60 protein-coding genes and 1 pseudogene (2 of these 61 cut by a window edge) are annotated in these 57,671 nt (G+C 39.3%); 18 read left to right on the top strand and 43 right to left on the bottom strand.

The annotated features are described in order from the left end of the window. From AC1DDK_RS07000 to AC1DDK_RS07080, 17 genes are all read right to left on the bottom strand, one after another. Positions 1–871 carry the beginning of a glycoside hydrolase family 2 protein gene (locus tag AC1DDK_RS07000; RefSeq protein WP_337717167.1) on the bottom strand. 947 nt of this gene lie to the left of the window's left edge, so the window shows 871 of its 1,818 coding nt (coding positions 1–871); it begins with the start codon at positions 869–871; its stop codon lies off the left edge, out of view. A gap of 176 nt (positions 872–1,047) precedes the next feature. Further along, positions 1,048–1,626 (bottom strand): Crp/Fnr family transcriptional regulator, encoded by a 579-nt coding sequence (locus AC1DDK_RS07005; RefSeq protein WP_288882202.1) that lies wholly within the window; start codon positions 1,624–1,626, stop codon positions 1,048–1,050. Positions 1,627–1,656: 30 nt separating this feature from the next. Then, positions 1,657–2,673: an NAD-dependent epimerase/dehydratase family protein gene (locus AC1DDK_RS07010; protein ID WP_337717169.1), complete on the bottom strand. Its 1,017-nt coding sequence runs from the start codon at positions 2,671–2,673 to the stop codon at positions 1,657–1,659. Positions 2,674–3,180: 507 nt separating this feature from the next. Further along, on the bottom strand, positions 3,181–3,429 hold the full coding sequence (locus tag AC1DDK_RS07015) for a hypothetical protein (RefSeq protein WP_172661391.1): 249 nt from the start codon (positions 3,427–3,429) through the stop codon (positions 3,181–3,183). 20 nt (positions 3,430–3,449) lie between these two features. After that, entirely contained in the window at positions 3,450–3,761 is a 312-nt protein-coding gene (locus tag AC1DDK_RS07020) for a hypothetical protein (RefSeq protein WP_337717171.1), read from the bottom strand. Between the two features lie 89 nt (positions 3,762–3,850). Next, positions 3,851–4,246 carry an SET domain-containing protein-lysine N-methyltransferase gene (locus AC1DDK_RS07025; RefSeq protein ID WP_172661393.1) on the bottom strand — a complete coding sequence of 132 codons (396 nt, stop codon included), beginning with the start codon at positions 4,244–4,246 and terminating at the stop codon, positions 3,851–3,853. Next, a complete protein-coding gene (locus AC1DDK_RS07030) occupies positions 4,243–4,656 on the bottom strand; it encodes an SET domain-containing protein-lysine N-methyltransferase (RefSeq protein ID WP_172661394.1) in 414 nt (137 codons plus the stop codon). Before AC1DDK_RS07030 ends, AC1DDK_RS07025 begins: the two co-directional genes overlap by 4 nt. Then, the gene (locus tag AC1DDK_RS07035) at positions 4,656–5,009 is read right to left on the bottom strand and encodes a hypothetical protein (RefSeq protein ID WP_337717173.1); all 354 of its coding nucleotides are present in this window, start codon (positions 5,007–5,009) and stop codon (positions 4,656–4,658) included. The genes AC1DDK_RS07030 and AC1DDK_RS07035 overlap by 1 nt, the downstream gene beginning before the upstream one ends. Positions 5,010–5,054: 45 nt before the next feature. Continuing rightward, positions 5,055–6,341 (bottom strand): hypothetical protein, encoded by a 1,287-nt coding sequence (locus AC1DDK_RS07040; protein ID WP_337717175.1) that lies wholly within the window; start codon positions 6,339–6,341, stop codon positions 5,055–5,057. Between the two features lie 23 nt (positions 6,342–6,364). Further along, entirely contained in the window at positions 6,365–7,666 is a 1,302-nt protein-coding gene (locus tag AC1DDK_RS07045; protein WP_337717177.1) for a hypothetical protein, read from the bottom strand. A 109-nt stretch (positions 7,667–7,775) separates the two neighbouring features. After that, positions 7,776–9,869, bottom strand: a complete 2,094-nt coding sequence (locus tag AC1DDK_RS07050) for a tetratricopeptide repeat protein (protein WP_337717179.1) — start codon at positions 9,867–9,869, stop codon at positions 7,776–7,778. An 8-nt stretch (positions 9,870–9,877) separates the two neighbouring features. Further along, on the bottom strand, positions 9,878–10,459 hold the full coding sequence (locus AC1DDK_RS07055; RefSeq protein ID WP_172661399.1) for a hypothetical protein: 582 nt from the start codon (positions 10,457–10,459) through the stop codon (positions 9,878–9,880). A 14-nt stretch (positions 10,460–10,473) separates the two neighbouring features. After that, positions 10,474–11,583: a hypothetical protein gene (locus tag AC1DDK_RS07060; RefSeq protein ID WP_477611825.1), complete on the bottom strand. Its 1,110-nt coding sequence runs from the start codon at positions 11,581–11,583 to the stop codon at positions 10,474–10,476. 152 nt (positions 11,584–11,735) lie between these two features. Next, positions 11,736–15,644: a tetratricopeptide repeat protein gene (locus AC1DDK_RS07065; RefSeq protein WP_337717181.1), complete on the bottom strand. Its 3,909-nt coding sequence runs from the start codon at positions 15,642–15,644 to the stop codon at positions 11,736–11,738. Positions 15,645–15,655: 11 nt separating this feature from the next. Next, complete coding sequence (locus AC1DDK_RS07070; protein WP_172661402.1) at positions 15,656–16,204, bottom strand: hypothetical protein; 549 nt, start codon at positions 16,202–16,204, stop codon at positions 15,656–15,658. Positions 16,205–16,298: 94 nt separating this feature from the next. Beyond that, positions 16,299–17,672: a hypothetical protein gene (locus AC1DDK_RS07075; protein ID WP_337717183.1), complete on the bottom strand. Its 1,374-nt coding sequence runs from the start codon at positions 17,670–17,672 to the stop codon at positions 16,299–16,301. 66 nt (positions 17,673–17,738) lie between these two features. Further along, a complete protein-coding gene (locus tag AC1DDK_RS07080) occupies positions 17,739–18,992 on the bottom strand; it encodes an FISUMP domain-containing protein (RefSeq protein WP_337717185.1) in 1,254 nt (417 codons plus the stop codon). 431 nt (positions 18,993–19,423) lie between these two features. On the opposite strand from AC1DDK_RS07080, the gene AC1DDK_RS07085 reads away from it, so the two are divergent. Together AC1DDK_RS07085 and AC1DDK_RS07090 are read left to right on the top strand one after the other, a co-directional pair. Continuing rightward, the gene (locus AC1DDK_RS07085) at positions 19,424–21,094 is read left to right on the top strand and encodes a tetratricopeptide repeat-containing sensor histidine kinase (RefSeq protein ID WP_448104762.1); all 1,671 of its coding nucleotides are present in this window, start codon (positions 19,424–19,426) and stop codon (positions 21,092–21,094) included. A 9-nt stretch (positions 21,095–21,103) separates the two neighbouring features. Beyond that, positions 21,104–21,718: a response regulator gene (locus tag AC1DDK_RS07090; protein WP_172661406.1), complete on the top strand. Its 615-nt coding sequence runs from the start codon at positions 21,104–21,106 to the stop codon at positions 21,716–21,718. A gap of 270 nt (positions 21,719–21,988) precedes the next feature. Here the strand turns inward: AC1DDK_RS07090 and AC1DDK_RS07095 are convergent, their stop codons facing one another. From AC1DDK_RS07095 to AC1DDK_RS07120, 6 genes are all read right to left on the bottom strand, one after another. Then, the gene (locus AC1DDK_RS07095) at positions 21,989–24,208 is read right to left on the bottom strand and encodes an outer membrane beta-barrel family protein (protein ID WP_337717283.1); all 2,220 of its coding nucleotides are present in this window, start codon (positions 24,206–24,208) and stop codon (positions 21,989–21,991) included. A gap of 33 nt (positions 24,209–24,241) precedes the next feature. Then, positions 24,242–25,924 carry a M56 family metallopeptidase gene (locus AC1DDK_RS07100; RefSeq protein WP_288882177.1) on the bottom strand — a complete coding sequence of 561 codons (1,683 nt, stop codon included), beginning with the start codon at positions 25,922–25,924 and terminating at the stop codon, positions 24,242–24,244. Between the two features lie 24 nt (positions 25,925–25,948). Beyond that, the gene (locus tag AC1DDK_RS07105; protein WP_172661409.1) at positions 25,949–26,329 is read right to left on the bottom strand and encodes a BlaI/MecI/CopY family transcriptional regulator; all 381 of its coding nucleotides are present in this window, start codon (positions 26,327–26,329) and stop codon (positions 25,949–25,951) included. Between the two features lie 388 nt (positions 26,330–26,717). Next, positions 26,718–27,716, bottom strand: coding sequence for an NADP-dependent oxidoreductase (locus tag AC1DDK_RS07110; RefSeq protein WP_337717188.1), 999 nt, complete (start codon positions 27,714–27,716; stop codon positions 26,718–26,720). A gap of 1 nt (position 27,717) precedes the next feature. Continuing rightward, on the bottom strand, positions 27,718–28,485 hold the full coding sequence (locus AC1DDK_RS07115) for an SDR family oxidoreductase (protein WP_288882171.1): 768 nt from the start codon (positions 28,483–28,485) through the stop codon (positions 27,718–27,720). Between the two features lie 28 nt (positions 28,486–28,513). Beyond that, positions 28,514–29,245 (bottom strand): SDR family oxidoreductase, encoded by a 732-nt coding sequence (locus tag AC1DDK_RS07120; protein ID WP_172661411.1) that lies wholly within the window; start codon positions 29,243–29,245, stop codon positions 28,514–28,516. Between the two features lie 96 nt (positions 29,246–29,341). Here AC1DDK_RS07120 and AC1DDK_RS07125 point away from each other — a divergent pair, with 96 nt between their 5' ends. Continuing rightward, complete coding sequence (locus tag AC1DDK_RS07125) at positions 29,342–29,695, top strand: winged helix-turn-helix transcriptional regulator (RefSeq protein ID WP_288882166.1); 354 nt, start codon at positions 29,342–29,344, stop codon at positions 29,693–29,695. Positions 29,696–29,803: 108 nt separating this feature from the next. On the opposite strand, the gene AC1DDK_RS07130 is transcribed toward AC1DDK_RS07125, so the two are convergent. Next, positions 29,804–29,998, bottom strand: coding sequence for a UPF0758 domain-containing protein (locus tag AC1DDK_RS07130; RefSeq protein WP_394367891.1), 195 nt, complete (start codon positions 29,996–29,998; stop codon positions 29,804–29,806). Between the two features lie 3 nt (positions 29,999–30,001). Then, positions 30,002–31,069, bottom strand: a complete 1,068-nt coding sequence (locus AC1DDK_RS07135) for a sensor histidine kinase (RefSeq protein ID WP_172661412.1) — start codon at positions 31,067–31,069, stop codon at positions 30,002–30,004. 157 nt (positions 31,070–31,226) lie between these two features. Here AC1DDK_RS07135 and AC1DDK_RS07140 point away from each other — a divergent pair, with 157 nt between their 5' ends. After that, positions 31,227–31,955 carry a LytR/AlgR family response regulator transcription factor gene (locus tag AC1DDK_RS07140; protein ID WP_172661413.1) on the top strand — a complete coding sequence of 243 codons (729 nt, stop codon included), beginning with the start codon at positions 31,227–31,229 and terminating at the stop codon, positions 31,953–31,955. Here AC1DDK_RS07140 and AC1DDK_RS07145 read toward each other — a convergent pair. Further along, complete coding sequence (locus AC1DDK_RS07145) at positions 31,948–32,430, bottom strand: lipocalin-like domain-containing protein (RefSeq protein ID WP_172661414.1); 483 nt, start codon at positions 32,428–32,430, stop codon at positions 31,948–31,950. The two genes, AC1DDK_RS07140 and AC1DDK_RS07145, sit on opposite strands and share 8 nt — an antisense overlap. A gap of 218 nt (positions 32,431–32,648) precedes the next feature. Between AC1DDK_RS07145 and AC1DDK_RS07150 the strand changes: the two genes are divergently transcribed. The 4 genes from AC1DDK_RS07150 to AC1DDK_RS07165 all read left to right on the top strand — a co-directional run bounded on the left by AC1DDK_RS07150 (position 32,649) and on the right by AC1DDK_RS07165 (position 36,060). Then, positions 32,649–33,638, top strand: coding sequence for a carboxypeptidase-like regulatory domain-containing protein (locus AC1DDK_RS07150; protein WP_172661415.1), 990 nt, complete (start codon positions 32,649–32,651; stop codon positions 33,636–33,638). A gap of 117 nt (positions 33,639–33,755) precedes the next feature. Next, positions 33,756–34,271 (top strand): outer membrane beta-barrel protein, encoded by a 516-nt coding sequence (locus AC1DDK_RS07155; RefSeq protein WP_172661416.1) that lies wholly within the window; start codon positions 33,756–33,758, stop codon positions 34,269–34,271. Positions 34,272–34,494: 223 nt separating this feature from the next. Next, entirely contained in the window at positions 34,495–35,292 is a 798-nt protein-coding gene (locus tag AC1DDK_RS07160) for a hypothetical protein (RefSeq protein ID WP_288882156.1), read from the top strand. Positions 35,293–35,376: 84 nt separating this feature from the next. After that, positions 35,377–36,060: a phytanoyl-CoA dioxygenase family protein gene (locus AC1DDK_RS07165; protein ID WP_288882154.1), complete on the top strand. Its 684-nt coding sequence runs from the start codon at positions 35,377–35,379 to the stop codon at positions 36,058–36,060. On the opposite strand, the gene AC1DDK_RS07170 is transcribed toward AC1DDK_RS07165, so the two are convergent. The 7 genes from AC1DDK_RS07170 to AC1DDK_RS07200 all read right to left on the bottom strand — a co-directional run bounded on the left by AC1DDK_RS07170 (position 36,046) and on the right by AC1DDK_RS07200 (position 40,658). Further along, positions 36,046–36,450, bottom strand: coding sequence for an ISL3 family transposase (locus tag AC1DDK_RS07170; RefSeq protein WP_438871747.1), 405 nt, complete (start codon positions 36,448–36,450; stop codon positions 36,046–36,048). The genes AC1DDK_RS07165 and AC1DDK_RS07170 overlap by 15 nt on opposite strands. Before the next feature lie 4 nt (positions 36,451–36,454). Further along, entirely contained in the window at positions 36,455–37,045 is a 591-nt protein-coding gene (locus AC1DDK_RS07175) for an ISAon1 family transposase (protein ID WP_337717284.1), read from the bottom strand. Beyond that, on the bottom strand, positions 37,026–37,301 hold the full coding sequence (locus tag AC1DDK_RS07180) for an ISAon1 family transposase N-terminal region protein (protein WP_430709573.1): 276 nt from the start codon (positions 37,299–37,301) through the stop codon (positions 37,026–37,028). The genes AC1DDK_RS07175 and AC1DDK_RS07180 overlap by 20 nt, the downstream gene beginning before the upstream one ends. Before the next feature lie 389 nt (positions 37,302–37,690). Further along, entirely contained in the window at positions 37,691–37,984 is a 294-nt protein-coding gene (locus AC1DDK_RS07185; RefSeq protein ID WP_172661419.1) for a hypothetical protein, read from the bottom strand. Positions 37,985–38,045: 61 nt separating this feature from the next. Then, entirely contained in the window at positions 38,046–38,486 is a 441-nt protein-coding gene (locus tag AC1DDK_RS07190) for an Hsp20/alpha crystallin family protein (protein WP_172661420.1), read from the bottom strand. 272 nt (positions 38,487–38,758) lie between these two features. Continuing rightward, positions 38,759–39,613: a hypothetical protein gene (locus AC1DDK_RS07195; protein WP_172661421.1), complete on the bottom strand. Its 855-nt coding sequence runs from the start codon at positions 39,611–39,613 to the stop codon at positions 38,759–38,761. Continuing rightward, a complete protein-coding gene (locus AC1DDK_RS07200; RefSeq protein ID WP_172661422.1) occupies positions 39,585–40,658 on the bottom strand; it encodes a type IV toxin-antitoxin system AbiEi family antitoxin in 1,074 nt (357 codons plus the stop codon). The genes AC1DDK_RS07195 and AC1DDK_RS07200 overlap by 29 nt, the downstream gene beginning before the upstream one ends. A 600-nt stretch (positions 40,659–41,258) precedes the next feature. Here AC1DDK_RS07200 and AC1DDK_RS07205 point away from each other — a divergent pair. Beyond that, entirely contained in the window at positions 41,259–41,861 is a 603-nt protein-coding gene (locus AC1DDK_RS07205) for a Crp/Fnr family transcriptional regulator (protein WP_172661423.1), read from the top strand. Positions 41,862–41,905: 44 nt separating this feature from the next. After that, positions 41,906–42,346, top strand: a complete 441-nt coding sequence (locus tag AC1DDK_RS07210; RefSeq protein WP_172661424.1) for a DoxX family protein — start codon at positions 41,906–41,908, stop codon at positions 42,344–42,346. A gap of 69 nt (positions 42,347–42,415) precedes the next feature. On the opposite strand, the pseudogene AC1DDK_RS07215 reads toward AC1DDK_RS07210, so the two are convergent. From AC1DDK_RS07215 to AC1DDK_RS07225, 3 genes and pseudogenes are all read right to left on the bottom strand, one after another. Then, positions 42,416–42,619 (bottom strand): annotated as a pseudogene (locus AC1DDK_RS07215) (DUF4136 domain-containing protein); the annotation flags it as partial. Between the two features lie 237 nt (positions 42,620–42,856). Continuing rightward, entirely contained in the window at positions 42,857–43,465 is a 609-nt protein-coding gene (locus tag AC1DDK_RS07220; protein WP_288882141.1) for an alpha-ketoglutarate-dependent dioxygenase AlkB family protein, read from the bottom strand. 1 nt (position 43,466) lies between these two features. Further along, positions 43,467–43,925 carry a hypothetical protein gene (locus tag AC1DDK_RS07225; protein WP_288882138.1) on the bottom strand — a complete coding sequence of 153 codons (459 nt, stop codon included), beginning with the start codon at positions 43,923–43,925 and terminating at the stop codon, positions 43,467–43,469. Between the two features lie 220 nt (positions 43,926–44,145). Between AC1DDK_RS07225 and AC1DDK_RS07230 the strand changes: the two genes are divergently transcribed. After that, positions 44,146–44,385, top strand: a complete 240-nt coding sequence (locus AC1DDK_RS07230; RefSeq protein ID WP_288882136.1) for a hypothetical protein — start codon at positions 44,146–44,148, stop codon at positions 44,383–44,385. A 1-nt stretch (position 44,386) separates the two neighbouring features. On the opposite strand, the gene AC1DDK_RS07235 is transcribed toward AC1DDK_RS07230, so the two are convergent. Next, entirely contained in the window at positions 44,387–44,752 is a 366-nt protein-coding gene (locus AC1DDK_RS07235) for a winged helix-turn-helix transcriptional regulator (protein ID WP_172661429.1), read from the bottom strand. Positions 44,753–44,840: 88 nt separating this feature from the next. Between AC1DDK_RS07235 and AC1DDK_RS07240 the strand changes: the two genes are divergently transcribed. From AC1DDK_RS07240 to AC1DDK_RS07265, 6 genes are all read left to right on the top strand, one after another. Next, positions 44,841–45,593: an SDR family NAD(P)-dependent oxidoreductase gene (locus tag AC1DDK_RS07240; RefSeq protein WP_172661430.1), complete on the top strand. Its 753-nt coding sequence runs from the start codon at positions 44,841–44,843 to the stop codon at positions 45,591–45,593. Positions 45,594–45,702: 109 nt separating this feature from the next. Next, complete coding sequence (locus AC1DDK_RS07245; RefSeq protein ID WP_172661431.1) at positions 45,703–45,948, top strand: hypothetical protein; 246 nt, start codon at positions 45,703–45,705, stop codon at positions 45,946–45,948. A gap of 41 nt (positions 45,949–45,989) precedes the next feature. Further along, the gene (locus AC1DDK_RS07250; RefSeq protein ID WP_172661432.1) at positions 45,990–46,682 is read left to right on the top strand and encodes a uracil-DNA glycosylase family protein; all 693 of its coding nucleotides are present in this window, start codon (positions 45,990–45,992) and stop codon (positions 46,680–46,682) included. A 69-nt stretch (positions 46,683–46,751) separates the two neighbouring features. Then, positions 46,752–48,047, top strand: a complete 1,296-nt coding sequence (locus AC1DDK_RS07255; RefSeq protein WP_172661433.1) for a 4Fe-4S dicluster domain-containing protein — start codon at positions 46,752–46,754, stop codon at positions 48,045–48,047. A gap of 31 nt (positions 48,048–48,078) precedes the next feature. Continuing rightward, the gene (locus AC1DDK_RS07260) at positions 48,079–48,879 is read left to right on the top strand and encodes a (Fe-S)-binding protein (RefSeq protein WP_172661434.1); all 801 of its coding nucleotides are present in this window, start codon (positions 48,079–48,081) and stop codon (positions 48,877–48,879) included. Beyond that, positions 48,869–49,669: an MBL fold metallo-hydrolase gene (locus tag AC1DDK_RS07265; protein WP_172661435.1), complete on the top strand. Its 801-nt coding sequence runs from the start codon at positions 48,869–48,871 to the stop codon at positions 49,667–49,669. Before AC1DDK_RS07260 ends, AC1DDK_RS07265 begins: the two co-directional genes overlap by 11 nt. Here the strand turns inward: AC1DDK_RS07265 and AC1DDK_RS07270 are convergent. Then, entirely contained in the window at positions 49,632–50,114 is a 483-nt protein-coding gene (locus AC1DDK_RS07270) for a hypothetical protein (protein WP_337717191.1), read from the bottom strand. The two genes, AC1DDK_RS07265 and AC1DDK_RS07270, sit on opposite strands and share 38 nt — an antisense overlap. A 51-nt stretch (positions 50,115–50,165) precedes the next feature. Here AC1DDK_RS07270 and AC1DDK_RS07275 point away from each other — a divergent pair, with 51 nt between their 5' ends. Continuing rightward, positions 50,166–50,645, top strand: coding sequence for an ABC transporter ATPase (locus AC1DDK_RS07275; RefSeq protein WP_172661437.1), 480 nt, complete (start codon positions 50,166–50,168; stop codon positions 50,643–50,645). A 17-nt stretch (positions 50,646–50,662) separates the two neighbouring features. Here the strand turns inward: AC1DDK_RS07275 and AC1DDK_RS07280 are convergent, their stop codons facing one another. The 5 genes in view from AC1DDK_RS07280 to AC1DDK_RS07300 are tightly spaced (at most 48 nt apart) and all read right to left on the bottom strand, a layout consistent with a single transcriptional unit that may run on beyond the window. Beyond that, entirely contained in the window at positions 50,663–51,538 is an 876-nt protein-coding gene (locus AC1DDK_RS07280; RefSeq protein ID WP_246269599.1) for a cyanophycinase, read from the bottom strand. Then, entirely contained in the window at positions 51,535–52,560 is a 1,026-nt protein-coding gene (locus AC1DDK_RS07285) for an isoaspartyl peptidase/L-asparaginase family protein (RefSeq protein ID WP_172661438.1), read from the bottom strand. Before AC1DDK_RS07285 ends, AC1DDK_RS07280 begins: the two co-directional genes overlap by 4 nt. Positions 52,561–52,570: 10 nt before the next feature. Then, on the bottom strand, positions 52,571–53,974 hold the full coding sequence (locus AC1DDK_RS07290; protein ID WP_288882126.1) for a RagB/SusD family nutrient uptake outer membrane protein: 1,404 nt from the start codon (positions 53,972–53,974) through the stop codon (positions 52,571–52,573). Between the two features lie 10 nt (positions 53,975–53,984). Further along, entirely contained in the window at positions 53,985–57,338 is a 3,354-nt protein-coding gene (locus AC1DDK_RS07295) for a TonB-dependent receptor (protein WP_288882124.1), read from the bottom strand. 48 nt (positions 57,339–57,386) lie between these two features. Further along, on the bottom strand, positions 57,387–57,671 hold the 3' portion of the coding sequence (locus tag AC1DDK_RS07300; RefSeq protein ID WP_172661440.1) for a FecR family protein. The gene runs 798 nt beyond the window's last position; only the last 285 of its 1,083 coding nucleotides appear in the window; the start codon falls outside the window, past its right edge; it ends in the stop codon at positions 57,387–57,389.

Below are 57,671 nucleotides of genomic sequence, written 5' to 3' on the forward strand. Positions count from 1 at the left end.
ACGTCAACTTCAAATCATATAAAAAGGGCTCATCTGGAGACCATAGTTTTGGATTTTTAATTGGAATGTAAAATGTAGTTCCAGCTTCGGATTTAATCTCGGAAACCATCTTTTTCCCATCAAGTACCACCGCAGAAACTTGGGCAGCGTCTGCATTCACCTCTACCTTCAGGCGACTATTGGCTAAATCAGGCATCAGGCGGATGTTCTTGATGTAATTTTTATTTACCGGCTCAAGCCAAACCGTTTGCCAGATTCCCGATGAAAAAGTATAATCGCCACGAGGACCATTCTTACCTGACGGCGCCCGGCCATCGTTTGGATCATAGGAGGCAACAATAATTATGTTGGCGCCCTTTTTCAAAAAAGGGGTAATGTTTAGGCTGAAAGCATCGTACCCACCGGCATGTGATCCGGCTTTTTGTCCATTGACAAAAACAGTCGCGTCGTGATCAACAGCATCAAAATGGATAATGATTTGTTTATCTTTCCAGGAGTCTGGGATTTCCAGACTCCTGCGGTACCACATATTTATTTCCTGTTTTCTTTCAATTCCGGACAGTACAGACTCCGGACAGTAAGGAACAAGTATCTGCTCACTTTTGTCACCGAAGTTTATGGGTTTTGATGGATTGAGAGCATTCATGACATCTTTACCCCCAATATAGTCCCATTTTCCATTCAAACACAGCCAATTCTTACGCTCAAGCTGAGGCCTGGGGTAGTCCGGGAATGGAATTTTTGATTCTATAGCCACCTTCGTCCACGCTGTGGGTAATTTAGCAACCTGACCCGCTGATTTCTCAACTGAAGCAAAAATCACTAACAAAAGGACGGCAAAAAAGAGAATTTTGATGTTTTTTTTCATCATTAAGAACATTAGTCTTTAATTAGGAGTAAATTCTTTTATAAATATATAAATATGCTTTAAAAATCTTGTGGTTCACTACAGTTTTAATGATCATCAAGAGAAGATTCTGATCATTTCCAATATACTATAGCAATTCTGGAAATTAGCTGTGGGTTGATTACTGAAAAAACGCCTTATTAGGAAAGCAATTTCCTCCTGATGCGACTCAGACTTTCCGGTTTCATACCAAGAAAGGAGGCAATATAAGTAATGGGAACATTGTGTAAAATTCCGGGATAGTTCTCTATCAGCTTTCGGTAGCGCTGTTCAGCTGAAAGGGTTGCCAGTTCCATAGAGCGGGTTTCGTTATAGGCAATGGATTGCTGAAAAACGCCAATACTAAAGTCTTTCATCGTCAGACTTTTTGAAGTTAAGCTTCCCAGGTCTGCCTTTGTAATCCGCAACAATTCACATTCCGTAATACATTCTACATTGTCATTGGATTTAGCCTCATTCACAAAAGAGAAGTAGGAGGTAAAAAAACCCGGAGGGCAATTGATGTGCGTGGTAATCTCATCACCGGTTTCATTGTAATAAAATAGGCGCAAGTAACCGGAAACAATATAGTAAAGGTATTTTGGCACTTTTCCTTCTTCTTCAATAATACGATTTTTTGGGAAAAGTACCGGCTCAAAATATTGGACAATCAGGTCCATATCCGCTTTTGAAAGCGTATGACCTGATTGGATAAAGTCAATTAATTTCTGTTGCAGCATACCTCTAAAAGTCCTCCAAATTTACAATAACTATTTTAATAAAGCTTTATGCGCCATTAAGTATGCCAGGGCATCCGTTACTGCCCTTTCCGGTTTTTTGGGATTAAAGCCCAATTCCTTTCTGGCTTTGCTGATATCGAAATTCTGTTGCAAACCTGAAAACATGGCGATGTCCTTTCTTGTCAATACGGGTGCCTTTTTGCTTATTTTGGCTAAACACTCCATTATCCCTGCAATAGCAAATAACATAAGTTTTGGAACAGCACCAGGAATTTTAAGCTTTAATTCCGGATATAGCTCATTGGCAAGCTTAGTAGTATCGGTGATCGTCATACATTGTTCATTGGCCAGTATGTAACGTTCTCCACTCCTTCCTTTTTCTGCAGCGAGCCAACAGCCCTCTGCTACATCTTTTACATCAATCCAGTTCAACGTTATTTTGGTGTCGACAGGAATTTGCTTGTTCAAAATAAGTTTAAGTACTCCGTAGGATACATTAAGCGGCAAAAAAGCTTCGCTGCCAATCATAGCGCCAGGCATTACGGCTACAAGTTCTATACCTAAATCTTTTGCCAGTTGGAAAGCTAACCTTTCACCATCATTTTTAGAGTTGTAATACATATCCCTTCGATCAGGATTGTACCCATAACTCTCCTTTGTTGGTAATTTCGCATAATCCAATGCGGCGATTGAACTGACATATACAATGCGCTTTACACCAGCTTCCGCAGCGGCCTCTATGGTGTTCTTTGTCCCCTGAATATTGACATCATAAATTTCTTTTTTGGCATCTTTAGCCCAAAGCTTGAACGAGGCACCAACGGCATAAAAGGTTTCTACACCTGCTAAAGCTTTTACAAAAGAGGGTTTGTCGGTAATATCTGCCTGTACTACCTCACAGTCCAATCCTGTAAAAGGTATTTTGTCATTGATCTCGCGGACAGAGGCCCTCACAGGGATCCCTTTATCAATGAGCAGCCTTACCAGGTTATTCCCCAAATGTCCATTTGCCCCCGAAACCAGTGCTAGTTTTTTCTGTGTCATCATGTCTTATAGTTATTGAAGACACAAAGTTCCTACAGAAATTCCCCGATACACTTGACTTTTGTTAGGAAATGGATCTGGGTGGAGATAATTCTACAATGGTCTAAAGCAATCCTATACAATAGAGATATTGTGTTTCGTTTTACTTGCTCCTTTGTGAAAACAATGTGTTCTTATAGTAAGCGCTGGTTAGCATTTTTATTGTGAATAGATGTAAATACATATTCTGAGAAATAACAAAAAGCTATCTAGTAGGGCAATAAAAAGAGTTTTGTGTGATTTTTCCGTACTGGCATCGTACTGAGAACCCTAAATCAAAGACTTTTTTGGGTATAAAAAACCCCTTTAAAGCTAATTAAAGGGGTTTAAAACTATCTGGGTCAGTGATGACGCATAATTTGAGTCATTTTGTGGACGAATTGATTGAAATTGGAGTTTTTTCGAAAATTCTGCAAAAGTAATCAACCTTATAGTTTGTCTATTATATTTTGCTATGAATTTAAGCAGATACTAGTTTACAGGAGTGAGCTTGCCCATTTTTGTTGATGCTGGTGCAACTTTTGAGGTGGATGCATATTTGATGGCAGGGGCAATTTTTGCATCCTTTTTACCAATTGCTTTATTACTTTGTTGACCGACACTACTTTTAGCCAGTGTATCAGCTTTTGGTTTTACTGTTTCTTTTTGTACAACTATTTTTTGTGCCTTAAGCCCGGTTACAATTAACAAGGCACTTAAAAGGGTCAATATCTTTTTCATGATTTCTTACTTTTATGAAGTTACTTATTCTCGTTCTTAGGTTTGATTGCTGTTTTATTTGAGTCAACAACGGCGGATGGCACGCTATCAGTGCGTTTTTTATTTTTCTTTTTAAATAGGCTATTCAGTTTTTCGCTGACTTTGTTTATGGCTTTATCTGTAACATTGTTGGCAGATTTATTGACAGCCTTGTCCACAACTTTATCGGTTGATCGGTCAACTGAGCTCGCTGTCGCAGTTTTTGCTTTTTCTTTAAGTTTACGCAATACCTGTGCTTGTGCTATCCCCCCTATACCAAGAGTAAGGAAAAAGATAAAAATTACTTTTTTCATGGCTTTAATTTTTTCATGATTTGCTTTCTTCTGGTAAAATTAGGCCAGGCGCGGACATAGGTCAATCATTAAAAAAGATGATTTTTCAATTAAAGGGGAATGATTTCCCTATCTACAAACCATTTACTATAATCTTTACCGTATTCGCCCCCATAATTGATGCATATCTCCGTATGCGCCTTTATCTGCTCATGAGCTGTAAATACCATCTGTCTTTCTTCCCTATTGAGAAGATATACGGCATTGGGATATTGCCTGTGGTTATACATGGATCCAAAACCCATGGTTAACGACAATGTATTCTCTTCTTTATTGAAATAAAAACTATAATCCATCAGTGGTGTGGTACTTAATGCGGTAAATTCTTCGGCTGCGATAATGATAACTGGACAAACTTCTATAATATCTCCTTCAGAAATAGCTGTATGGCAGAAAACACCCCTACCCTTTCCCTTTATCGTTTTTAAATACAGTTGTTTCTTCATTGTTCATCCGAATTGGGAAAGTATACTTCAGCCTTATCATCTGGCTTACCATTATAGTTAATGGTTATTTCACAGCCTTCTTCAATGGTTTGATAGGCATAGATATTAAGGGCATTTTTCTTTCTAGAAAAAGTATAAAAGGCATTCGCGACTGAGGAATGATTGTAAAAAGAGGCATAACCAAAACCAAATGCAGTCTTTTTTTCGGGATTGCCCAATAAAAAGTAATAATGAAAGAGCTTGGTAAACCGTAAGGTCTCCCTCTCGTCATTTGACAAGAAAATAACAGGAGCCTGTTCTATCAGACTTCCTCTCCTTATTTTGCTTTTCGCAAATACACCACGCCCATGAAGCGGGCTTTCCTTAACTTCAATATGCTGTGGTTGCTCAATGTTGCAATTGAACAGCATTAGTTTCCTTTTTGTTGGGCAATTTTTGCGTCTTTGGCTGCTCTTTCTTTTGCGGCTTTATCTGCTGCTTCCTTTTTAGGATCAGTAGCAGCAGCCTTCGGGTCTTTTACAGGGATGGTTTTAGGATCAGCCTGCTGCGCAATTTTTGCATCCTTTGCAGCCCTTTCTGCCGCTGCTTTAGCTTCAGCTTCCTTTTTGGGATCGGTAGCCGCAGCCTTAGGATCTTTTACTGGTGTAGAAGTACCAGTAGTTTGGCTACTTCCGGGATTTACCGTTTCTTTTTTCACCACGGTTTGCGCTTTCACTGCTGTTACCAATAGCAATGAACCTAAAATGGAGAAGATTTTTTTCATGACATTTTTGATTAATGAGTAAAATTTAAATAGCAGGATACGTTCCTACTCTAGCATATTCCTTACAGCATCGAAATCGAAGTTTTCGGTAAAATTTTCTACCAAACTTTTCCCAAGAGGAGTTTTTACGTACCTATAGGTCAATTCTATCATATAAGGCTTTACCGGATTTCTTTCTGAACCCTTAAAATAGTCGGGATTATATTGATAGAGCGTTGAACCACCTTTGTTATCCCAAAATCCATCAAAGGTAAATGATCCGGTTCTTTGGGCGGCCTCTTTGGTATCGGCATTGTAGGTCTCTACCCATACCTCATCGTTGGGGGCCGAGCCATAAGTCCTTTTCCAGGAAAAGGTTTCAGCTTTGGGTTTTACAACGGCAGACTGGGTCAGCCAGGCCGCTGTATTTTCTTTCAATACCTTTTCCACCGTGGTTTTTTTAGCTTCTATTTTTTCTTGCCAGTCCGGGTATTTGGCCTTTTTCACGATCAGGTTCCGTTTCCCGTTTTCATACAACTGAGGGTACTTTTTCGGATCTTTCATCATGCCAGCGCTTTCGCTTTCAATCTCTTTTATTTTGTCGGCTATTAAAAGCCTTTCTCTTTCGTAATAGACCAGCAGGGCTTCGAGGTATTCTTTACGCGAAACAGGCATAAATACCAAAGCACCAGGTTTTGTGCAATACCAATGACGGGTCATATATACATTACGGCTACCTTCTTTCACAGTGTGTTCCGGAATATCCTGATAAAATCCCTTACTGTTATTGATATTTTTAGTGGCATCCATTTTAATAAAATTGTGCAGGGCGATAAATTGCCCATTGTATTTTTTTGGTGTTTCGTAATAATATGCTTCGTCAGGAAAAGAAAAAGCAGTTTCTATCCCGGTATAACGATTAACGTAGGCACGAAAAACATTTGCATATTCACTGTTGACCATCATTTTATTTTTGACACAGATATATTCGTAGCAGCCCATATTAAGGTCATAGCTTGCCAATGCATATTTGCCAACTATTGTAGTAGCGGTATTGCCCGAAAACGCAGTTTTAAGCACACACCCTTTAAGGATATAATTGCTACGGCTTTGTTTTTCGAGCGTTTCGATTTTAGTAAGTATGGCATTGGCAGCAGCTTTATTAGCTGCCGTACCCAAGGCATCCAGCCAATGTGCTTTCTCTTGCGGCCATTCGCAATGGGCTGCATCTATATGCTTTCCAGGAAGCGCTTCCAGGTCTTTTGACGACTGGCAATCTTGTGCATTAACCTGCTGCGTTAAAGCAACCGTTGCAATTAATGTGGCAATGGTCGATGTATGTATTCGTTTCATGGGTCGAATTTAATTTTAGATAATTATTGCAACATCTTTTTCAATGCACCAATATCAAAATGCTGTTCCCAGTTGTTAAACAACCTTGAAGAGTAGCCATAATCTTTTGTGATTTCATACCGAAACTGTACTTCTATCAACAAAGGTTTTGCAGCCTGCCCGTTATTGGATACAAAATAGGCTGGATTTAAAACATATAGGGCACTTTTATACTCTCCTTCTGCATCATAAAACCTACCCAAAGCTTCCAGGATTTTATTTGCATCTTTTAGCAATCTATCCTGGTCTACCACTGCCGGTTTTTGTAACCATTCTGGTTTTTGTTTGGCAAGTAGGTCATTCACTTTTGCTTTTTTTGCTTCATATATCCTGGGGTAAGCAAGTTTGTCTGCTTCCAAAGCTGCCATTGTTCTTTTTGCAGACTCAGAAGTATTATTTCCTATATTTTTAATTTTTTCCGCGTTGTCATACTCAAAATTGGCTTTTTCAATTTCAAAATATTCCAGCATATCCTGCAGGTATTGCTTGCGGCTAACGGGGATCAGTAAAGGCACTCCCGGTTTGGTGAGGAAATAACGACGATCTATAAATTGATACGAATTAGGTCCGTGATTGTCATACCTGCCGCCCATTTCCCAGTGCTCAACATAGCCATTGCCATTGTTGAGTTTTAAAAAATCGCTATGAAAATCTTTATAATTATCAGAGCGGGCAACCATCAGCGTTGCTTCTGAAATATATTGTGATACGCGGCTGGGATTGTTGTTTTTGTCTTTTTCAAAGTTGGGCCCCACTTTTGCTTGTACAGGAATTTCGTACATCGGATTCCCATTTTTCATATTGAACTCGCCAGTACCTACTGCATGTACGCCTCCAGGCATTATATAAGGATTAAACTCAACCCTGAAAACCGTTCTGTATTCATCTACGATTTTGGTTGCGTGTTGGGACACATTGCAGACAAAAGCATATATACCCATGTTGTACCCATAGCTGGCATAAACATTTTTACCGTAATCACTGCTACCATGCCTGGCAAAACTTACTCTGGCGGCACATCCCGTCAACTTAAAATCCTTACGGCTGGCTTCTTCCAGTTTTTCTGCTGCGATGAGGTTTTTCATCATCGTAGTTTTTTCGGCGGGTGTGCCTTTTAAACTAAAGCCATATATTGTATTGTTGTGGTCGGTATAAATACCGGGCATACCGTCAACTTCTGCACGTGAACCACAGGGCGTTAATGGGTCAGTTATTTTTTTTATTCCTTGCGAAAAACCTGCAATGCTCCCCAATACCATTACTGAAAAGATCAAAAACTGTTTCATTTGTTTATAATTTTGTTTTTAGTGGTCAAATGTTCCTTACCATGATTAAATCATCATTCCTATGTGAGTTTAATGATGATTTAATCATGGACGGTTCATCGTTTGTTGTTTATTTAAAGATACCTGTTCCGTTTAGTGAGCCTGCGCCGCTATTAAGGCTCATTCTTCCTTCCATGCCTGCGCTTGCACCGGCAGAGCCAACTCCGGCAGCGGCTTCTGCACCCGCAACCACCACTACATCGGTTATACCGGTTCTGTCAATTTCAATATCTGCACCTACACCAGCGCTTACACTGGCCTGTAATGGCCCCAATTTGCCGCCGGCACTTACTTTAGGTCCAATGCTAACTGTGCAATTCTTAAAGGAATCGCCAAAACCTGCATGATCCAGATCCTGGTTCAAAGTACCGCTGATCACACCTGCATTAACAGTAGTAGTTAAGCCACTGCAGGTAAGCGTCATCGTGAAGCCGAGCCTCGCACTACCAAATTCGCTATTGATATTGCAGTTGGGATCTTTAAACTCGGTAAGCTTACCTTCTTTTATTTTACCCGGACTTGCACAGCCGTAACTTACCTGAAGCACTTCGGCTTTAAAGGCCAGGTCTTTTAACCATTGTTGTTTTAGGCCAGCATTGATACCAGGAATCAATTCGGGATAAGTAGTGTACAATGATAAATAAGCCATTTCATTCAAAAACTGCTTCTGCACCTCCAAATATTCTTTGTACAATTCTTCGCACTTTGTATTGTATGCACTCAGGTAAACATCTATTGCTTTTATAGATTCGTTGCAAAGCACCCCATTATTTTCTGTTCCGCCCTCTCCAACGTTTTTCCATCTTTCGTTGATCTTTTTCATAGTGGCTTCATACTCTTTTTTGTAAGTGGCACCATCTCCTTTCGTAAAATCGGCCATTTTTTGCAGTACCTTATCCTTTTTTAGCTGAAGGTTTTGCAGCACTATTTTCTCTTTGGCGTTCATTTTTTCCGAAAACATGGGTATACCCACAGTTTGCATGGCACTACTTTGGTTTACTGAACCAGGATTGGCCAACGTTTTGTTCATGACGTTCATCAACTGTTTTTGCTGCTCCTCCAAACGCTTGATCGTTTGCTTATTCGACTCTTCGCTAAGTTTTTGTAAGGGTTTTATTGCCTGATCAATAGCTACGCTAAACTGTTTCCATTGCGTTTCGTACATTTTCATTGCCGCATAAGATTTTGGAAATTCCATTGGTGAAAAGTTACCGAGATTCAATAGATCGTTACTTTTGTTAGTACGAGGAAAACCAGTATAATCATCTGCTCCAGGTGTATAGCCTAATTGCTTTAACTTGTCTTTTCTTGATGCGGTGTTTCCCTGCTTAAATGCGGCTTTGGCATATGCAAGCGCTGCTGCTTTATCACCTTTGTGCTCAGCTATCAGACAAAGGGTTTGATTGGCCTGCGCGTGTGATGCGCCAAGTGCAAGTGTGGTATCCAGGTATTTTTGGGCTTTGTCCACATCGCCTAGTGCAAACCATGCCTGGCCAAGGTTGTTGAGTATGGTACTGTTCTTTTTAAATCGGCCATTGAGGTTACTGAGAAGAGGAATTGCCATTTCAGGAGCCCCCGTCATCGTTAACATAGCTGCATAATTATTCAAATTATCGGTGTTATTGGCATCATCTTTACATACCTGTGCCATCAGGCTCAATGCGATTTGTGTACGGCCACCCACCCACAATGCGACAGCAGCATTGCCCATTTCATCAATGCTTGCTCCTTTTTCTTTCAGGTCTTTATAGAGATTGTTGGCTTTATTTTTTGCAGCAGGAAGTACAGCGGCAAAAGTTGTATTTCCTGTATTGCCGATAAATGCACCCATGTTTACTTTGGATGGTGTAGCAGCAATACCAGCAATGGCTTTGATGTCTTTTGCAGGAATAAGACCGTTGGCAACACCGCCACTTTTTGTTGGCTGACTTTTGTTTACCTGTTTTATGGCATTGTCCATCTTTTGTCCCACACCATATTGATTGAGCAGACTGTCGTATCCTTTTTTGGCCTTAGGGTCCATTTTAGAAGTCTTTTCATTGAGTTTTTGCATGGCCTCAGCCAATCGCTTTTTGTCGGCTTCCATTTGTTCTTTAGATGGCTTTTGGGCAAAAGCAATAAATGGCAGTAGTATAAACAAGGAGATAAGTATTTTCGATTTCATAGCAATAATTATAGATTATCACACCATAAACCCAGCACCGATGATTTCCCAGCATCGTTTGTACCACCAGTTGCGGCATTACCAATTTTAATTTGATTGGCTTTTGGCAATTCCAGTGAATTTACAAATGCCAATATTTCTTCCTGATATTTACTGGTGTTGGTCAGGATTACAACGCTAACCGTTTGGCCGTATCCCGTTGCCGTAATTAGTGTTGCCAATCCTTTGTTATTGCCATCTACATAATTTGCCTGTCCGGTAATGCAACTCCAGCCTGTTTCTATATTCATATCCGAAATGCTTGGCGCTGTGTCACCGCTTACTGCTCCTTTTACCAATTTATCCCAATCATTATTAAAATTTTCATTAGCTGATGCAGAAGATGCCCTTGCTTTGGTGATCACCGCAATTCCATAAACACCTGTTTTTTTATCGGTAATGGAAAGTTGAATACCTGCTTCACTTTTTTGTTGTTGCCAGCCTTTTGGAAAAGTAAAAGAAACCACATCAAAAGTCTGTTTTTGTGCAAAACTGGTACAGCTCATCACTATTAGCACACTCAATAAAATAAAATATTTTACGTGTTTCATTGTTCAAAGGTTGATTAAGGAATTTCACAAAGAGTCCATTTAGTACCAGCTACATTACTTTGAGCTCCTGCAAATGCCAATAATCCAAAACCAGACGAATAGTTTCCTGCACCAAAGCCAAATGCAAGAAAATTGCCAGTTGGTTTTTGTTTTATAACGGAATACGTTTTAGTTAAATTTCGTTCTGAATATAACACAAATGTTATCGGGGAACAGATCCCTACTTCTGTTTGCCATTCTGAAAACGATGCCCCAAAAAAAGGCGTTTCATAATAAAAACCTAAACTGGTGCCCAATACAGAAATAGCATAAGCACTGCCATTCCATTTATAACTTTTTGTAACTTGCAGGCGCCTGCTATCTGATGGAAATCTACCTGGTATGCTAACAGTGTCTAAGGTAATACCCGCATCAGAGTACCTTCCCCATGGACCATCAGCAGTAGTGAAGGTATGAATTGCTTTTGTAGGGTCTGTGTCAGTAAACTCTCCATACCAGTGGTTAGTGAACCCTATACCCGATTTACTTTCATCAAAAAGAACTCCCGAACTTGGGATTTCGTCAATACACCGGAACGGGTTAGGATCATCAGGCTTAGTAACTATTGGAGGGGTATTAGACGTTTGCAAGCCACCTCCACCAGGTGTATATCCCTGCACTGGTTTAGCCAATTCATATTGAAATCTCAGAAACTCGCTAAACTTAATCTTATCCTTTACATTATCGGGAAACACGGCTCTTATTTTTGCTTGATAATCCCGCTCATCAATGTTTGCCTCTTCCCAAACTTTCTTAATAAACGGATAGTATTTTTTGGAAACATTTGCTATCCCCGATCGTTTTTCTTCGTTTGTTTTTGCATCGGCTATGGCCTTAATATCTTGCTGGTAGGCTTTATAAGTGGCTGGGTCGGCATCCATAAGCTTGCCCAGTTTGTCAATAACTGGTTTCACTATTTCTGCTATTTTCTTTGCTATTTCTGTTTTCGCATCATCCTGGGGTAGCCTTAATTCTTTTATACTTTTTAGGATGAATGCACTCTCGTCTTTAACTCTTGGTTTGATTTGTGCCTTAGCTGTTATTGTTCCTACAATGAACAGGAATAAGATGATTAATTTTTTCATAAGTATATAATTTGTTTATATCGGTAATGAAGCTATCAAGAGCAATATTATTCATTTCTGTTTGTGAGCGTTTGCTCATAATGGTTTCATTAATTTTGTGATATAAAAGTAGCTTGATATAAAAAAATGGTCAATCATTAAAAAAGATGATTTTATGGCTTGTTTAAACCCAGCACATTTGCAATATAACCGCTTGCTTTTATCCCTTCATTTACAGAAATATTAGTGGAGGCAATATTGGCTTCTCCACTAACCGCACCGATATTTCCCCCGGCCGAAACGCCTGCAGAGATTCCCCAGTCTGTTACCTGTACCCCGCCATTTGGCCCGGCACCAACGGTGATGTACTCCACCGCAGATGCGCCTGCTGAAACTGCTGTTACATTTTGATTGCCAATATGCCCTTCTATTCCTATGCCTGCACCAATTGTTGCCTCTTTAAAAGTGCCATTTTCATTGAAATTCAAATTTAATTCTCCCACAAAACCTTCGCCACCGGATATGCTCATGGAGTTACAATTGAACCCAATCTTTGCAGGGCCAATGCCCAACGTTCCTTTGAAATTGGCACAATAATCTTCTTCCCATGGCTTTGGCTTGGATGGCTTCTTATCTTCTTTTGCTTCTTGGGATGGATAGATACAGGGCTCTGCAACAGTGTATACCGAAAGGATCTTCCTTACATCAGTAATATATTTTACCTGTGCATCCAGAAGAAAGCGGTTGCTGTTATCGTTTAATTGAACCGGCATCCAGTTAGCATAATCCCTGAAATAAGTACGGCTTACCAGCTCGCTTTTTTGAGCAAACTGGTTGGTGAGCTTTGCCAGGTCAGAAAGATATATCTGACTTTCTTTATTGTATTCTTCACAACGGGCTTTCTTTAGGCGCTCCATTTCTTCCTCTTCTTCTACCTTGCCTTCACCGCCTTCTAATTTATTCAACAGTGCATTATATTTTTTGGTGATCGCACTTATCTTTTTATTGTAGGCGGTTGTTAATGTTCTTTTGTTCTGTGTAAAAATCTGCTCCAGGTCGCTTTTCAATTTTATGTACCACGCCGCACTTTGATTTACAATATTGGCTGCTTTCACCATCATCATTGCTGTTCCTTTGTTCTGGTTGATATTTGCGATTACTTGTTTCATATCCGCTTCGGGAATCTTTTTATAAGCGGCCCTGATATCATCGGCAGTTTGAGACAAAGCAGTTTTTTCTTTTTCTAAAAATCCGTTGAAAGATTTTGCCTGCGCCAGGTCTTCGGTCATGGCAGGCAGCTCCAGCCGGCGAAGCATGGGGAATTCTTTAAAGTTTGTATTCGCAAAATCTTTTTGTTTTTGATGATTGCCTTCAATTTTATTTAATATTTCAGCTGCTTCATTATCATACCGTGATTTAAGCACTTGTTTTAAACAACCAATAGCTTTATCGGCTTCAGCTTTGTTATTGGTTGCCGATGCTTTGCCCAGGTGTACAAAAGCGGCCACTTTATTTCCGTTAGCGTTCAAACTGTCTTTTGCAATGCTTTTATCCGCAAACAGGGAAGCATTGTTCATATCGCCAAGGTTATAATAAGCAGTTGCCATATTGGACAATACATCCGGGTTGTTATTGATTTTACCATTCACATATTGTAAAACAGGAATTGCTTTTTCTGAATAACCATAAGCATTCAACAGCGAAGCCAGGTTGTTGGCAGTATTCATAACATTGTAGTCTGCCTGCATGGCTTTGCAGAATAAATACAAAGCTGCTGTTGGTTTGTTGCTCAGCCATGCGCCAATAGCTTCTGCAGCAATTGCTTTTGGTGCCGTTATTTTTTTTGCTTTGAGGTAACCGTCTATCTTATTTACATTATCTGTATTCAATTTGGTGGATACAGTATTTTTCAGGTCATCAATTAATTTTTTAAATGCAGCATTGCTCAACACTGTATTGGGTATAGCATCTAATAATGCAGAACGTGAAGGCGCTTTGAATGGGGGTAAGGTTGCCACTGCTTTATTGCTTCCTTCTGCCTGTGCCGGAATGAGGGTAGCGCTTTTAAACCCTGTAGGATAACTTATCGGCGGCATATTACCTATTTTTTCTAATGGTTTAAATGCATAGTCCGATGTTTCAAATGTAGCAGCATCGGGTGTTGTGGATTTTTTGTCTTTTACCACTCCGGCAAATTGCGGCTCCTGCGGAATAGTATTTTGCACAGGGCTGCCACTTTTTACATACACATTACTGAAATACACACCCGGTTCGCTGCAATACCAGGCGTATCTTCTAAAAGATTTTCCCGCAGGGATTGCATTATCATCATGCATTAGTTCTTTGCCATTTACAGAAACAGCTATTGCAGCGCCGTTCACGGAAATTGTTACATGTGCTACATCGCCTGCTTTGGCAGTGGGTATCCTGGTATTAGTGAACGTTTCTTTGTATTCAACACTCATGTACCGTTTGCTTGTTTCGGTTTCGCCACTCATGGCTAATGAAAATTGGAAGCCTTCCCTGTTTATATCGTGCAAATCAATTGGGTTACTTTTCTTCGGGTCTTCCGTATCTATCCTGAAGTAAAAAGGCGTTCTTTGGTTTTTTACATTTTTTCCGAAATACACATCGTAGTTCACGGTAAAATTGGCGCCAAGCGGTTTATTAAAATTGGGATAGAAACTAAAATCCTGCGGTACAGAAATCCATTTGCCGGATTGTCCATTCACTGTGCTTACCGATGCATTTGCAAAATCATGCCCGTTGTGTCCATAAGTGTGCCATACTTTTGCAGACAGTGTTCCATCGGTATAACCGTTAAAATCATCGTACAAAATAGTGTAAGGGTCTTTATTTTTTGTAGATGCTGTTACCGAAACCATTGCAGGCGCTGAAAATATATTGCCCGTAGATTTTGCCGGCGCTTTTACGGGCGTATAAGCCATACTCTTTCTTGCATCAGGCTGCGCAAGCCACCTGGCTACATAATCAAAATTAAAATTGTTCAACAGAGAATACACCATATGCGATATATCGGTACCAAACTTTGTATCAAATTTTGCAGGGTTTCCTACTATCGCCCTATTCAGTGGTGTAAAATTAAAATACACCCAAAGCGGGTTATCTGTTTTTGATTGGTCGATGGTTTGTTGCGTGGTGCTAACAAGGATGCTGTGTTCAGGAAATGTTTTATTAATAGGGTTTCCGTTTATGATTGCCCCGGGGTCCAGCAGGTAATGATCATTATTATCATTGATAGCATTGTTTGGATTATAATTAGCTCTTAATTTCACCACTTCATTGTAATAAGGCTTTAATCTTTCCAAAGCTTTTTTTACAGGCTCTGCCGAGTAAGGATTTTTTTGAAGGATAGCGGGATAAGCGGCCAATTGTTGCTGAATGTATGCAACGGCATCCTTTACCAGCACGGGTTTAAAAGGCCAGTCTCCATTTTTGGAAACCACCACGCCAACTTTAAACATCTGCTGGCCAGCATCGTGATAATGATCTAAGTAGGTACGATAGTTATATAGATTGGGCTGAATTTTTTTATCTATTCCTTCTTTTGATAATTGTGCATCATCATCGCCACTGCTGAACTGTGCCTCCTCGGCAAAGAAATACAACCCACCGGGATTAAATTTTTTGATAGCTACGCCCGGAAAATCATTAAACCCTGCAATTAATTTCAGGCCCTGTTCACAGCACTTGAGGTCAATTTTACCATTGACAAAATGAGCAGAATAGCCCAGCAAATTGATACCATAACTATGCAGCGGGCTATAATCATCTACATACCAGCGTTCATCGTTTTTGGCGATGGTGCGCACTATCAAACCCCGTGGCAAATAGGATTGTTGTATCCAGCTTAGCAATAAATCCGATGCCTGCTGTTGCCATGCAGAATAGGCCCCGCCTGCATATAGGCCTTTTACGGGTTTATAAATCGCCTTTGAATTTATAGGATTGCTTACATATTGCCATCCGATTACGGAGTCCCTGTTGAGTTCCTGATCGCTTTGTGCCTGTGCGCCAAAAGCGATAAATAGAAATACTATTATTGCTACGTATGATTTCATAACTATATTCTCTATGGCTTTATTTCCAGCTTCAACTCTCCTGTTACTGTTCCAGGTGTATAACCCGCTGGTGCATTAGTAACAGGAAGTACTTGCAGGGTATAAGTACCTGTTAGTGTTTTGTTGCTGTTGTTATAAATAAGATTGCAGTTCATGGTTACATTTGTATTCTTTTTTAAAAGGATAGTTACATTATTGCCATGAACGGTGTAAGTACCAGATTCGAGCCTTGTTACAGCTTCGGGGGTAGTGAGACTACAGCTAACTGTGCCGTTACTGAGAAATTTAAAAGAAGGATCGGTAATCGAATGGCCTGCATTGGGTGTAACCCACCAACGAATAAGGTTCCAAGTATGTGTTGTTAAAGAGGTAGTTATAGGGTCTGGTTTGCTCGGTAATTTAATAGGCCTACCTCCAGGAATTTCTATTGGTTGTTGTGGCAATTGCGGCAACTTTGTATCGATTACATTTTTTATAGGTGGCACCTTCGGTGGCGCTTCCTGTGCATTTGCAGCAATAATGGTTACTGCCAAGCTTAGTAAAAGAATAATTTTTTTCACGTATAACGAGATTTAATGGTTTGGAACAAATGTTTTATTTAATCTGTAAAACAGATTATTGTTGGTGATAAAACCACTATTATTGGTATTATAATTAAATCTTTTGAAAAGGAACAATCGTTTCTATTCTGTTCTTATCATAATTAAAGGCATAAAAACCCATTAAATTTCTCCATTCATTATTACCAGATTTTCTTGAATAAAACCGTATGAAGTATTTTGTTACCGGGCCTGAACTAGTTTTTCTTTCCATCACATTTCCTTTAAAGGCAAATACACCTTCACCTTTAAATTGTTTACTCTTAATCAGGTCATTATAATAATCATAGCCCACCGTATAAGAAGATTGCGCCAATACATAATATTTCCCTTCCACAGTGTAACTGGTCGCAAAACTTAAACTATTACCATACGATCCACTGCTTGAAACCCATGTGCCTGTTAACTGCTTTTTATAATCCATATTTTTTTCAGCCACCCCATTTATTTTTAAAGTGAATAAAAGAAAATTCAAGCCCATCTCCATCTCGCTGCCCAGTATTATATCAGCCGAATTAATTACAGCTACATTTGTTCCTACCTGTATAAGCAGCACCGTACCTTTTACAACCGATCCATTTTTACTAATGCTATTACTTAGCATATAATATGGCAGGCCCTGGCTGGTAACTCCTTTTTCATGATCACCTTTTTCGAATAACTGGTTGTTAGAACTGTTATACAGACCCCAACCATCAAAAACCTCGAAGAAAATATGTTCCATATCTTTTTCTAAACTGCCAGATGATTTTACCATACTCATCAACTCAATAATTTTTTTTCCAGTAGTTGTATTTTTTTCTAGTGTCAAACTATTTCCACTTGCATTTAAACTCCACGTAGGTGGAACAGTGATGGAATACCTATTTTTGTTTCCTGAACTGGTTGTATAGTTTGTTGGCGAATTCTGTTGTGTATTATTGTTCTGTGCAGTTGCCGTTTCATTTAAGTCGAGGCTTTTTATAAAATCCAGTATTTGGTTTTGATATTTATCGGTGTTGGTCATAATTACCACGTTCGCCATTTTGCCGTTGCCTGTAGCGGTTATTAGTGTTACCCATCCTTTATTCGAGCCATCGGTATAGCTGGCTTGCCCCGAAATAACATTCCATCCTTTTTCAGTAGCAGGATTTTGCATGTTTGGTTCTCCGGAAACAGACACCGTACCTTTCACCAGTTTTTCCCAGCTGGTCATAAAGTTTTCGTTTGCTGGTGCCTCGGTCGCTACCGAATTTAAAATAACAGCAGCGGCATAGTTTCCTTTACCATCGTTTTTGGTGGACAGTTGAATGCCATTTGCCATTTCCATTTTATCCCAACCGTTGGGTATAACATAGTTTATTACGTCAAAAGCTTGCTTTTGGGCAAAACAAGTAGAACTTACCATCAATAGCAGGTTCAACAGGAGCATGTTTTTTATAGGTTTCATCTTTTTAAGGTTATCATTTCTGAAAAATCATTTCAAAATGCCAGCAGGTATACATTAATAATAACATCAATCTTTTACACAGCGTACGGAATAGCCATTATATTTAAATCCAGATGAGATATCAACTTCTATATATGAGTGATACAATCGAATTTCATCGCCGGCTACTCCACCAGATACTCCACTATCCTCTGTAGAAGCCCAGTAATAGCCAATCAAAGACAAGTTATCAAAGTTCCCATGGGCGAAACGGTATCCACCCGGAAGAGCCGAAAACCCGCTGCTATTGGTTGCACCCACATTGGGTGTACTCCAATAAAGTAAGTCTTTTAAGGGGCCCCCTGCTGAGTATTTGCCATTTAAGAATGTTATCAATGTTATCCATTCATCCTTTGTAGGTACATGCCATCCTGCAGGTGCTATATTGTTGCTGTTGTTTACGGCATACCAATTATACAGCTTACCATAAGGATTATTATTTTTACTGTCATTGTTATAGTAACAATAGGCTCCTTTTGTAAAGGCATCCCATGTTTGCGAATCAGGAGCAGTTAGTATCTCAGCGCCGTTTCGGTAATGCGTAGTTTTCAGATTCTCCACCATCCAGCATTGTGTACCGATAGTAACGGTATGATACACGTTACCGTCCACATCAGTGACAGTTCCACAATTAGCCAAGCCTGTTGTGGTAAAACTTATTTCGTTACCATAAGCGGTGCCAATGCTGTTGGTTGCATATGCCCGTACATAGTAAGTAGTATTACTGTTTAGGCCTGTAAGGTTGCTTGTAAAATTGCCTGCGCCGCTCCCATCTGTTGTTTTATCATTGACAATAGAAGGATTGTTGTTTGTACTCCAACACACACCTCTTGCGGTAACGACACTATTGTCTATGCTACTGATCGTGCCGCCTGAAACGGCTGTCGTATTGGCAATGCTGCTGATGGCTACGGTGCTTACCATAGGCAACTGCGGTGCTACACTTACTACAATATAGCCGGTTTTTGTTTTGGTATTGCTGCCGTCGGCATTTGTTACAGTAAGCGTTACATTGTATGTTCCCGCAGCGTGGTATTGAATATTGACCGGATTTTGCAAAGAAGAAGAAGACGGCGTACCTCCCGCAAAGCTCCACGACCACGATGTAGGATTGCCGGTAGATAAATCTGTAAAGCTGGCCACCGAATCTGTTTTAATACTAGTAACACTTGCAGAAAAATCTGCTGCCGGTAAGATTGCATTATCCTTAATCTTAGTGCAGGAAATAATTAGCGTACTGCATAACATCAAAACAAACGGCAAGAATTTTAAATCTCTCATGATTTCATTTTTTATGCAGTAAAAGTAGATAACTTACCAAACCGACGTAATCATTAAAAAAGATGATTTTTTAGTATACGCTTTTAAAAAATCATTAAAAAAGATGATGGAAAATATGGACCCACAACATTTTATTTGCGTAGTAGAAAAATGTAAATTAGGGTATGAGAAAATCACTGCTGATATTATTTGCAGGCTTTATAAGTTTCGCCTCTCAGGCACAAGGATTGAATAGAAACAGTCTAAAACGAACTATTAACTATAACAAAAAAGATAGCAATACTGTAAATGTTTTATATCAATATGGAGAAACGTACAGGCAAGACAACCCTGATTCTGCCACTTTTTACTATAACAAAGCAAAAGAGCTTTCTCAAAATATAGGATATAAAAAGGGTGTTGCAACTTATGCAAGCTATCAAATAGTAATATTGAATAATAAAGGTTTATTTAAAGAGGCTTTGTCTCTTACTCTTGATGCCCTTGATATTTTTAAAAAATATGGGAACAAAAAAGACTTGTCGGTTGCCAATTTAAATGTGGGTAGTGAGTGGGAATATCTTTCCGATTTTTCTACTGCGTCGGAATATTATTTAATTGCAAAAAAATATGCAGAAGAAATTGACGACAAAAAAATGTTACGAATAGCAAACAATAATTTGGCTTCTGTATTTATAAATTTACAGGAATATGCCAAAGGTCTTGAGTATGCAGAAAAAGCATACAAACTCGCTGTAGAATTAAATAATAAAACTGCGCAGGCTAATACACTCTGCAATATCGGAACCGCCTCTAATAACCTTAAAAATTATGATAAAGCCATAAGCGTATTTCGGGAAGTAGGAAAAATAGGTAAAGAAGAAAAGGACAACATTAACATTGTAAGTGGGTGGTTAGGTATAGCAGATGCCTTAAAGGGTAAACAAATGTATGCATTGGCAATAAAATATTATGATACAGTACTTTATTTTTCAAGACATGAAGAGTTGCCTGAATATACTTTGTATGCCAATATGGGCATGGGACAAACTTTAATTGAATCAAGAAAATATTTAAAAGCAGTCCCTTATCTCAATGAGGGAATCAACTTAGCTCATAAATTTGGTTCAAAAAATGAGTTAAGCAGCTTATACGAATATCAGTCTAATTTGTACAAAGGAGTAGGAAAACTTGATAGCGCATTGGCGTATCGTCAAAAGTTTGAGTTACTACGAGATACTATATTAGGAGAAAATACCAAAAATACTGTAGCAAACCTAGCAGCCAAATACGAATTTGAAAAAAAAGAAGCACAGATTAAACTACAACAAGCGCAGCTTCGCCAAAAATCTATCCTCAATTATATTCTTATCGGCAGTGCGCTTGCCATATTAATTATTTCACTGCTAGGTTATCGCAACTATATTCATCGCCAAAAACTACAGCAATTAAAAATTGATGAATTAGAAACCGAAAAACAACTTACCGCTACAGAAGCAGTACTAAAAGGTGAAGAACAGGAACGTACCCGACTAGCCAAAGACTTGCACGATGGGCTTGGCGGGATGTTAAGTGGAATAAAATTTTCATTAAATAATATGAAAGAGAATTTAATAATGACCCCGGACAATGCTCTTGCTTTTAATCGCAGCATCGACATGTTAGACAGCTCTATACAGGAAATGCGCCGCGTAGCACATAACATGATGCCCGAAATACTGGTAAAATATGGACTGGATGTTGCATTGAAAGAATTTTGCATGGAGATGGATCGTAGTGCTGTGTTACATGTAAACTACCAGTCGGTGGGGATGCAGCAAACAAGCATACCGCAAACTACATCAGTCGCCATTTATCGCATTATACAAGAGTTGCTGAACAATGCGATTAAACATGCCCATGCCAAAAATGTATTGGTGCAATTGCATCAAGCTGATCAGGAAAAACTATTAGCCATTACGGTAGAAGATGATGGAAATGGTTTTGATGTCAATCTTTTAACACAATCTGGTGGAATGGGCTGGCATAATATTAAAAACCGCGTTGAGTTTTTAAAAGGCAGGATAGATTTGCAATCCGGTCCTGGCAAAGGTACTTCAGTAATGATAGAGATTAACATTTAACTACAGGCAATGAAAATAAGCATTTTCGTAGTAGATGACCATTACATGGTGACAGAGGGTATTCGTTCTTTACTGCAAAACGAAAAAATACTTGATTGGATGGGCCATGCCACCAACGCAGCATCCTGCCTTAGTTTTCTTAAGCTACACGAACCTGATGTGATACTAATGGATGTAAACCTTCCTGATAAAAGCGGAATAGATTTATGTAAAGAAGTTAAGCAACTGTATCCCTCTTTAGCTATACTTGGGCTTAGTACATTTAACCAGCAAGCCATTATCAAAAACATGATGGATAATGGTGCTTTAGGTTATGTATTAAAAAATGCCACAAAGGAAGAACTGTTAGAAGCGATAAACACCGTGATTAAAGGCAAAGTATATTATAGTTTCGAGGTCTTAAGCGCAATGAGAAAACCAGAGCCCAATCAGCTTCTAATCACCAGAAGAGAAAAAGAGGTTTTATTGTTAATTGCAGAAGGACTAACCAATGCAGAAATATCAGAAAAACTTTTCATCAGTATTCCAACTGTAAACACACACCGCAAAAGCCTGTTAGAAAAATTTGAAGTAAAAAACACAGCCATGCTAATCGGTAAGGCTTCAAAATTGGGATTGATTTAATTGTCTTGCAATATTATTTCTAAATCATCTATTTGACATTAAGAAAGTTGGGTTAATAAACAAATAGTGTTACACCGCCAGGGCATGTATTTCGCAAATAGTAGACACTTTAAACACAGCGTCGATGGATCAGTGAGTACTGGCTATATTGATTACGATATTTTTAATAGCGAGGAGAAGGCACTTTTATTATTTTTGTCGCAAAAAATAAAAAGTGCCTTTCCTGTTTTTAAATGACATTTACTAAAGTTAAGATAATCCCCGTGGCGGCTAGTTTTTCACTCTTTCCAATTCATTTCCGGCGCCACCGGTATTGCGCTTCTTCGCAGCAGAAGCTCCTTTGCTGAAACTATAGCTGAAAGAGACAAGGCCTATTCGGTTGTCAAAAATGTTGCGGTAAGTGGCCCGGGTCTGCGGAATGTTGAGTATTTCGCCCTGTGGCCTGAAGCGGTTCAGCACATCACGTAAAGTAAATTTCAGGGTACCTTTATCTCCGAGGATTTTCTTTGAGACGCCGGTGTTGATGTTGTAAAGCGCGCGCTTTTTAAACTGAGCGCTTTGGTTGGGCGTCACGTACATGGCGCTCAGTTCTGCGCTCCATCCTCTTCCGAAATTGAACTGGTTATTTGGATTGACATAAAAATAAAAGCTCTGTATGGTATTGCCATCATTGCCGGGCAAGCCACTGAAATCAATTTCGACTGCTTCACTGTACATATTCAATGTGTACCAGTTTCCCGCCTTCAGGTTCAGGTTAACAGAGCCCCCGTAAAAATGCATTTTCCCAATGTTTCCTGTCCTGCTGATAAAAATGCCTTTTTCCTGCTCAATGACTTCAGAAATCATTGATGAGGTAACGTTGTAAAAAAGGTCGATGCTGAGCTTATTGTTGTGGTTAAAATTGAGGTCGATCTTGTGAGCAAACTCCGGTCTGATATAAGGATTGCCGGCAAAGTAAGTGAACTTATCCAATAGAAAAATAAAAGGATTCAGGTCCTGGTAGTATGGTCTTCTGATTCGTTTCCCGTAATATAGTGTGAGTTTATTTTTGGCGCTATCCAATTTGTAGGAAAGATAAACTGTTGGAAAGAGATTGGTATAGTGCTGCGAAAAGGAGGAATCCGGGCGGAGCCCATTGCTTAGTTGGTGTCCTTTCATATTTGTCTGTTCCATGCGCAGTCCGGCCTGTATGCTCCATTTCTTCCATTCCTTGCTGAAATTCACGTAAGCTGCATTAATGTTCTCCTTGTACCGGAAGTGATTGGTCTTTTCATTGTCCACCAGCAACACATCTCCCCGACGTATAAAGTAATCTGCAGTATTATCGGTGTTCACAAAGCTGGTCTTTGCACCTGCAGAGAATTTTGCTTTATGGGCCAGGGGGTGCTCGTAATCGCCTTTTGCAGCATAGATGGCAATGTCTGAGGGAAGTTGAGCCACGAGGTTCTCTTCGTTGATACTATTATTGGTGGTATTAAAGATTCTATTTGCAAAAGACTGGTCCGTTCTGGCACTATAGCTGATGTGGTCGAGATCGAAGCTGAGTTCGCGGCCCAGACTGTCAAACTTATGACTGTAATTGAAATTGATCCCGTTGCTGTTCAGTTTCGACTGTTCAGAATTGAGTGCCGTAATCAGAGAGTCCGTCTGTCCTGCAGAACCCGTTGCGATAGCCCCCACTTCTTTTCGGTTACGGCCGCTGTTGTAAGATCCGGTAAACACAAAACCCAGCGTGGTCTTCTCGCTGACATAGAAATCCATGCCTGCTTTGATATTCGGGGTTTTGTTCCGGTTGCGGAACACAGTACTTTGCATAAAAGCAGAGGTCAACTGCTGGTCCTGGTCATAAAACCAGCGGTTGATGTCCAGATCCCTCCAGGTGTCGGTTTTATTGTAACCGAGAGTGGTAAAAAAGTTGAACTTATTTTTGCGGTAGTTCAGGTCGATGCTCTCATTGTGGCGCCAATTCGGTGAGTACCCTGCACCAGCATTTATAGATCCGTTCCAGCCACTGATCAGTGATTTTTTCGTGCGGATATTGATGATCCCGGCGCCTCCCGCCGCATCATAGCGGGCGGGGGGATTTGGAATAAGTTCAATCTGGCTGATGCTGCCCGAAGGAAGCGATTTCAGGTACGCGGTAAGGGCGGCTTCCGAAAGATAAGTAGGGCGGTTGTCAATGAATACGACCACACCCTGCTGACCTTTCAGGCTAATTTTCCCGTCCTGATCAACCATAACCCCAGGTGCTTTCTCCAAAACCTCCAGCGCATTGCTGCCGGCATTGGAGATCAGGGCGTCTACATTGATGACTGTACGGTCTATTTTGTGTTCTATAAAACTTTTTTTTCCACTGATCTTTACTTCTTTGAGGTCTACCGGCTTTTTTAAGGTATCAGTTTTATTCCCCGAAGTATCCTTTTTTTGGGCAGGCTTGGATTGCGCTGCGGCCAAAATTGGGGCAATAGCTATCCACAGGGTGAATGTCACCCTCAAAAATGAGTTCGTCATATCCCTTTTTAGTTATTTAAGATAGTAGCTGCTGGATGTGCTAACTCCTTTGCCATTCCTGTTGTAAGAAAAATCAATGGTATCTTCTGGAGACTTAAGGAAATTTTTTAATACAGCATCTTTTACTGCCTCAGCTTGTTTTTTGCCGTTTACAGTCAATTCTTTGTTGCTGATGTGGAAACGAAACTGATCACCTTTGGTATCGATACCAGCTTTTTCCAGGGCTTTGATCAAATTCTGGGTCAGATCAGAAGACTTAGCTTCGACTTTTGGAGATGGTGAAAGCTTTACCCTTGGATTAGGGCTGGCTATAGGGCTCAGTTTCACCTGGGGATCCGCATTGAGGGTTGAGGAGTACTGCTGACTACTGTCCAATGCCATATTTAATGCACTTAGTACTGTTGTAGTTATGTTCGAAGCGAAATTCTCGACCAGCTTATGGTCTACGTTTAAAGTTACATGACCAGTGTTATTGGTGTTTGAATTGACGTTTACCGAAATCTCCGGTTCAACACTGTCTTCAGTATTGGCCGTTTCTTTAGTTACCGTTGCCGGGGAACTTGTTTTTGCTGCTGGAGGTCGTACTTTTGATTTTACAGTGGTTCGTTTCTGAGGTTTAGCAGCAGGGCTGGTCTGAGATTTTTCCTTTTTTGCAACGGGTTCCTGGAAAATGGACTTTGGAGCCGGATCAGTTGTGCGCAATAGTGTAAAGCTGCAGAGCAGTAGCACAGCGATCAGCATACATCCCTTTTCTATGGAATTTAACGCGGTGTTCTTTTGGTAGACCATTCGTTTTATCCTGCTGACCAGGTTGCTTTCTTTTGCAAATGCCATGGCATATGTGGGCACCTTTAGCTGGTATTCCTTAAAGGAAAGCAATGCCTGGATATAGTTGTGTTTTTCATCCGCATTTTGGAGTACCAGTTCATCGCAGCAATTTTCCCGTTCTTTTCTGATTAGCGCCGATAACCATAATACTGCAGGGTTAAAGAAGAAAAGCAGTTCCAGTACATGTTGTAAAATATTTACCAGGAAATCCATTCTCTTGATGTGAGCAAGTTCGTGGAGCAGCATCATTTCTATTTCCCGGGGTTTAATGGCGGTGATCATTCCCAGGGGGATTAAGATCACTGGCTTGAAATGACCGATGACCAGCGGTACCTGGGTGAGCCCTGACTGCATGATCCTGACCGCTTTAGACAGGCCCATTTGTCCAGACAGCCTTGCCAACTGGTCTTCCCAGTGTTTACCAGCCGGATACACCTGGCGGGTTTTCAGGTAATGAAGCTCAAACAGGTTGCTGGTCAGCTTAATGCTTTTTGCGAAGACAATAAATAACCAGATCAGGGTGATGGTTCTGGCATTATCGTTCATAAAATCCCTGCTTGAGGCGATCAGATCTGTTGTCTCCGTATTTATTGTGTTATTGATACCAGCTTTCCGGAAATCCGTTGTTACTTGCGGAGTTCTTATCAGGCGGTTGAATGCGCTCGTGGTTGGATTGGTTTCACGAAGTTTGAAAACAACGGTAACTGCTATACTTGCCGTGAATAAAGCCAATAGTGTCACCAGTATACGGTAACGCAGTAAAGGACTTGCTGAACGGGTGAGCAAGAGTGTAAGACCGGTCAGCAGGGCCAGTATCAGGCCGAGTGCCAGGGAATATAGTAAAACGGTGTTTAAGATCTGTTCCATAATTTAGGTTTTAATAATAATGGTTTACTTTTGTTGATCCAGCTTATTCAGGATGTCCCTGATGGTCTTTAGGTCTTCAGAAGAAGCATTTTTACTGTCGAGCAGCTGCATTACCAGGTTGCCTGCAGAGCCGTCGTAAATGTGGTTCACAAACCTGTCCAGTAAATGGCTTTTGGTTTTGCTCGGATCTTCTGCAGCCCTGTAGATGTGAGTCATGTTACTTTCATCTCTGGTCAGCATCCCTTTTTCAGCCATAAGCTGCATTTGTTTTAATGTGGTAGTGTAATTTACCTCCTTGATCATCGCTAACTGGTTGTGCACAAACCTGACTGTATTTGGCCCATGTTTCCAAATGACGGTCAATATATCTAACTCTGCTTTCGAAGGTTCTATCTTAGGTTCCATAAAACAAACATACGATTAAAATCGTACGATGCAAATTTATTTAGCTTTTTTTTAGAAAACCCTTAATTAGCAGATCATGCCCTATATGCTTTTATCACCATAGTTACATTAACCATTATTATTTTTAGAATTCAGCAGCGCCATTGTATTTTTTTTGCGAGATGCACCACTGGTGCAACAAGTAAAAGATCTGATAATTGATCAATCTTTCAATTCAAAGCTGAATAAATTGAAAAAGGCGAATCATGAAGCTTTTTATTATTGGATTAAAATAAAAGGCCTTCCATTACCATGTTTATTGTACCGGTTATTAGCAAGTAGCTTGATAAGCAATTGTAATTGGTTTGAACCTGAGGGAGCCTGGCTGTGCTGTTCATCATTTGTGGCTTTACTTCATTTTAACCACAACTTTTCCCTTGGCACGTCCACGCTCTACATATTCCAAAGCCTCATTAGTCTGCTCAAATGGAAATACTTTATCTACTACAGGCCTAATCACCTGCTGTTCAATTAGATCCGAAATCTCTCTCAATTGCTTTCCATCTGCCTTCATAAACAGAAACGAATAATCTACACCTAACTTCTTTGCTTTTCTGCGGATACCAGAACTGAGTAGCGACAGGAGAACCTTCACAAACCATGGCGTTCCAATTGCTTTAGCAAAGTCAGATGTTGGCGGGCCAGAGATGGAGATCGCCTTTCCTCCTGGTTTCAATATTGTTAGTGATTTTTCAAGTGTTTGATTGTCTTGGCTGTTTAACACGACATCATAATCTTTCAGGATGGCTTCAAAATCTTGTTTCTTGTAATCAATTAGCACATCCGCTCCTAGGTCTTTCAGCATTCCAAAGCTCTTTTCACTTGCAGTTGTAGCAACGGTTGCCCCCAAATGTTTAGCCAGTTGTATCGCAACTGTACCTACCCCTCCTGAGCCTGCCTGGATAAAAACTTTCTGTCCTTTTTTGAGATTTGCTTTTTCCACCAAGGCTTGCCATGCAGTAAGTGCAACCAAAGGAACAGAGGCAGCTTCTTCCATAGAAAGGTTTTTTGGCTTTAAGGCTACGTCCCTTTCATTAATCGAAATAAATTCTGCAAATGTACCGATTGCGAAATCCGAAGGGCGTGAATACACCTCATCTCCTATTTTAAAATACTTTACATTTTTTCCAACCTGGATAATCACACCCGCCACATCATGCCCTAAAATAAGCGGCATTTTGTAAGGCAGTATCAATTTAAACTCTCCAGTCTTAATTTTCTTATCCAAAAGATTTACGCTTGCTGCATAAATCTCCAACAGAACCTCATTATCACCAACTTCTGGTGTTGGAACATCTGCAAGCTGAAGACCATGTTTGGTATATTTGTTAATGATAAAAGCTTTCATTTTAATTTTTTAAAAGATGATGGTTCTTTTTCGGATTAATTATGTTAAAAGCAATTTTAGGCAAAATCCTATTAACCAGATTAAAAATTTTTGCGTCGCCCACGCGAATAGTATATTGGTTTTTTGATAGACCTTTGATCAGCCCCTTAACCATTTCTTCAGTCGATATTTTTTTATCATTTCTATCTGCGGTCATTTCCGTCGCTACAAGTGGTGGGATCAATTCAAATACTTTCACTTTACTCCCAATGATCCTTAAGTGTTCACGAAGTGATATTGTATAGAAAGCCAGTGCTGTTTTTGACGAAGAATAGGTAGCTTCAATTAGGGAGGGAGCCTGACTCAGAATTGATGTGGTATTGATTATTGCAGCTTCATTTCTGGATTTGAGCATATCGAGAAATAGATTGTTTAGCCTTAACACACCCAGGTAATTAACTTCCATTTCGTATCCAGCGCCTTCAATATGTTTCTCATTTGCAACTCCTAAATTTGATGGTGGAACCAGGACCGCGGCATTATTGTACAGGATATCTATACCGCCCAATTCTTTCACTTTATTAAAAAGAGATTGCGCATCTGCCTTATTTCCTGCATCACTTTGTATGGCTGTTATAGCAGGGTATTTATTTTTAGCAGCATCTAGTTTTACCTGATTTCTTCCTGTAATGATAACGTTCGCGCCAATTGATAAAAACTGTTTAACTGCTTCTAGCCCTATCCCTGATGCCCCACCTGTTACCAGTACAGTTTTTCCTTTTAAGTTCATATTGATTAAGTTTTATAAGACAAAAGAATTAATGGTTTACCTCTTCTTTGATTAGATTTGCCAAGGCGTGCATTTTTTTACTGTCTCCAACCGGAACTTCGAATTGATTTTTTTCCAAGGCTGTAAACAGCTCATCGGCGACCTCTGATGGCGGAATGCCGTTAGCTCCACCAATCTCTGCCGAAAAATCAGTGTTAACCAAAGGAGGATAAAGTTCAAATACATTTAGACGGTCATTTTCAGAAAATGTATCTCTCAATCCCTGGGTGTAACTGTGGAGCGCTGCTTTGCTCGCAGAATAGGTTGGCAAGTACTTATTTGGCCTAAATACAGCTATTGAAGATACGTTTACAATAGCCGCTTCTGTTTGCTGCAAAAGTAATGGTAATATTAAAGCTGTAAAATCTATAACACTAATATAATTCGTGTTGATTTCCTGATACGCTTTTTCTGCAGCATTATTTTTTTGGCCGCTTAAATCATTTATAAAGGCAGCTCCAGCATTGTTTATGATTATATTTAATTCCGGATGGTTATTTCTTAACTCTTCTACAATCTTAATCCTCTCCAATGAGATAGATAAATCTCCCTGTATGGCAACTGCTGTTTTATCTAACTCTTTTAAGGCATTTTGAAGACGTTCTTCACTACGCCCATTGATAATAACTTTATTTCCTGCTGCACTCAATTTTTTAGCGATAGCCAAACCAATACCCGCGCTTCCACCGCTGATGAATATTGTATTTCCGGTTGTTTTCATTGCATCTCTGATATAATTGTTTAAATTTACTTGCGTTTTGCAAGTACAAATATACAAACAACTTTCATTTTGCAAGTGATTATATAAATTATTTTTATGGTGGATATAAAAAAGAGGTCTGAATGCCCTATAAGTAGCTCTCTAGATATTTGGGGAGACAAATGGTCATTGCTGATCGTTAGAGATCTTATGTTCTTTAAACAATGTACTTACGGCGACTTTTTAAAATCGGAGGAAAAAATAGCCACTAATATTTTGGCCTCCAGATTACAAACGCTGGAAATAAATGGCATAATTACCAAACAGAATCATCCTGAAAGCAAGGCAAAAGTTTTATATAAACTAACTCAAAAAGGGATTGATTTGCTCCCGCTGATGATTGAAATAAACTTATGGGCAGATAAATATTTTACGTTACCAGCAGAAAGAAAAGAAGTGCTCGAAGATTAAAGCAAAATATTTTGATCAAGTTACCCTTGATCAATTTTCAAGGCAAGACTTTGCGAAAAAAAATACAACCCGAGCGCAGCGAGTGTGGAGATTTTTTTTCAGCAAACCCTAAAGGGGCTTGGTCTTGACGGAAGCGCCCGAACCTATCAGCAGTGCCAGAAGTTCCCCATCAGACAAAGCATAAGCCCCACGGGCAAGAAACTTCTCCCTCGGCCGAAGTTCAGATTCCATACCCTTAATCCTCTTTTGTTGTTGAATTCTGGCCTCACGTAATTCATGTACATCAACCTCCTTTCTCGGCATTTACTAAATCAAACTGGTACGGCTGCCCTTCGTGAAAGGGATAGCAAAGGATACTGCAACTCCACCTTCTTTATCTATCTCGATCCGTAGTTCTTCACCGAATTGATTCCTCAGACGTTTGGCTGTATTGTTTAGACCTATTCCGTCACAGGCAAACATCTCCTCGACAGTTCCCCTGTAGGGTATTCCGGTATTATGGATATAGAAATGTGATGCCTTTTCATTAGTGTGGCATTTGATGTATATCCTACCGCCATCAATGGCTGGCTCAATCCCGTGTTCTATGGCATTTTCCACAAGCGGTTGAAGCAACATGGGAGGAATCATTGCTTGACCATCGCAGGAGCGGACATCAATTTCAAAATCAAGTCTGCTACCAAAACGGCTTTGCTCCAACAACAGATAGGACTTTACAAATTCGATTTCCTGCCACAGTAGAACGAGCTCTTCCTGCGTAGAACGCAATGCATAACGGAAGGTGTCGGCAAGTTCGGCAATCAGTACACGGGTGTGCTCATTCTCCGCGGGCACCGATGCGCTGATGCTGTTTAGGGTATTGAAAAGAAAGTGGGGCTGTATCTGAGCCTTGAGGCTCTCGATCTCTGCCTTGTGGGCAAGTTCACGCAGTTCACGTTCCCTGTGCTGTTGAATTTCCCGCTCCCGAAAGAAAAGATCAATGTGAAGCGAACTGAATACCTGGATGTAGAAAAGGAGATTGGGCCCGATATTTTGGAGCATTTGCTGGCTGGTCATCACCGGTAGGCCTGCAAACTTGTTGTACCACCGATAAAGGACAATCCAGATGATATAGTATATAACGCCGGTAAAAAAATGCAGGGCGAACCGTTTCTTCATAGGAAAGCGGGTCCACTTCCGGAAATGGAGCCACCAGACTGGAAAACATGCGATGGCCATTATCGAACAATCAACCAGCAGCTCCCTGATAAATGGTTTGGAAATGCCTTGAGAAAACAGCCGCGGGGTAGCATACAGGATACTCATCAAAATCAGGCAGAAAAGAAAAAGCAAAATTTCCCTTTTCGCATTTCCCATATGTTTATGCTTTGTCATTATCAGTAAGTTTAACCTGAGTTGAATTTATGTGTTTTTTTAATTATACTATTTTTTCTTTTACCGCTCAAGCTGGTAATTCGACCAGCTTATATGTCGTTTGTCCGAAAAATTCCACAGAAGTTTCTTTCTCGCTATATTGCAGTAAAAAGATACCATGGCAAAAATGTCCGTTTTGATCATCGATGATGAAGAACCTGGGAGGATACTGGTACGACAATATCTTGACTCTTATGCTGAATATTTTGTCGCCGGCGAATGTGCAAACGGCCTGGAAGCCATCTCTCTGATCGACAGGCTCGAACCTGACCTTATTTTTCTGGATATACAGATGCCCGGCGCTAACGGATTCGAAGTGCTACAGCGGATCGGGCATGTCCCAAGGGTAATCTTTACGACAGCCTATGACAACTATGCTATTCAGGCCTTTGAAACAAATGCTACAGACTATCTCCTGAAGCCCTATACCAAGGGTAGGTTTGAAAAAACCATGGCGAAACTTCAGAACCAACCTTCACAGCTGCCATTTGCCGTTGCTGATTCTTATCGGGGGAGAACAAGCTTTCCCGAACGGATCCTGGTAGAGTGCAAGAAGCGCTTCCGTAACATCCAGGTAAATGAGATCATTTTTCTCAGGGCCTTTGGGGACTATACCGAAATACATAGCGAAACTGACATGTATATTAGTTCAACAGGCATCACCGTGCTTACTGCAAAATTAAACCCGGAAAAATTTCTCCGGATCCACCGTTCTACTGCGATCAACGTACAACACATTGCAGAGCTCTATCGGGACATCGGTAAAACATTTATCGTTATGAATAACGGCACCGAATTGACTGTGGGCAGAAATTACCTGCCCACAATAAAGGACCTGATCATTTAAGATGGTATTCGGCTGTTAGCTTGTGATCTATTCCGTCGGTGCTTGTGAACCGATGTTCCAAAACCAGCTTTTTTGAACTGGACTCCAATACTTTAGCCTCGTCCTTCTTGCCATCGCTGTGAAATATGATCTTCGCATTATTTCCTGCCAAAGTCCAGGTCCCATCCTCTTTTTGGTCTGCTTCTTCTTCATCACATCTTTTCTTTTCGGCAAACCGGATTACCACGCCATCGCGACGAAGAAGTAAGAGGTCGTCCTGATCACAAGGCTCCAGCAATGCAAAGATGTCAGTGTCCTGTTTTCCATCAAGGTCCCAGTCAACACTTGGGCTGACCGTAAATTTCTGCATTTGCCACTTCTTATCTATAAAAGACGTCTGAGTTTCCTTCTCCCCTCCAGCAACATGGCATGCTCCGATCAGGATAGCCATCGGGCTTAACATAAGCATGATGGCCGGTAGTCTAATAAATTTCATATCTGTTTTTATTTTCAAAGATCATAGGAAAATGCATACTAATATCAAAAATACGACGAACGGTATACTAAGGCCATGAACGGCTGTCTGAACCGTTGAGCCTTCAAATACCACTTCTTACCCAGCATTATTACGGTTCATCGAAAAGAAAACCCGGGCGTTTCCTATTCCGGTAACTTCACGGTCAACAAAAATCAAATACTTTAAAATCTCAACTTATGAAAACTTTTCTCCGAACATTTATATTGCCCGGTTGCTTATTCCTCTTTGCATGCTCAAAAGGAGTCGACGGTAAACAAGAGGAAGAAATTCCTTTCGGCCAGGACGAAGTAAGAAAACAGCTTTCCTTCTCGGACCTGCCTGAAAGGTCTAAAACGCTCATCGTGTCTGGCACCGGTACTTATGTTAACCTGATGGAAAATCAGCGTCCAAAATTGCCTGATTTCAGATCTCTGGATAGGAACCCCAATATATTACGTGGGTTTGTGAAAGATATATTCGGCAGGCCGGTGAAAAATGCAGAGGTCGGTGTACGCTCCTCTATTGCGGGAGGATTCTATAGTTCGGCAACAGGACTGTCTGATCAGAACGGTTATTATGAAGTGAACATCCCCGTTGGCAATACAGAAATATGGGGATCTAAAGTAACCATCGAATACCAAGGCGGTCGGGCATTTGTCTCATTATTTCCTGCGGACAGTACTTTAAGTGAATTCAGATCCTCGGATGGTGCTGTGAAAAACTTTGTATTGCTGCCATATGGTAATGGCCGTCCCGATGAAATTGCCAAGGCCCCTCAGTGGCCAACAAGTTATGTGGGAGGATCGATACATCTTTCTTATAATCTGCGGACAGAAACCCTTCCCTTACCAGGCAGTTTCCCTATCGGGTCGGTCATTGTGGTCAAACTCATGCCGGTTGATCTGGTCCATGCAGAAGAAAGGATTACGTTCATCATAAAAAAAGAAGTCCTTAACAACAGTCTCTACATCAACAATATTCCATTAGGCAAGTATAACCTGGAGCTTTCCCTTTCTGATGGCAGAACGATCCTTATTCAGGAAGGAATCAATTTGAAACAGGAATTCGGACTCAGCCCCAAACAGGCTGAAGGAAAAGCTGCGCTGACATTCATCCCCGGTGATCCGGAATGTTTGACCTGGTTTGGAAATTGGAAAGAAGTTCCATTGAACATTGAATTAAAATAAACGGAAACAACATTCGCAATAGGAATTCGCTTATGCATGCAGTAGTCTTGCCTCGGTGAGACAGTGCAGCGTACGAAAATATAACTAAAAATGATAATTAAAATAGAGAAAACAAGAATGAAAATTACAAGAAAATTAACACTAGCAATTGCGCTAACTGTATTAGGAGCATCATCAGCATCTGCTCAAACTTATAAAAAGGGAGACAAATTGGTAAATGCAGGACTGGGTATTGGTGGCGGTTTTGGAATTCCAATTGGTGTAAGCTACGAGCATGGCTTTACAGATAGAATTAGTGGAGGTGGTTATTTGGGTTACGCGGGTAAAAACGAGTCGTTTGGTGACTCGGGCAAGTGGAAATATACTTATGTGCTGGCTGCAGCAAGAGTTTCATATCATTTTAGGATTAAAGATGAAAAATTTGACCCTTATTTAGGCGCAATTTTGGGTTATAACATAGCTTCGGTAAAATGGCAAGGTGAGGAAGCAGCGCCAGCATCTGCTTCTGCAGGAGAGGTCATTTTTGGCGGACATCTTGGGGCCAGATATTGGTTGGCAGAAAAAATTGGCATCTTCGGCGAATTAGGTTATGGCGTAGGCCTGTTGAATTTAGGTGTAGCTTTTAAACTATAAAGGGATTCCGGTATTATCAATTAAAAAGGCCTTATACGCCTATCCCTTTATAATAAAGCTATAGGCGTATAAGACTAAAAGAAAAAATTTCAGCACGGGAAATTTTTATAAGCAACGAATATTCGCCATGTAGTTCGACCGCTGATTTAAGTTGTTTAACGATGTTTTAAGGGGTTCGAATATTTTTTTTATAACGAACACATTTAGAGGCTATTTTCACAAAATGAATAAGATAAATTTTTATATTGGATTAATAACAATCATGTTATTTGGTTTAGCAAGTTGTAAGAAAGGGGAAAAGAATATTCTTAAAGAAGAAGAACTTCCTTTTACCAATATTGGTAGTGTTAACAATTTGCCGGGTTTTGGCAATGATGATGATAAGCCTGAAGGTATTCCATTTGAACTGCCAACAGGACTAAGGTTTGTATCAAGGCCCGACCATCCATTTGACCCAGATTTAAGGAAACTACATGGCAACATGAATACCTTTTATGTTGATGTAAATATTGAGAGAGATAGTACCTGGAAGGAAGACAAACTTCTAACATTTCCCCCTGGTTTGGTAATGCTTAATGTATCACCTAGCAGAATTCAAAATGGGATGTTAATGGGTAGGGTAAGAATTAACGTACCACCTAACGGGAGAGGGCCAGGAGGTAAAAAGGACACTATAACTGTATATTTAGGTGTTGCGTGTATGAATTCTTCTAAAGGTTTACCCTGGGAGGATAATCAAGAACCAGACACCCGTAATTATGTTATTGGAAAGGGTACTCACACCCCGTATGTAGTTGTCACCAATGCCGAAGTTTTAAAGTTTTTGTCATTATTGGAAGATAAACCCCATTTGAATCTTACAAGGCATCAAAATCCTTTGGATGTTTATGATCCTGACTATGTAGAACCAGAATGGATGAAACCCTACAATACCATACAAACGATGTTCTGGAAAATAACCGATGGACAAGGATTGACCGAGGCAGACCTTAGGGAACTTCTTGAAGCAGTTAAAGGATAGTTATCAAAGTACCAGAGATCTGGATTTTGTCGGTGCGCTCATTCATACGCTACAAAGTAATCTGAATATGGGTAGATTTGTCTCATGTTGATCCCAGATAACAAGCTAATTAGCGATGGTTATATAATTTTAGAAAAGTACCTCAAAGACAATGAGTGTATACAAATGATAACATCGCTTAAAAAGCTAGGTGTGTTTGACTATACACATGAGGCAAGTGCAGGTAACCTGCTTTGTACGTCACCTGAGTTGTACAATTTTGCTGAACAAACTGCTAGACAATTGCTTGGTGAAGGGGGAATGCAACTAAGCCCTATCAAAGCATTTATCCTGGACAAGAGTATTGAAAATAACTGGTATATACCATGGCATCAGGATTTAAAAATTGCTGTAAAGCAGATTTTACAGGTGGAGGGTTATACGAACTGGACATTAGAAGCAGGCATCCCACATACAGAACCTCCCTTAAATATATTGGAAGGAATAACAACATTGAGAGTTCATCTGGACAATTGTACAAAACGAAATGGTGCTATCTATATTCTGCCTAAAACGCATAACCGTGGCAAACTTACTTCCAGCCAGATAGAAGAAGCAGTGACCAATGAAACCGCCTTATGTTGTGAAGTACAACAAGGAGGGGTTATGATCTTTAAGCCACTTCTGTTGCACAATTCCCCTCTTTCCCAACAGGAAATGCCCAGAAGAATTTTGCAAATTGAATATGTCAAAAAAGAGCTGCTTAGCCCACTATTAGAATGGCATTAGCAATAAAGCATATAGCTGAGTTAGCCTGTACAGAAAGAATTCTACATTTTTAACACCTCTGAATAGATTTCTAAAAGCCTTTATTTTTGCATTAAAAGATTCCGCCGAGGCATTGGTTGATCTGTTATCAAAGTAATTCAATATAGTCTGATAATGGTTTTGTATAGACCTGGCAATTGTATTGAAAGCTTTAAATCCAGTTTGTCTTACTTTTTCATGCCATTTGGCCAGATTAGCTAGTCCAAAGACCTTATCTTTTGTATTTTCAAAGATCCGACTAAGTCCCATACTGAGTCCGCAGGCTGTTCTAAGATCAGGAAATCTTCCAAATAAGAGCTCTGCGCGATCCTTTTGGCTATCTGTCCAGTCTGAAGGCTTTTTATACAGCACATATCTACTGCGGGCCAGCAATTGCTTGATGGTATCTCCATTGTGAAGTACTTCCGCTTGAAATGGACGACCAGTCTTTTGATTGTTCTATGGCTTCATTTTCTACATCCATAGCTTCCCACCTGTATTTGACCCGCATCTCTTGCAGTGCCTCCGTAGCCAGCTTCTGTACATGAAACCGGTCAGTCACTCTGGTTGCCTGCGGAAAACAACGTTTGCAGATTAATTCCATATTACCTGCCATATCCAGGGTAACCTCAGCCACTTTTTTCCTTGCTCTTTCCGAAATCCTTTGCAGTACTGAAATGACAGTTTGCGCTTTGGTACCTGCTACAATGGCAACAATGGCTCCTTTCTTACCCTTTGCGGCTTTGTTGGTAAGGATGGTGTAAAGTTCACCATGGGACAGGCTGCTCTCGTCGATGGAAAGCTGTTCACCGAGGTTTTCTGGATATAACAGCCATTTCTTTGCATGTGATTTCTGGTGCCAGCTTTTAAAATCACTTAGATAATCACGATATTGACGGAGCAGATTTTTTGCCTTTACTGCATAGAATGAACTGATAGCATCAACACTATTCGGGGCTGTATCGATTGATTTCTTTTAAAAAAGCCGCGAATTCCCCTGTCATTCGCGTTCCCTTTTCTACTAAAGTCCAAGTCCGGTAAATCAAAGTAGAGGTCTCTGTATTGAGCCATCGGCGGCGTCGGATATGAAAAAACACCTTATGCCCCCGGATAGGAAAGTCCTGGATCACAATCTGAGGAAAAAAACCTTTGGACAAAACTTTAATCCCATCCCATTCCGATGGAGGAGTATTGACTTCTTCAAGTTCGATACTCCTTTGAATTCAAAATTCTCTAGTATAAAATCCGGCAGAAATAATCTGAGCAATGAGGCAGTAGCTGAGCTGATCTATCAAATTAACACTAAATTAGTGGATAAAAAAAAGAGATTGAAAGTTTCGAAAAACGATCAATCTCCTTGCGTACTCCAAAATTCTTATTTAACGAACTGCTTCAAAGGCATGAAGAACATGAGGGACATTTATAAAATTCAAGACTAATAATACGAAAGCATCTTAAAATGACTATAAAATTAAAGTTCACTTAAAGTGTACTCGTCGAAAACCTTTGTCACACAGCTTCTTGAAGGATATGGAACGTTTAACCAACATTGCGGGTGGTTCTGTTTCAGATCCCCTTAGTAGGGACTGTAAGAAAAAATACCAGCAAGTCATCAGATTTCTTTCTCCAAATTGAGTTCTTTAAAGATTTCTTTGGTAATTATTTTTGTATTAAAAGCCAGATGCTCCCAATTACAATGCAAAATAGATATTGGATAGGGAATGCCCATTTGCCTCTTGGTCAAATCCATGCTAATTACCGAATTTGCCTTTATTTCCCTTTCTCCCTGCATCAAATTAAAAAGCCCTCTGGCGAATTTTTCATTAGACCCTAAATAGAAGCTCGCATAAGTCTCTAAGCCCTTAATGGTCTTCATATTTAATGAAATTTCAAATGAAGTTTCCATAACAATAGATTAAAAAAAGAGCTACCATCTAGGTAGCTCTCGAAATTCATCTTTGAAGAAATTATTTAATTTCTATCTGACGGCTTACTGTTTTTGCTTCTTCTCTTTTTGGAATATTGATCGCTAAAACACCATCAGTATAACTTGCCTGAATGCCGTTTTCATCGGCACTTTCAGGTAAGGTGAAAGAACGGACAAAAGAACTATAGCTGTACTCACGTTTGGCGTAATTCCTTTCCTCTTGTTTGTCGTCTGTTCGTTGCTCCACAGAAATACTCAATACATTCCTTTCAAGGTTGAGCTTGAAGTCTTCTTTTTTAAGTCCCGGAGCCGCCAATTCAACATGATAATGATCGGCACTTTCACTGATGTTTGCAGCGGGCACGCGGGTTACCATGCGATCCGCAAAGAAAGTGTCATTGAAGATGGAATCAAAAACATCATTAAAGCTTGGCATTAATGAATTTCTCTTGTTTTCTGGATTAAATTTAACCAATGTCATGGGTTTTCCTCCTTAATTGATTTAATGATTAAAACTTATAATTAATTAAACTCTTTGAACTTTCGTTCGCCCATAATAATACAACATAAATGCCAAATGGATTTTTGATTAATGAGGCTGAAAAAATTACAAGATCACTGAAAAATATTCAGTTTTTAACTGTCAAAAATTCCTAAATCAACTGAGATTTATAACCAAAATATGTTCTATTTATGTCTTGCCAGCAAACTAGTTGGGGAGTTAACCTATATATTTGTTTTAGAACCGGGGAGCTAATCGTGAAGGTCTCTGATGCCTTTCAGTAATTCCTGTAATGCTTTATATGCCCTGTTATAATCAAAGCCGCCTCCTGCTGACAAGGATCTGGCTAGATATGAATGCTCTTCATCCTCTAATTCGTTTTCTATGATCAGAATAGTTTTTTGGATCGCTTTAGGATTGTTCTTTAACAATTTGGCAATATCTCTACCTAAAATTCTCGCACAAGAGGTGATAATGTCCCAGTCTTCGCCATTAACGATGTCTTCATGTTCATCATATAGTACTTCATATTTGAGCTCTATGTAGTTAGCTAGAATAAATCCCTGATCCCTTCCGTCTTTGTCATCTTTGTATTTTCTGTCGTTCCAGGCATATATCTTCATGAAATAGATGGCATGGATTGGCGCCACAGAGAAAGTTAAATCTTCTTCATCTATTTTGAAAGTGATAGTTTCCTCACGAACCTCCATGAATCCGGCAACATTCATGGACCGCATAAAGTCAGGTGGCCAGTCATATTCTCCTTCTTCATTTTGGATTTCGCCAAATGGAACAATATCTATTTCACAAATTTCTTTGTAAATCAGTTTATGTGTCACTTTTGTCGCCGTAAATAATCCCGATTTAAGTAATTTATCCAGCACTGATTGATAGACTCCCCACTCAGGTACGTATAACGCGAAATCCACATCTAGCGTTTTTGGCCCCGCACCCAGATGATACTGCCCATCTAATATTAAATCTCTTGCTGTTGCTCCGATCAACATAAAATCATATGCCTGATCTCCAAGAATTTCCTGGATATCTCTTATCACTTCTTTTAATTGATCCGGAATTTTATCTGTCGGTAAATTGTATGTACTCATCAAAGATCTTTTGTGCGGTTTCTACTTTTCTACTGTCGTTGGACGTTATTAGGTCTGCATACGCCAGTATAGGAGGTACGGCATTTTTTCCGTCTATAACTTTTGTAAATTGATAAAATTCATCACTCCAGAACTGTTTTAGCACCTCGATTTCATCTTTATCGTTGGCCTTTATCAATTTGAATGCTGACATCCATTTTTTATCGTCATCCTCCACAAATAAAGTTATTTTTTGTGGACTTAAATAGTTAGTATAAATGTTGCCAGCAGCTTCGCCTCCCCAAGCCGCTTTCATCTCAGTAAGGTCGATCTTTTTAAAGTCTTGTGACAGCTTATAAAATTTTGAATAGTAATTGCCAATCAGGAGCTTAGGCTTTAGCTGTTCCTTATATGCTATAGCCCATCTGTCTAGCAATTCCTTTTTATGATTTAATATCTTTTTGTTTCGCTGGCCTAAATGCACATATTTTGTGTTCAGCAATTCGTTCAAAATAACAGTAATAGAAGCCATTGATACATTGACCGCTCCCGCCATTTGTCGATAAGGTAAATTAATGAAATCTGGATCATTCAGAATTCCAAACAACAGTTTTACTCCCGTTTCTGTAAAGATCCGATTTGTTTTGTCTTTTGGAACGGCTGTTGCACCTTTTTGCCCTAAGTGCACAAGAAATATCTCTTCATCTACAATATAAAAGTTCCCTAGGCTGTCCATGTAATTTATTCCTGCATTCACCAGCTCATCACCAATGTTAGGGTAAATAACTGGTGCCATGACCAGCAACTTCCGTGAGTCTTTTCTGAAAAGCTTTAGAAAGGAAATGGTGTTATGTGATGCCTTAGATAAGTTTATTAAGTTGTATTCTCTTTTTTCTTTGTTGAAGAGTATCGTTATAATTCCTGAATGTTTATCCTCATCGAACTCTATTTTTTTTAGACTTAGACGTTCGGCCATACTTTCAGGCAGTTTAGCTGTAGCCTCTTCCCATAGTTTAAATGCATCCATCGTTCTTATTTTATCAATATTTACTGTCAGTAAAAACATAAATATAGTGAACAAATTTGAATTAGCAAATTGTATTGCGAGAGGTTCCGATTAATATTTGATTTCGTACAGAAATATCTCTAATTGCGTTTCATTGCAAAATTCTGAAGTACATCTACGAAGACTTCTTTCATAAAACTGTCGGCCGGAAAAGCGGATATTTCTGTATCTTTACAATAACCTGATCAGGACAATCAGGGTTTTTATTTCCTGCTGTTCCGCAAATATTCCGCAAGAAATTAAGAACGACTCGTAAACATTTGAAAAACTGACACTTACGACATTGAGCAAATGGCCTGAAAATCCATGTGTCGCCGGTTCGATCCCGGCGCATACCACTACTTAGAAAAGCTCAATTTCGCTATGAAATTGAGCTTTTCCGCTTTTAAACACATATTTCCGCGCTAATTTCAATGTCAATCTATTCGGACTTAGTTTATGAGTTAAAGCAGGTCTATTCTTTAATTCACTGGATCTATTGCTCGAACATTAATGACGCTTAATTTCCCGAAATTTAAATATAGTTATTACATTTAATGGTGAAAAGTAATTTCACCCTTTCAAGATTTCCGCATTTCATACTTGCCTAGAAGATAAATTATGGGATTTGACTTGATCCTACAGAATATTACTAAGTATATCCCACTCGATAGAACAGAGGCTGACTTCTTTGTTTCTTTACTTCAATCAAAAACACTAAAAAAGAGAGATTATTTACTGCGCCAGGGTGATATTTGCAAGACCGAAAATTTTATCATAAAAGGATGTTTCCGCGTTTACAGTATAGATGAAAATGGTGTTGAACACATTGTGATGTTCGGAATAGAGAGCTGGTGGATAAGTGATCTGTACAGTTTTTTAACACAAGCCCCTGCCGATTATTTTATTGAAGCTTTAGAAGACAGTGAAATTCTGCAAATCACAAGAGAAAATTTAGAGCGGTTGTATGAGAAGGTACCGAAATTTGAACGCTTCTTTCGGATTATTCTTCAAAATGCTTTTATAACCCAACAAAACAGGATCAAACAAAACCTTTCCAGCTCCGCTGAGGAAAGATATTTGTATTTCATAGAAAGATACCCTCAGATGGCCCAGCGTGTTTCTCAGAAACAGGTAGCTGCATATTTGGGCATTACTCCTGTCTTCCTGAGCATGCTTCGCAGAAAACTGGTAAAAAAAGGTAATTTTATTAAACTAGTTTAATTTTTAAAATCTAGCATTTCATTTCATTTGTAAGAAAAAACAGAATGAAGCAGATGATTTTTAAAACAGACAACGATTGGACAGGACTAATCATACGTTTGACAATTGGATTGGTAATGTTTCCGCATGGGGCACAAAAAGTTTTTGGCTGGTTTGGCGGCCCAGGATTTTCTAAAGAGATGACTTTTTTTACCGAGACCTTGCATTTACCTTGGTTAATGGCTTTTCTCGTCATTTTTATTGAGTTTTTCGGTGCTATCTCGCTCATCATTGGATTTGCCACACGCCTGTGGTCAGTAGCTATGGTGATGCTTTTTATCGGTATCATTTTCACAGAACATCTGCAAAATGGGTTTTTCATGAATTGGTTCGGGAATCAAAAGGGTGAAGGGTATGAATATCATTTATTGATTATTGGTCTATCAATTACTGCATTCATAAATGGAAGTGGTAAATTTTCAATAGATAAACAAGTTACCACCTAAGTTTAAAAATGTCCAGAACCGTGTAATTCAAGGCTTTGGTAAAGATTAAAAGCTGCCCCAAGTGTTTACTTATGCAGAAAGCTTTTTAAAACCATTCTCAATTACCTTAGGCAATTGAGAAATTGCCTTTTCAGGATTGTTTAATTCTCCTGCCCAACCTCTCCAGATTACCTTTTTGGTCCTGCGATCAATCAAATCAATTATAATACTCACCTGCTTGACACCCACCTTCTGTTGTTCATTGCCCACATACACCGGAAAAGGATTACGATAAGCATAATAATTGTGCCTGGAACAGGATCACAATACAATTACCACCCCCAGTATCATTAAAATTTGCTTTTTCATTGTTTTTCTATTTGTATGAAGTGGAAAAATATCCCATATCTTGTCTCATAGCCTATTATAATAAAGTGTGACTAGATGTTTGCAACACTCGCTAAATATTTGGAATATACAGTGATGGAAAAGATTAGTCACGGCTGAATTATCGTCATGCTAAATTAAAAATCAGATCACAACCCTGAAAGTTAAATTTACCCTTGGTTTCATTGGTTTCATCGACTTTGCAATCCTATGTTCCCAATTCATCTGCAAATCTCCCTTCATGACCATCAGTGCACCACTTTCTAAACGGATTGAATACTTTTCTCTGTGATTGCTCTTTCTGCGAATATCAAAACACCTCACTTGTCCAAAACTCACTGAGGCAATCACAGGACGTTTACCTAAGGCCTTTTCATTATCACTATGCCAGGCAACCGAATCATTGCCATCACGATAATAATTCAACAACACACTATTGAACTGAACTCCCGCCGTTAATTCTACTTTTTGCTTAATCATTAACAGTTCCGGGGTCCAGAAATTTGGCATAGATCTACCTAAAGAAGTGTAATCATAGGCTTCAGCATCTGCATACCAGGCCGTAAGTCGTGGTGTAATTACTTCCTTGTCATAAATCTTTATTATCTTTTGGTTCCAAGGAGATTCCGCGATAAATTTCTTTAACAAAAACTCACTCTGAGTTTCGCTGAATAAATCGGGATGGTATTCCAACAATTCAACAGGCAACCCTGAACTTTGGCCCGATTCTTTAAACAAACTGGTCTGCTCCATATTAATATGCCAATACAGGCCCTTTTATAAAAACCTCAAAATCTTCAGACATTCTCGCATTATAAACCCTAAAACGTATCTCCCAAGGATCTCTAACTAAATTTATAATATAAGCCCTAAACAACCTTTCAAAACGTTCAAATTCAATCCCTTCTTTACAAATTACTAAGTATTGGTTCTCACCCTGAGCAATTGCTTCCTGAACATATGCTCCCCAATGTTGTTTAAGTTCGGCCGCCAAAAAATTAAAATGCTGCATATCAATTAAACGCCCCATGCTTTCGACAAGTGTAGGAGGCAGAATTGTTTTTCCTTTCACATACCAAAGACCATCCAACTTTTCCATACTACATATCATCTCCCCTGCACAAACAACCCGCCAAGCTTCACCAGTACGAAATTGCAGCACTTGGTAAACTACATCATTAACCCCATCTGGGAAATAATCCAACTCAATCATCTTTCCTCCGATCCTTTATACTTCCTTCATTTTTCTCAAACACAGCATCAGAATCTGTGTAATTCCTTTTGAACAGATCTACTTCTCTCATGGTTCAAAACTTAGGTAACAGCAAAGTTAGTACATTTCGAAATAAATTACTAATATTTTTAGTTTTTAATGAGTGCGATAGCTATATTTGCTAAAAAACAACAGCATTCCGCCCTTAAAATATAAGACCATGAAAAACACAGAAATTAAAATGAGTGCAGACCTAAAGAAATTCATTATCAGATTTGAACCTAACAAATTCAAAATGCTGACTAGAGGTATTGAAATCAGAGGCATCAACGACTTACACCGCAGCATAGAACTGGCCAACGCATTAATTGAAAGTTTGAAATTAAAGCTTGTTGTACATCATTCTGCTGAAATGGCTCAGTACAGAAGTTTTGAGGTTGTGAATGCTGAGCAGAATTAAATTAAGACGACGAATTTGTGTCTGAACGATGTTTACCACCCCAAATACTTAATTGTTTAAAAATAGGGCCAAATTCAAGTGCCATTTCAGTTAGCTCGTATTCAACCCTAGGTGGAATTTCGGCATAAATTGTACGCTTAACCAGGCCATCCTTTTCTAATGCCCGCAGCTGTAGTGCAAGCATGCGTTCTGTAATAAAGGGGAGCTCTTTCTTTAATTCGCTAAACCTATGAACTTTGCTTTCCAGCTTACTTATTATCAGAATTTTCCATCTCCCTCCAATCTTGTTAACAGCATATGTCAAATCACATTCAATAATCCATTTTTCATTGCTGCTATAAGTCGAGTTTTCCTTTCTTGTTGCCATTACTTACATGTTTGTTAGCACCGTACAATTGGTTGCATAAGCTGTAAAAATAGACGCTGCTATCTAATTTTGCAAGGAAAGAAAAGTTATGGACTTATATTTAAAAGGAAAAACCGCGATAATAACAGGTGCCAGTCAGGGAATTGGCAGAGCAATCGCAAAAGAATTGGCTTTGGAAGGCGTAAAAGTCTTGGCCGTAGCTAGAAACGAAGATTTACTTAATAGCCTCAAAGAAGAGATCAATACTTCCGGAGGCGTAGAACCTATTACTCTTGTTCAGAATATTCTAGCAGCAGGAGCTCCTCAAAAGATTGGAGCTGAGGGCATATCACTCTTAGGACACGTTGATATTCTTATTAATAATGCCGGCCGTAGTCGTCCCGTTGATGTGGTAGGATCTGAAAAGATCTGGATAGAATCGATGACCTTGGATTTTGATCGGCCCAGACAATTAACACAATGGCTTCTACCTCATTTTATTGCTCGTAAACAGGGGTCTATCCTAAACCTGGCAAGTACTTATGAATTACGAGCAGTTAATGTCTCGGCTGTTGCAAAAGCGTCTATTGTCGTGTGGTCTAAACAGCTCTCGGCGCAAGTTGGCCGTCATGGCATTACAGTAAACTGCTTGCAGCCTGGTCTCATAGATACCGAAAATATTCGCCCCTTCTTTGCTGGCGATGAGCGTAGGAAATTTGCCGACCGTGAGATTCCGCTCGGCGATTTCGGCGAGCCACAGGACATGGCCAACATGGCTGTTTTCTTAGTATCTCCTCGAGCGCGATACATAACCGGTACAGTTGCGGTTGTCGATGGCGGGATGCGTCACCATCCATTTTAAATACACTTTCTATCATTCCATGAATATATTTATCCCTAGAAGGAGGGATTATAGAAAAATATAATCCAACAGTTTTTGTGAATTGCTGTAATTCTCTAGTTTTGTATTTATGAATGCGTATAAGAAAGAATGGATCGACCTGCTTTTAAAGCAAAACTACCCAGGTTGGCTGATAGCCGACGATCGGGATAACATCTTTATAAATATCCCTGAAGATCAGGACCTGGAAATTGCAATGGCAGAATTCAAGAAAAAAATCCGTTCATTAACGTTAAAGATCAAGACCAAACCAGACAAATTAGGCTTCTTTATTGGAAACAGTAAAGACAGCAGGTTTTATGAGCTAAACGCTTAAGATTTTGCAGTTTTAAATCATCGCTTCTTATCTTTACCAGCATGACAACCTTTGCCGATAGGATTATTGCATTTAATAAGCAACTGGATTTTCATGGCTCCCTGCCCGATGACATCCGGATAATGAATCCTTACAAGGAAAATCCGCTGGCGCTAATCTGCTCGTCTGCTTTTTACAAAAAATACTACAATGATAATGAACCCAGACACCTCATTTTGGGCATCAATCCCGGTCGCTTTGGTTCGGCGATGACGGGTGTATCATTTACTGACCCTAAAAGGATGGTGGGTAAATGCGATATTCCATTTCCGGGACAGATGACACATGAGCCTTCATCAGAATATGTTTACGAAATGATTGCAGCTTATGGAGGTATACAAGAGTTCTACAGTAAGTTTTACATTCATTCAGTCTGCCCATTAGGCTTCACCATTAAAAGCACCAAAAGCAAGGAGGTGAATTACAATTACTACGATAGTGCTGAACTTTCAAAAGCGGCATATCCATTTATAATTGAAAACCTGGAAAAACAAATTGCCATTGGCTTCGAAACTGATATCTGCTTTTGTTTTGGAACAGGAAAAAACGAATCATTTTTAAGAAAACTTAACAACTACAAAAAGTACTTTAAAGAGATCATTGCACTGGAACACCCCAGATACATAATGCAATACAAATCAAAAAACAAATCAGACTATATCAAAAAGTACCTTGAGGCATTCAAGAAAATCTAAATTTATGCATGCATAGTAATTTATTTTGGCATATTTATTTTTAACTTAGCAACACTAATAGAAAATCAAATGGTGGCACAAATCATATTTATAGCAATTACACTGGCCGCAATAGCCTTGTTTAGCTATAATATCAAAAAAGTTATCCGAAATATACAATTGGGAAAGTCCGCCGACAGATCGGATCAGCCTCAAAAAAGGTTTATGACGATGCTTAAAGTAGCGCTTGGCCAAACAAAAATGTTTTTCAGGCCAATCCCAGCTTTTCTGCATTTGATAGTTTACTTAGGCTTCGTTATTATCAATATTGAAGTTCTGGAAATTTTGATAGATGGAATATTCGGCTCTCACAGAATATTTTCTGGAGTAGGCTTTATTTATGATTTTCTAATAGGCTCATTTGAAATATTAGCCCTTGGTGTATGGGTGGGTTGTGCCGTCTTTTTAATAAGAAGAAACATCCTTAAACTTAAGCGTTTTAGTGGCGTAGAAATGACTAAATGGCCCAGATCAGATGCCAATTACATTCTAATATCCGAGATTTTGTTAATGACAGCATTTTTACTGATGAATGCTGCTGATGCAAAACTTCAGGTTCTCGGATCCCAACATTATACAAACGCCGGAGCTTTTCCTGTAAGCCAACATCTACAAAATCTTTTGCCAAATTCAGAAGCAGCCCTTGTCGCCATTGAAAGGGGTTGCTGGTGGTTTCACATCATTGGGATACTTATATTTTTAAATTACCTGCCCTATTCTAAGCATTTCCATATCCTGTTTGCATTCCCTAATACTTATTTCTCCAATTTGGAGCCGAAGGGAGAGTTTACAAACATGAAGAGTGTTACAAATGAAGTGAAGGCAATGCTTGACTCATCATTTACTCCAGAAGAAGCAGAACCAGGACGCTTTGGGGCTAAAGATGTGAATGACCTTACATGGGTAAACCTAATGAATGCTTACACCTGTACTGAGTGCGGAAGGTGCACCTCAGTTTGTCCTGCAAACATTACCGGCAAGCTGCTTTCGCCCCGCAAAATAATGATGGATACCAGAGACCGAATGGAAGAGGTCGGAAAAAACATCGATAAAACAGGTAATGGTTTTGATGATGGCAAATCTTTGATTGATAACTACATCAGCAGAGAAGAAATATGGGCATGCACAAGCTGTAATGCCTGTACTGAGGCTTGCCCTATAAATATAGATCCTCTTGCAATTATTACTGAACTAAGAAGGTATGCAGTAATGGAAGAATCTCAATCGCCGGCAAGTATTAATGCGATGCTTGGTAATATTGAAAACAATGGCGCTCCGTGGAAGTATTCTCCGGCCGACAGGTTTAACTGGGCAAAAGAAAGTTAATTAAAGTATTTAAATCTATTATAGCTTAAAGATGAGCGAGCAACTAAATTTTGAAGTACCTACAATGGCAGAAATGATAGCCAAGGGCGAAGAGCCTGAGATATTATTCTGGGTAGGTTGCGCAGGCAGTTATGACGAAAGAGCACAAAAAACAACTCGCGACATCTGTAAAATCCTCCATCATGTAGGCATGAAGTATGCTGTATTAGGCACAGAAGAAAGCTGTACAGGAGACCCTGCAAAACGAGCCGGAAATGAGTTTTTGTTTCAAATGCAAGCCATGACCAATATTGAGGTTCTTAACGCCTACAACATAAAGAAAATAGTGACAGGCTGCCCTCATTGCTTTAACACCATTAAAAATGAGTATCCGGGTTTAGGGGGAAGTTACGAAGTTATTCACCATACACAGCTAATCCAACAATTAATTGACGAGGGTAAGCTAAAGGCCGAAGGAGGAGAAAGCTTTAAAGGTAAAAAGATAACTTATCACGACCCATGTTATTTAGGTCGTGGGAATGGTGTTTATGAGGCTCCGCGTAAGGCTTTAGAAGTTTTAGATGCGCAGCTGGTAGAAATGAAACGCTGCAAGTCAAATGGATTATGCTGTGGTGCCGGAGGAGCCCAGATGTTTAAAGAACCTGAAAAAGGCAATAAAGACATTAACATTGAACGTATTGAAGAGGCCCTTGAAACACAGCCAAATATTATAGCTGCCGGTTGCCCTTTTTGCATGACAATGATAAGTGATGGTGTGAAGCTGAAAGATCAGGACAAAAACGTACAAGTATTGGATATTGCTGAAATTACAGCTCGCGCGAATGGCTTGTAACAAGTTACATATTGCATCCTTAAATTCCGGAAGCAATGGAAATTGCTATTATATCGGAAACGACCAGGAAGCTATTCTTGTAGATACAGGTATCTCCTGCAGAGAAACCGAAAAGAGAATGTTGCGCTTGGGCTTATCAATGCATAATGTTAAAGCGATTTTCATTTCTCATGAGCATACAGATCATGTTCGCGGACTTGCCACCCTCTCTTCAAAATACAATTTGCCGGTATACATAACAAATGGAACTTTAAATGGCTGTAGATTCAATATCCGTGAAGACCTCATTAGAGTATTATATAGCACCCAAACAATATCGGTTGGAACTTTAGAAGTAACGAGTTTTCTTAAAATACATGATGCATCTGAGCCACACAGTTTCGTGGTTTCGTGTGGAAGCACCAAGGTTGGCGTATTTACAGATATCGGAGCGGCTTGTGATCAGCTTATTTTTCATTTTAAACAATGCCACGCAGCATTTCTTGAAACGAACTACGATGATGACCTATTAAGTAAAAGCGCATATCCGTATTTCTTAAAACAACGCATCAGCGGAGGTAAAGGTCACTTATCAAACAAGCAGGCATTAGACCTTTTTATACACCACAGGCCATCATATATGACCCATTTATTGTTATCTCACTTATCTAAAGACAATAACAATCCTGAGTTAGCACATAGTTTGTTCAGACAGCATGCTGGAGAAGTTGAAATTGTTGTAGCCTCTAGATTTGTCGAAACCGAGGTTTATACTATTTTTGAGCGAGTAAGCGAGCATTCGTCTTTCTAATATATTCTGAAAGCGCTGTAAGATCATTAGTTTTTATATTTTTTACCGGAATAGACATATAATTCGCCATTGTATCAACATCCTCTTCATTTGTATCATTATAAGTTTGCACAATTACATCATCACCCCTGGTGTATAAATATAAGGCGCCGATTGTATCTGTTCCCTGATAATCAAGATCTTTGAACTTCACCAGATTGAAAGAGAAATATTCAATCTTACCACTCTTAAAAAATCGCTTGTATCTACAAAAGCCACTGTTAGTAACATTAAGTTCGTAATGCTTTATTTGTGATGTTTCGAGCTCCTCATTATAGTGGCTCACAAGCAATTGCTGGATATAATCAGTTTGTTCATCAAGTAATTCAAGCTTAGAAAACCCCATGAAAAGAAGGCACATTGCTAATGTGAGGCATATTTTCAAGTTTAATGTAAACTTTTTCATGGCGTTAAGCATTTAACATCATCAAGTTAATTATTTTTGTATTTTTGATTTATGAGTTTTTCTCCACAATCCAGAATTTGGATATACCAAAGTAACCGCGCATTTACAAATGACGAGGTGCAGGCAATACAGGAAAGATTAAATGATTTTACTGTACAATGGAAAGCACATGGCCATCAACTAAATGCGAAGGCAGAAATATTATACAATTTCTTTATTGTGTTTTTTGTTGATGAAGCTTCTGCAGGGGTTACCGGTTGCTCTATAGATTCATCTGTAAGAATAATGAAGGAAATTGAGCAGGAATACAAAGTAGATCTGTTTGATAGATTCAATATGGCCTATAAGTTAGAAGACAAGGTTATTGTTACTAACAAAGAAGACTTTGAAACGTTAGTAAATATAAAAGCAATAGGCCCGCAGACTATTGTATTTAACAACATGGTACAAACATTACAGGAGTTTGAAACGAAATGGCAAATACCATTTGAACAAAGCTGGCACAGTAAAGTGTTTGCACATTTACTGTAACCAGCATACAATATTAGCTATTTTACGTAAAACACATCCCCTTCTGTAAACATATTAAAGCGAAGGCTCTCCATTTTTATATGTCCTGTTTTTGTGGTTTTCAAGTTTTTAGGATCTGCTATTCTTAGTACCTGACTAACTCCCGCAACCTCAATCTTCTTCCCTTGTACTATTATCGCCGTACCTTCGTCAATGCCAACACAATCAAAAGTAGGGTGCGCTGCCAATGCAGAAAGAAGCCTGTTAAACCTGCTTCTTTTAATAAAATGCTGATCAATAATAACTGAATTAAGCAGACCCAAGCCCTGCTCAAATTCAATGTTCTTATCAACTAGTTTATTAAAAGTTTCCCTATAAATAGTGTCTCCTGCCAACTGATTGCCAGTGATCATATACTTACTCATCACTGCAGCACCGGCGCTCGTTCCTGCTACAGTTGCACCGTTATTATATGCCTGATGGATCGCTTTATAAATCGGAGTATTTAGTACAACCTTCATAAAGCGGCTTTGATCGCCACCCGTTATAAAAATAAGTTTTGCACCTGATAAGGAATCAAGCAATTGCTTATTACCAGCGCTTTCAGCAGTAAAATTAAGATATCCGATACTATTTGCTGCCTGAGCAGAAAGCTCTTCTTTAATGGCATTAAAAGAACCGATAGGATCACCACTAGACATAGGGAGAACTATCATATAATCTTTGGGACCCAAATTTGCGGTTTTAATTAATTTCTGCACCAATTCCGGAGAACGGGAACCTCCCCCGATTATAAATAAACTTCCCTTTGGTGAAGTTTTTTGTTGCGCAATTGAAGAATAGCTACACAACATGAGTGCAAAAACAAAAACTTGCTTTAACCTTGCTTTCTCTAAAATATTTAAGACCATCATTTATAAATCAATACTTCTATTTTACCATCTTCTGTTACAGTACCTCTGTACATTCCTTCCGTATTAAAGGGCATCGCCACGTTCCCATTTTTGTCAAGCGCTATTAGTCCACCGTCTCCACCTAGCTTTTCCATTTTATCAAGCGCCTTCTTTGATGCATCCGCTACCGATAGATTTCTATACTCCATCATAGCTGAAACATCATAGGCTACTACACTTCTGATATAAAACTCACCCCAGCCTGTACATGAGATACCAGCAGTCAGATTATTAGCATAAGTACCTGCACCGATAATTGGAGAATCACCAACTCGCCCATACTTTTTGTTCGTCATTCCACCCGTTGAGGTTCCAGCAGCAAGATTACCCATCTTGTCAAGTGCCACAGCACCAACTGTCCCGAATTTATAATCTCTATTTATCGTTCCCAGCTTCAAAGATTTTTTATTACCATGATCAAGCACAGCTTTCACAGAATCTTCTTTTATAGCTTCCTGCAAACCATCCCAACGTTCTTTAGTATAAAAATATTTAGGATCAACTATTTCAACTCCGCACTGCTTCGCAAACTGCTCAGCTCCCCTGCTCACCATCATTACATGTTCAGATTTTTCCATCACTGCCCTTGCAGCGGTAATTGGATTACGGATTACACTTACTCCCGCAACGGCTCCTGCTTTTAAACTTTTGCCTTCCATAATTGCAGCATCCATTTCATTTTTACCATCGTGCGTAAAAACTGCCCCCTTACCGGCATTAAAGAGTGGCGAATCTTCAAGTACACGTATTGCTGCTTCAACTGCATCCAGACTCGTTTTACCTGATTTAATAGCATCATAGCCCTGCTGTAAAGCCTTTGTTAATGCTGCAGTATATGCAGCCTCCTTTTCCGGGGTCATGCTCTTCTTTAGAATTGTTCCGGCACCCCCATGCACAACTAATACATATTTCTTTTGTGCCTGTAAATTCAAAGATGCAAGCAGCAGTAAAATAGAAAAGTAATAATTAAGCTTATAGTTCATAGTATTCCGTTTAATATAATGGGTTCTGTTTAACGTTAGAATTGGCTTTAATTTCTGCGTTAGGAATAGGATAAGCATATTCTTTATTTGCAGTGGTTAAATTGATTGCACCCAAAGCATTAATTGCATCCGCAGGCTCGCGAGTTATTGGTAAATTGTTTCTTCTTAGGTCAAAAAATCTATGACCTTCAAAAGCAAGTTCTTTGTATCTTTCTAAAACAACGGCCGTTAACAAAGTTGATTTATCTGTAAAGGAAACATCTGCATAATTCTTAATTCTGGCCTCCCTTAGTGCATTCAAATCTTGTGCCGACAACTGAATGTTATTTTTTTCGGCATAAGCTTCAGCTCTAATCAGGTACATTTCCCCAGTTCTGTAAAGTTTTACATCAGTAAGATTTGGCAAGCCCGAACTTCCCTCAAGATATTTGTTTACACTATATTTAGATTTACCTGCACCACGCGTATCATCAAATTTCACGTAGACAGGGTACCTTACATCATTAACCTTGTCATAGGTATTTATCAATTCAAAAGCGGGAGCATATACAACGATATTTTTAATATCATAATAGAAATCACCAAGGCGACTATCTCCAGCTACTCTTTTCAGTTTCCATATCACTTCGTCATCTGTTTTATCTTTCCAGATATCAGAAAAGTCATTGATACCTGCTAAAGGTGTTGCATTAATCGCCTCTGTGCTGTATTTAATAGCATCATCCCAATTTTTTTCATATAGCGCTACCCTGGCCTGCATTGCAGAAACTGCATTTAGGGTGATTCTGGTATTGTCATCAAAATCTGAAGGGATTAGCCCTTTTGCCGCTAAAAGATCAGATTTAATTTTGTTTATAGATTCTGCAAAAGTTAATCTGCCGGGATTGGAAACCTCTGATACCTCCATATACGGCACTCCCATTGCAGAAGCTTCGTATTTAGAAGCAAAGTTTCTAAGTAACTCAAAGTGGCAATATGCCCTAAGCGCCAATAACTCTCCTTTATATTGATTTTTAAGTCCCTCTTCTGATGATTTTGACTTTACCTTATCCACATAGGCAAGCACACGATTTACCCTGTCAATAGAAATGTAGTTGTTTTCCCAACCTGCCGTAATTGTACCGTTACTTCCATCATACTGCCACCGATAGGTAGATACACCACGGCCAGTGCTATTTTCACTTGGCAAGGTACATTCATCAGAAGTAAGAGATACATTGGTTATTGTTGAGGCGCCTAATGAAGCATAAGCTCCAATTAAACCTCCGTTAAGATCTGAAACTGTTTGAAATGCTTTTGAGTCATCAATTGTATCGGATGGTTTTAAATCCAGCTCCTTAGTGCAGGACGCTGCTAAAAAGGCAATCAGGAAAATGACACAAAGAGAAAGTTTATTACTATAATATTTTAACATGATTGTACAATTAGAAATTAACATTTAAACCAAAGGTATATGTCCTTGAACTTGGATAATCAAACATGGCTTCCCCATTATTATCCTCGGGATCAAAACCCTTCCACTTTGTCCATGTAACAAGATTACTGGCCTGAGCAAATACGGTTACACCGCTGATGAATTTAGTACCCGCTAATAATTTTTTTGGCAGTGAATAATTCAAATTCACATTTCTCAGTCTGATATAAGAGGCATCCTGAATATCCTTAGATGAATAACTTCTTTTCGCACCATATCTTGGTAAAAGAGCCTGATCTCCCTCTTTTTTCCACCTGTTATAAAGCATCCTTACTGATTGTCCACTTGTTCCAAAACTTGGATTTTCATTGTAATAATCCTCATTATTGTATCTGTACACATGGTTTGCAAAACTAAACAGGGCTGTTAAATTCACTCCCTTATAGGTTAAAGAGGTATTAAAGCCTCCTGTAAAAGGTGGGTAAAGACTACCAAACTCCGCCACACTCATTGTTGTAGCATTATAATCTGAGGTTTTGGTTCCATCTGGATTATAATATAATGGATCACCCGTTTTTGGATCTACCCCTGCCCATTTAGGTGCATAGTGAGATCCATAAGGTAATCCTTCTCTTACAATCTCGGTTGTATTTTTCTCGAATCCCTCAGAACCAGCCAGTGAAGTGATTTTATTTTTGTTGTAAGCAAAGTTAAGTCCCACATTCCATTTTAAAGATTCATTTCTAATCACATCTACTCTAAGCTCAGTTTCTATACCTCTGTTACGCATTGAACCAGCATTTAAAGGCAATGCACCAACCCCCGAAGTAAGTGAAACCGGAAGATCTAAAAACAGGTTTGCTGTTTCCTTGTTATAAATATCGGTTACCAAATGTATACGGTTATTCCATACATCCAAATCAAAGCCAATATTCAAATCCTTAGCATATTCCCAATCATAGTTTGCACTACCGTAAGCATTAGGATAAATTCCGCTGTTACCTCCGTAAGAAGTGGTAGCAAAAGTAGGCAGGTAAGTAAAATTACCCGGAAACGGACTAGCTGTTGTACCGTAACTGGCCCGGAATCTTAAATCATTAATGAACTCATTGTTAGCGAGAAAGTTTTCCTTTTTAACATTCCAGGCAAAACCTACTGAATAAAAGCCATGCCATCTGTTCTTTAAAGGTAATGTTGAAGATCCATCATATCTATAACTCGCGTTAAGTGTATATCGATCGTCAAAGGTATAACGGCCAAGCGCTATATATGAGATCAGTGCATTTCTTGTTCTTCCACCATTAAATTCAGGAATAAACGAGTTTTCATCAGAACCCGGAGTTGCACCGGCAGGAGTTTCAGGTAATCGTGGATCTATACCGTAAGCAGTATATCCAAAGCTTCTGAAATGCTGCTTTGTAATCTCATAAAGTCCGGTTACTTCAAAATTATGTTTATCAATAACCTTTGAATATGTTATTCCTGAGGTAGAGATCATTGAAAAGTTACGTCGTAAATTCTCGCCAAAACTTCCTTTTTCTCCATTTTCGTTTGATCCGGAGTATGAATCAGGCCTAATAAACCGCTCATCGGTAGATTCCCTAAAATCTACACCCAATCGCGTTTTAATAGTCAAATCGTCGGTGATTTTATAGTTTAATGATCCGCTTAAAATCGTTTTGTACTGATTGGTTTTATTAGTGGTATTTAACAATCTTTCTAAAGCATTACTTCCCTCACGTTGGTCATAAATTTCATAATCATCTGAATTACCATAATGCACTAATGTTCCATCAGAAGCATAAGGATATTCATATGGAAGTGCATAATATACTGCCGACAATGGATTGCTTCCGCTACTGGATCCTTCACGTTCAATAAAGCTCGATTCTGAATAACCTAAACTTGTGTTTATAGAAGCTGAGAATCCGCCTGCATTAAAATCTACATTATTCCTTAAAGAATAACGTTCCATACCAGACCTAACTGCAATCCCATCCTGTTTATAATAATTTAAAGAGCTATAAAACCTAACATTTTCATTACCCCCGCTTGCATCCACCTGTTGTTCGGTAAACTTCCCGGTTCTAAAGAAGATATCTTTCCAATCCGTGTTTATTTTTCCAATGCTATCTAAAATAAGATCCGCCCTGTTTTGTTCTGTCGAGCTCATATTGGCATATTCTGGATTCTTTTTCGAGAATGTCCAGCCCGGCCCAATTTCTGATCCTGTTTCCAGTCCTATTTCTTCTTCAAACTGTAGCCTTTGTGCGGTATTCATCATATTAAACTTAGGCGAAGTTAGCTTGGAAATACCATATTGAGATTTATAATTGAACTGGACCTTTCCAGATTTACCTTTTTTTGTTGTAATCACAATTACACCATTAGCACCTTTAGAACCGTACTGCGCTTTTGAAGTAGCATCTTTTAAAACAGTAACACTTTCAAAATCGGACGGATTTAATGTTTGAAAATAGGCATCCTCAACAGGTATTCCATCTAAAACATACAATGGAGAGGTATTCCCGTTTATTGTTCCTATTCCTCTTAAAATAACCTGAGCACTAGTACCCGGCTGGCCAGATCCTGAAGACACTTGTAAACCAGCTACCCTACCTTGCAAAATCTGATCGAAAGTTGAAAGGGGAACCTGGCTCATATCCTTACCTGAAACCACAGATGATGCACTTGCAGATTGTTCTTTTGTATAACTTGTGTAACCTGTAACTGTTATTTCCTGCAAATTCTGGCTATCAGTTCTCAGTGTTATATTAATTACTTTCCTATTCCCTACGCTAACAAGCTGCCTTGCGTAACCTACAAATGAAAACTCAAGATTAGAAGAATTATCGGGCACACGTATACTGTAATCACCATTAGCATCAGTTACAGCAGCTATTGCCAGGCCCGAAACTTTAATCGAAACACCAGGTATTGGTAACCCCGTATCATCAACAACTTTTCCGGTTACAACAATATCTTTTCTATTGGCCAGTACTGTTGGATAAATTACCACCAGATTGCTTTCCTTTAACACATAGGTAAGTTTTGTATCCTTTAAAATCTGGCTCATTGCTTCATCTAATGATACATCCTGAACATTAAGAGAATTCTTATTACTACTCGAAATTGTGTTGTTGCTGTATACAAAACGATACTCTGTTTGTTTCTCAATTGCCTTAAGCAATTCTTTAATGCTTAGCTGCCTGGCATTAATTGTAATCTTTTGCTGTGCAAACCCGGCAGCAGATACCTGCATACATAAAACGAGCAAAATAAATCCTGTAATTTTCATACTCAATAATATCCTGTCGCTTAAAGAATGACTGCTGGAATGTTCTAAAAGTACATGTTTTCTCATATTTGTTGGTTTAGGTTCTTTTTTATTTGTTTGATAGCCTGATTATAGCTATTTTTTTATAGTGATTTTATTATTTTCAATCTCAAACTTAAAGGGATAAGATAGTTGTAAAGCTTCCAGTGTTTTAACAATAGTCTCATTTTCAAATGTTCCTGAATAGCGGTAATCCTTTACCTCTTCATCAGCTATCAAAACTTCTATGCCATACCAGGTCTGTAGCTTCTGGGCAATGGCCGACAATGGCAGGTTATCAATATCTAGCCTGCTTCTTATCCACTTAGTTTCTTCGGGTTTCTTGGAAAAAGAATCAGTTTGCAATACAGAAACCTTATA

Source organism: Pedobacter sp. 05T44, from assembly GCF_056395985.1.

Excerpts from the sequence above, each read along its gene's own strand:
- AC1DDK_RS07005 (WP_288882202.1), bottom strand. The coding sequence starts at position 1,626 with ATGCTGCAACAGAAATTAATTGACTTTATCCAATCAGGTCATACGCTT.
- AC1DDK_RS07010 (WP_337717169.1), bottom strand. The coding sequence starts at position 2,673 with ATGATGACACAGAAAAAACTAGCACTGGTTTCGGGGGCAAATGGACAT.
- AC1DDK_RS07015 (WP_172661391.1), bottom strand. The coding sequence starts at position 3,429 with ATGAAAAAGATATTGACCCTTTTAAGTGCCTTGTTAATTGTAACCGGG.
- AC1DDK_RS07020 (WP_337717171.1), bottom strand. The coding sequence starts at position 3,761 with ATGAAAAAAGTAATTTTTATCTTTTTCCTTACTCTTGGTATAGGGGGG.
- AC1DDK_RS07025 (WP_172661393.1), bottom strand. The coding sequence starts at position 4,246 with ATGAAGAAACAACTGTATTTAAAAACGATAAAGGGAAAGGGTAGGGGT.
- AC1DDK_RS07030 (WP_172661394.1), bottom strand. The coding sequence starts at position 4,656 with ATGCTGTTCAATTGCAACATTGAGCAACCACAGCATATTGAAGTTAAG.
- AC1DDK_RS07035 (WP_337717173.1), bottom strand. The coding sequence starts at position 5,009 with ATGAAAAAAATCTTCTCCATTTTAGGTTCATTGCTATTGGTAACAGCA.
- AC1DDK_RS07040 (WP_337717175.1), bottom strand. The coding sequence starts at position 6,341 with ATGAAACGAATACATACATCGACCATTGCCACATTAATTGCAACGGTT.
- AC1DDK_RS07045 (WP_337717177.1), bottom strand. The coding sequence starts at position 7,666 with ATGAAACAGTTTTTGATCTTTTCAGTAATGGTATTGGGGAGCATTGCA.
- AC1DDK_RS07050 (WP_337717179.1), bottom strand. The coding sequence starts at position 9,869 with ATGAAATCGAAAATACTTATCTCCTTGTTTATACTACTGCCATTTATT.
- AC1DDK_RS07055 (WP_172661399.1), bottom strand. The coding sequence starts at position 10,459 with ATGAAACACGTAAAATATTTTATTTTATTGAGTGTGCTAATAGTGATG.
- AC1DDK_RS07060 (WP_477611825.1), bottom strand. The coding sequence starts at position 11,583 with ATGAAAAAATTAATCATCTTATTCCTGTTCATTGTAGGAACAATAACA.
- AC1DDK_RS07065 (WP_337717181.1), bottom strand. The coding sequence starts at position 15,644 with ATGAAATCATACGTAGCAATAATAGTATTTCTATTTATCGCTTTTGGC.
- AC1DDK_RS07075 (WP_337717183.1), bottom strand. The coding sequence starts at position 17,672 with ATGAAACCTATAAAAAACATGCTCCTGTTGAACCTGCTATTGATGGTA.
- AC1DDK_RS07080 (WP_337717185.1), bottom strand. The coding sequence starts at position 18,992 with ATGAGAGATTTAAAATTCTTGCCGTTTGTTTTGATGTTATGCAGTACG.
- AC1DDK_RS07090 (WP_172661406.1), top strand. The coding sequence starts at position 21,104 with ATGAAAATAAGCATTTTCGTAGTAGATGACCATTACATGGTGACAGAG.
- AC1DDK_RS07100 (WP_288882177.1), bottom strand. The coding sequence starts at position 25,924 with ATGGAACAGATCTTAAACACCGTTTTACTATATTCCCTGGCACTCGGC.
- AC1DDK_RS07105 (WP_172661409.1), bottom strand. The coding sequence starts at position 26,329 with ATGGAACCTAAGATAGAACCTTCGAAAGCAGAGTTAGATATATTGACC.
- AC1DDK_RS07110 (WP_337717188.1), bottom strand. The coding sequence starts at position 27,716 with ATGAAAGCTTTTATCATTAACAAATATACCAAACATGGTCTTCAGCTT.
- AC1DDK_RS07115 (WP_288882171.1), bottom strand. The coding sequence starts at position 28,485 with ATGAACTTAAAAGGAAAAACTGTACTGGTAACAGGTGGGGCATCAGGG.
- AC1DDK_RS07120 (WP_172661411.1), bottom strand. The coding sequence starts at position 29,245 with ATGAAAACAACCGGAAATACAATATTCATCAGCGGTGGAAGCGCGGGT.
- AC1DDK_RS07125 (WP_288882166.1), top strand. The coding sequence starts at position 29,342 with ATGGTGGATATAAAAAAGAGGTCTGAATGCCCTATAAGTAGCTCTCTA.
- AC1DDK_RS07130 (WP_394367891.1), bottom strand. The coding sequence starts at position 29,998 with ATGCCGAGAAAGGAGGTTGATGTACATGAATTACGTGAGGCCAGAATT.
- AC1DDK_RS07135 (WP_172661412.1), bottom strand. The coding sequence starts at position 31,069 with ATGACAAAGCATAAACATATGGGAAATGCGAAAAGGGAAATTTTGCTT.
- AC1DDK_RS07140 (WP_172661413.1), top strand. The coding sequence starts at position 31,227 with ATGGCAAAAATGTCCGTTTTGATCATCGATGATGAAGAACCTGGGAGG.
- AC1DDK_RS07145 (WP_172661414.1), bottom strand. The coding sequence starts at position 32,430 with ATGAAATTTATTAGACTACCGGCCATCATGCTTATGTTAAGCCCGATG.
- AC1DDK_RS07150 (WP_172661415.1), top strand. The coding sequence starts at position 32,649 with ATGAAAACTTTTCTCCGAACATTTATATTGCCCGGTTGCTTATTCCTC.
- AC1DDK_RS07155 (WP_172661416.1), top strand. The coding sequence starts at position 33,756 with ATGAAAATTACAAGAAAATTAACACTAGCAATTGCGCTAACTGTATTA.
- AC1DDK_RS07160 (WP_288882156.1), top strand. The coding sequence starts at position 34,495 with ATGAATAAGATAAATTTTTATATTGGATTAATAACAATCATGTTATTT.
- AC1DDK_RS07165 (WP_288882154.1), top strand. The coding sequence starts at position 35,377 with ATGTTGATCCCAGATAACAAGCTAATTAGCGATGGTTATATAATTTTA.
- AC1DDK_RS07185 (WP_172661419.1), bottom strand. The coding sequence starts at position 37,984 with ATGGAAACTTCATTTGAAATTTCATTAAATATGAAGACCATTAAGGGC.
- AC1DDK_RS07190 (WP_172661420.1), bottom strand. The coding sequence starts at position 38,486 with ATGACATTGGTTAAATTTAATCCAGAAAACAAGAGAAATTCATTAATG.
- AC1DDK_RS07195 (WP_172661421.1), bottom strand. The coding sequence starts at position 39,613 with ATGAGTACATACAATTTACCGACAGATAAAATTCCGGATCAATTAAAA.
- AC1DDK_RS07200 (WP_172661422.1), bottom strand. The coding sequence starts at position 40,658 with ATGTTTTTACTGACAGTAAATATTGATAAAATAAGAACGATGGATGCA.
- AC1DDK_RS07205 (WP_172661423.1), top strand. The coding sequence starts at position 41,259 with ATGGGATTTGACTTGATCCTACAGAATATTACTAAGTATATCCCACTC.
- AC1DDK_RS07210 (WP_172661424.1), top strand. The coding sequence starts at position 41,906 with ATGAAGCAGATGATTTTTAAAACAGACAACGATTGGACAGGACTAATC.
- AC1DDK_RS07220 (WP_288882141.1), bottom strand. The coding sequence starts at position 43,465 with ATGGAGCAGACCAGTTTGTTTAAAGAATCGGGCCAAAGTTCAGGGTTG.
- AC1DDK_RS07225 (WP_288882138.1), bottom strand. The coding sequence starts at position 43,925 with ATGATTGAGTTGGATTATTTCCCAGATGGGGTTAATGATGTAGTTTAC.
- AC1DDK_RS07230 (WP_288882136.1), top strand. The coding sequence starts at position 44,146 with ATGAAAAACACAGAAATTAAAATGAGTGCAGACCTAAAGAAATTCATT.
- AC1DDK_RS07235 (WP_172661429.1), bottom strand. The coding sequence starts at position 44,752 with ATGGCAACAAGAAAGGAAAACTCGACTTATAGCAGCAATGAAAAATGG.
- AC1DDK_RS07240 (WP_172661430.1), top strand. The coding sequence starts at position 44,841 with ATGGACTTATATTTAAAAGGAAAAACCGCGATAATAACAGGTGCCAGT.
- AC1DDK_RS07245 (WP_172661431.1), top strand. The coding sequence starts at position 45,703 with ATGAATGCGTATAAGAAAGAATGGATCGACCTGCTTTTAAAGCAAAAC.
- AC1DDK_RS07250 (WP_172661432.1), top strand. The coding sequence starts at position 45,990 with ATGACAACCTTTGCCGATAGGATTATTGCATTTAATAAGCAACTGGAT.
- AC1DDK_RS07255 (WP_172661433.1), top strand. The coding sequence starts at position 46,752 with ATGGTGGCACAAATCATATTTATAGCAATTACACTGGCCGCAATAGCC.
- AC1DDK_RS07260 (WP_172661434.1), top strand. The coding sequence starts at position 48,079 with ATGAGCGAGCAACTAAATTTTGAAGTACCTACAATGGCAGAAATGATA.
- AC1DDK_RS07265 (WP_172661435.1), top strand. The coding sequence starts at position 48,869 with ATGGCTTGTAACAAGTTACATATTGCATCCTTAAATTCCGGAAGCAAT.
- AC1DDK_RS07270 (WP_337717191.1), bottom strand. The coding sequence starts at position 50,114 with ATGAAAAAGTTTACATTAAACTTGAAAATATGCCTCACATTAGCAATG.
- AC1DDK_RS07275 (WP_172661437.1), top strand. The coding sequence starts at position 50,166 with ATGAGTTTTTCTCCACAATCCAGAATTTGGATATACCAAAGTAACCGC.
- AC1DDK_RS07280 (WP_246269599.1), bottom strand. The coding sequence starts at position 51,538 with ATGATGGTCTTAAATATTTTAGAGAAAGCAAGGTTAAAGCAAGTTTTT.
- AC1DDK_RS07285 (WP_172661438.1), bottom strand. The coding sequence starts at position 52,560 with ATGAACTATAAGCTTAATTATTACTTTTCTATTTTACTGCTGCTTGCA.
- AC1DDK_RS07290 (WP_288882126.1), bottom strand. The coding sequence starts at position 53,974 with ATGTTAAAATATTATAGTAATAAACTTTCTCTTTGTGTCATTTTCCTG.
- AC1DDK_RS07295 (WP_288882124.1), bottom strand. The coding sequence starts at position 57,338 with ATGAGAAAACATGTACTTTTAGAACATTCCAGCAGTCATTCTTTAAGC.